Raw genomic sequence first — 55,107 nt, 5'->3', positions numbered from 1 at the left:
TTGGGATCTGTCTGGGCCATCAGATGCTGGGGCTGGCTGTCGGGGCCAAAACAATCAAGATGAATCACGGCCATCACGGTGCGAACCACCCCGTTAAGGATATGGAAACCGGAAAGGTGGAAATTACCTCTATGAATCACGGGTTCACCGTTGACAGCCAATCGCTGCCGGACGGGGTGCAGGAAACCCATGTGTCACTATTTGATGGCAGTAATTGCGGGATCCGGATCGCCGATCGCCCTGTTTTCAGTGTCCAATACCACCCAGAGGCCAGCCCTGGCCCACAGGACAGCTATTACCTGTTCGAACGGTTTGCACACGCTATGAGCGAGCGAAACACAACTCATAGTTGAGAATCATTCTTAACTGGACGTTAACCCTGTTCCGCCAGTCTGACTGCCGGGGCGCAAGGGGTAACGATGAGTCATTTAATCAAGCGTGTTCAGGGGTTTGACGCTCAGAACAATGCAGCCGGTCCGCAGGCAGGATTAAGCCGGGAGCTGCTGCGTCTGGCGCTGATTTCCTATGGCGACGCCTGTACGGCGGAACTGACTGCCCAACGGCGCGGCCTGCCACTATCCGAGGTTTATGCGCGCAGCTATGGGGTCTCGCAGCTTTCCATTGCCGGCATTCTGGCCAATGAATGGGATGCCCAGTTGATCAACCCGGTTGAGCAGCCCGCCGATATCAGCCTGATCCGGGCATTCGGGCCGGGGCGGTGTCTGCAGAACGGCGTCATGCCATGGCGCAGGATCGGGGGCGCCACCATCGTGCTCAGCGCCCATCCGGACCGGTTTGACGGCTGCGCCGCTGAACTGCGCACCTGTTTCGGCCCGGTGCGTATGGCGATTACAACGCTTGACCAGATGAACATCGGTATCGGCGCCCAATGCGGTCAGGCTTTGGTCACGGCGGCCGAAACCAAAGTGCCCGCCATCGAAAGCTGCCGCCAGTGGAACGCCCGCTTTGCCCTCATTGTGGGGCTGGCACTGCTTGCATCCATCGCGGTCCTGGCTGTCACAGCGCCTCGGGCGCTGTTTGCAATGGTCACGACCTGGACGATCGTGATCCTGCTTTTCAACACGCTTCTCAAAGGTGCCGCCGCTTACATTGGTTGGCGTGCACCGCCGGAACCCGCCCAGACGGTCACCCCGGCGCGTCTGCCAGTCATAACCATGCTGGTCCCGCTCTATAACGAAACGGCGATTGCCGAACATCTGCTTGCCCGGCTCAAGGCGCTCGATTACCCGCGCGAATTGCTGGATGTCTGCCTGGTGCTTGAGGCGGATGATCACACCACCCGCGCCACGCTGGGGCGCACGATCCTGCCCACCTGGATGCGGCCCATTGTCGTGCCGAAAGGCACGATCAAGACCAAACCACGGGCGCTGAACTATGCGCTCGACTTTGCCCATGGCAGTATCATCGGGATCTGGGATGCCGAAGACGCGCCTGCCGCAAATCAGCTTTACAAGGCTGCCTATGGTTTTGCCAACAGCCCGCCGCAAGTGGCCTGCCTGCAAGGCACGCTGGACTATTACAACGCCGACACCAATTGGCTGACCCGTTGTTTTACAATCGAATATGCAAGCTGGTTCCGGGTGATACTGCCGGGTTTCCGCAAGCTGGGACTGGTTGTGCCACTGGGTGGCACCACCCTGTTCTTTCGGCGCGACGCGTTGGAAAAGCTGGGCGGCTGGGACGCCCATAACGTCACTGAGGATGCTGATCTGGGCGTGCGGCTGGCGCGGCATGGGTATTATACCGACCTGATCGCCACCGTGACCGAGGAAGAGGCGAATGGCCGCCCGTGGCCTTGGGTCAAACAGCGGTCCCGCTGGCTAAAGGGGTATGCCATGACCTATGGCGTTCATATGCGCAACCCGGCCCGGCTGTGGCGCGATCTGGGCGCGCGGCGGTTCTTTGGCCTGCAACTTCTGTTTCTGGGCACATTGTCACAATTTGCGCTGGCCCCAATCCTGTGGACATTCTGGCTGCCAACGCTCGGCTTGGGTCATCCGCTGAGCGTGTATCTGGCCCCTTGGGCGTTCTGGACGCTGGCGGGGCTGTTCATGTTGTCAGAACTGGTCAATCTGGCTGCCGCGACCGTTGGCGTGCGCAAGGCCAGGAAATCCTGGCTGATCAAATGGGCGCTCACCCTGCAATTCTATTTCCCGCTGGCTGCCATCGCCACCTATAAGGGGCTTCTTGAACTGGCAACGCGGCCTTTTTACTGGGACAAGACCGCCCATGGGGTTCTACTGCCGAAAGGGTGGAAATCGCAGGCTATTCAGCCGCCTCAACCGCTGCTGCATCCAGTTTCAGACGGGTGACAAAAGCCTTTGAAATGTGATCGCGCAGCGCTTGGTCGGCTGCATCGCCATCACCCGCCTCGATCGCTTCCACGATCTTGGCGTGTTCTTCCAGTGTGCCCTCTGTCCGGCCCTCGGCTGACAAAGACGTGGTTGCCAGCAGGGCCATGGACCGATGCACCAGATCAAGCTGACGCACCAGAAAACGATTATGCGATGCCAGATGGATTTGCTTGTGAAAACGGCGGTTTGCGCGGCTCAGCGCATTTGGATCACCAACCAAATTCTTGTCATCCTCAAGCATGTCGCGCAGCACCTTGACCTCTTCGGGGGTCGCGTGACGCGCCGCGAGACGGGCTGCCAGCCCCTCAAGCTCACCACGGACGACGTAAAGCTCGGACAGTTGCGAGTGATCCAGTGAGGCCACGATCAGCGACCGCCCATCGCGGGTTAACAATGACTGGGTTTCCAACCGCTGCAACGCCTCGCGAATGGGCGTGCGCGACACGCCGAACCGTTCGGCCAGCTCGCTTTCCACCAGCCGATCACCGGGCTTGTAGATATGGCTGTCAATCGCCTCGAGGATCAGGGCGTAGGCGTCCTTTTGGGATGTGCGCGGGTCGTGCATGGGTGGGAACCTTTCCTAACCCGATGACCTTACGCCCGCGCCGCCCCCGCAATCAAGTCAAAGCGATTGCGCGCAACGGTCGCGCGGCCTAGACATCGGGCATGGTGGCCCGGTTTTTCACACATGTCGACACGTGGGTTTTTGACCTCGATAACACGCTTTATCCCCCGTCTGCGGATCTGTTCGGGCGGATGGATGCAAGGTTCTCGGCCTATGTGATGCGCCTGACGGGCCTTGATCAGGCACGCGCTGCGCGCCTGTGCATCGACTATTGGGACAGTCATGGGTCCACCTTGGCCGGGCTGATGGACGAATATGACATCGATCCACATGATTTTCTGGCCGATGTGCATGATATCGACATATCCCATTTGGCACCCGACCCGGCGCTAAGTGCGGCCATCGGCACCCTGCCCGGCCGCCGGATCGTTTATACCAACGGGTCGGAAAACCATGCCAAGCGGGTGTTGGCCGCCCGTGGCCTGACGCACCAGTTTGACGCCGTTTACGGCGTGGAACATGCTGATTTCAAACCGAAACCGACCCATGATGCCTTTACCCGCGTTTTCAACAAGGACGGCGTTGTGCCCACAAATGCCGCCATGTTTGAAGACGAGGCCCGAAATCTGGCCGTGCCGCATGCGTTGGGGATGCGGACCGTTCATGTCAGCGCAACGCCGGACCAGAGCGACCATGTGCATCATCACACCGATGATCTGGCGGCTTTCTTGTCGCAGTTGGTGCGCTGACCCTTTCCCGTCGCGGTGCGGCCCGCTATGTCGCTGGGCATGGAACGCAAAAACGCTGACATTCTGATCGCCGGCGGCGGGGTCGCCGGTCTGACAGCCGCTGCCGCCTTTGGCACCGCAGGGTTTGACGTGGTCATTGTCGATCCGACCCCGCCTGTCACGGCCCGCGATGCGGACGGTGCCGACTTACGCACCACCGCATTCCTGCAACCGGCCCAACAGTTTCTGGAAACCGCCGGGTTGTGGGACAGATTGGCCCCCGATGCGACGCCTTTGCAGGTGATGCGTATTGTTGATGCCGCTGCCGAACCAATTGTGGTGCGCGATTTTGATGCCGCCGATATCTCTGACAAGCCGTTTGGCTGGAACCTGCCCAACTGGCTGTTGCGGCGGGAAATGGTGGCGCGGCTAGCAGCGTTGCCCAATGTCGATTTCCGCCCCGGCACCGGTTTTGCCAGCATGGTGGCCCGCACCAACGCAGCACTCGTCAACCTGACCGATGGCAGCCAGATCAGTGCGCAACTGGTGATCGGCGCGGATGGTCGCGGTTCTCCGGTACGCGCGGCCGCCGGGATTGGCGTGAAAACAAAGCGTTACGGGCAGAAGGCAGTGACATTTGCGGTCACCCATGACGCGCCGCATAATAATGTCTCGACTGAAATTCACCAATCCGGCGGTCCGTTCACGCTCGTCCCCCTGCCGGATCATGAGGGCAAACCCTGCTCTGCCGTTGTGTGGATGGACCACGGGGCGGAGGCGATGCGGCTTGCAGGCCTGCCCGAAAACCAGTTCGAGGCGGCGGCGAATGAACGATCCGCCTGGCATTATGGTCCGTTGACACTGGCCGCGCCGCGCCATGTCTGGCCCATCATCAGCCAGATAGCAGATCATTTGACCGGCCCGCGCACCGCACTGGTGGCCGAGGCCGCGCATGTCATGCCACCGATCGGGGCGCAGGGGCTGAACATGTCACTGAAAGATCTGTCCTGCCTGCTTGATCTGGCACAGGCCCAGCCCGACCAATTGGGCACGCCAAAGATGCTGGACAGTTACGCGCGCCAGCGTCACCCGGACATCAGATTGCGCGTGACCGGAATTGATGCGCTGAACCGGGCCTCAATCGCGGGCAGCCCGATGGTGCAGGATTTGCGGGCCAAAGGTATTCAGGCGCTGTTCGGCATCACCCCGATCCGGCGGACATTGATGGAACTGGGCCTCGGCGCCCGCTAAAGAACCCGATCAAGGACCGGCACCAGCCGCGCCAGTGTTGCATCCACATCATATAGCTTATCCAGCCCGAAGAGCCCCAGCCGGAATGTGCGGAAATCTGCAGGTTCATCGCATTGCAGCGGCACACCTGCGGCAATCTGCATGCCTGCCGCGGCGAATTTCGACCCGTTCTGAATGTCCGGATCGTCGGTGTAGCTGACCACGACACCGGGGGCGCCGAACCCATCCGCGGCGACCGACCGAATGCCCTTATCCGCCAGCACCTTGCGCACGGCATTGCCCAACGCCCATTGCGCGTCCTTCAGCCGCTCAAACCGGTATTCCCTTGTTTCCAGCATCGTATCCCGAAACGCCCGCAATCCGTCGGTAGGCATGGTCGCGTGATAGGCGTGGCCGCCGTTTTCATAGGCCTGCATGATGCTGTGCCATTTCTTGAGGTCGACGGCGAATGAATCAGCGCTTGTATCCGCCATCCGGTCGACCCCACGCTGCGACATCATCACCAGCCCGGCACACGGGGTCGAGGACCAGCCCTTCTGCGGGGCCGAGATCAGAACATCGACCCCTGTTGCCTTCATGTCGACCCAAGCGCAGCCGGATGCGATGCAGTCAAGCACCATCAGCGCGCCAACCTCATGGGCGGCGGCGGCAAGCGCCGTCAGGTATTCATCCGGCAGAATGATGCCCGCGCTGGTTTCCACATGCGGGGCAAACACGACATCCGGCTTGGCCTCTTGGATGGCCGCAACCACATCGTCAATTGGCGCTGGCGCGAATGGCGCGCGCGTATCGTTGCCCGCCTGCCGCGCCTTCATCACGGTGGTTTTGGCGGTAAACTGTCCGGCCTCGAAAATCTGGCTCCATCGGTAGGAAAACCATCCGTTGCGGACGACAAAGGCATGGGCGTCACGGCCAAACTGTCGTGCGACCGCCTCCATCCCGTAGGTTCCGCCGCCGGGGATGATCGCCACGTGATCAGCATTGTAGACATCTTTCAGCATGGCAGAGATATCTGTCATCACGCCCTGAAAGGCTTTAGACATGTGGTTGAGCGACCGGTCGGTAAAGACGACCGAAAACTCCATCAATCCATCCGGATCAACCTGCGCATTAGCACCATCCATTGTAGCCTCCCTGTCATGATACCCTTGGGTAATCGGCAGGCGGTCCGAACGCAAAGTCTATTTTGGTATACCCGCGCCCATTACGCGGCCGGCGCATTCGGGATTGATGACAGATCTGATGCAAATATCGTGCGGTTCCGCCCCCCGGTCTTTGCCCGGTAAAGCGCCTCATCGGCCTGCTGAATGGCCCGATTGATGTGTTCAACCTGTTCTTTCAGCGATCCGCCGATGGACACCGTCACAGACAACGACTTCCCCTGATAATCGACAACGTCATCTGCAATTGCGCGGCGCATACGTTCGGCAATGCTGAACGCGCCGGACGGCCCTTCATCATAAAGGAAGACGATGAATTCCTCACCGCCGAACCGGCAGACAATATCCTTTTTGCGAGTGTTTTCCTGAAGGATACCTGCGACCCGACTGATTACCGCATCACCGGCCAGATGGCCGAATGTGTCATTGACCGTCTTGAAGAAGTCGATATCGACCATCAGCGATGTGCCGTATGCCTGTGGGTCCGCGCGCATACGAGCAAAGAAAAAATCCCGTGTCGCTGCGTCTGTCAACCTGTCGCGATTGACCAGCCTCTGCAGTTCGGCCCCAAGCTGGATGTTCTTTCGCACCTGCGACCACACGAAGACGCAGAATGGAAATGCGGTGATGGTTGTGACGATGGGTGAAATGGTGAGCGCGGCCATCAAATCCTGTCCCGGAAACAGAAGGAAGACAAAGAACTCCGACACAACAACGGCTGCAACCGTTGTGAGGGCCGCCGCCACCATCACGCCCCACCAAGATGACAAACCAAGTCTCATTTTCGCACGCACATACCCATGGCGGCAAAGATGGATCAGCAAGATGAGAAAAGAGTTAAGCCAGACCGTCTAAATGGGTCCCGGGCGTCGCTCTTCGGACAATAGCACATTAGCCTCGACATCCCCGACCCCGGGCAGCGTCATGATCCGGCGGCGCAGCACCCGCTCAAAATCCGCCAGATCGCGGGCCACGACGCGCAGGCGATAATCATAAAGCCCCAGCACATGATCGACGGTCTGCACTTCGGGGATCGCCCCGATCGCGCGCTCGAAATCCTCAAGGCTGACCCGGCCCTTGGTGGCCAGTTTGACCCCCAAAAATACCGTCACCCCAAATCCGACCTTTTCCGCATCCAGCAGCAAGCGCCGCCCGGCAATGACACCAGCATCCTGCAGACGCCGGATGCGGCGCCATGTGGCGGGCTGGCTCAACCCCAGCCGCTTGGCCAGCCGCGTCGTCGACAGCGCGGCATCTCGCTGCAGCGCCTGCAATATCTGCCGGTCCAGATCATCCAGTGTCATATCGGCAGCCGCATATCTGATTTCACATTGGACACATCCATCAACGCCTCGATATCGGCGATATGCGGCAAGGTCAGAATACGGTCGCGGTAGAGCCGCTGGTAATCCGGCAGATCACGCGCGATCAGCGACAGGCGCACATCGACACGACCCAGAAAGGTCTGGATTTCCAGCACCTCGGGCATCTCGCGAGCGGCGGCCAGAAAATCGTCAAAGGCGCGGGTCACGGTTTTGTCCAGCGTGATGCGCAAGGACACATGCACAGCAAACCCCAGCGCACGCCAATCGATCACCGCGCGCTGGCCTGCAATGATGCCGTCGGCCATCATCCGGTCAACACGGCGGATCACGCGGGCTGGCGTGGCGCCCACCCGTTCCGCCAGTTCCGGCATGGTCATGGCAGGTGCAACCTGTAGCTGCCGCAAAATCGCGCGATCCATATCATCAAGCATAGTATTGGCCATAAATACGATCTGAGCGAATAACAATCTTCTTTCTTCCAAAAATACTCACAAAACAACCCTCCCACCCCGCGCGGCGCCGCGGTACAAGACCGGCAAAGCAACCCAAGAAACAAAGGACCGCCACCATGCGCGTTTATTATGATCGCGATTGCGATGTGAACCTGATCAAGGACAAAAAAGTCGCCATTCTGGGCTACGGCTCCCAGGGCCACGCCCATGCGCTGAACCTGCGCGACAGTGGTGCCAAGAACCTTGTCGTCGCTCTGCGTGAGGGCTCTCCTTCTGCCGCCAAGGCTGAAGGTGAGGGCTTGCAGGTTATGGGCATTGCAGAGGCTGCGGCCTGGTGTGATGTAATCATGTTCACCATGCCCGATGAATTGCAGGCCGAAACCTATAAGAAATACGTGCATGACAACCTGCGCGAAGGCTCTGCCATTGCCTTTGCCCACGGGCTGAACGTGCATTTCGGCCTGATCGAACCCAAGGCTGGTGTCGACGTGATCATGATGGCCCCCAAGGGTCCGGGCCACACGGTGCGCGGCGAATATACGAAAGGCGGCGGTGTGCCATGTCTGGTAGCCGTTGATACCGACGCATCCGGCAAGGCCTTGGAAATCGGCCTCTCCTATTGCTCAGCCATTGGTGGCGGGCGTTCCGGCATCATTGAGACCAACTTCCGTCAGGAATGCGAGACCGATCTTTTTGGGGAACAGGCCGTACTCTGCGGCGGGATCGTGGAACTGATCCGGATGGGTTTCGAAACGCTGGTCGAGGCCGGGTACGAACCCGAAATGGCCTATTTCGAGTGCCTGCACGAAACCAAGCTGATCGTGGACCTGATCTATGAAGGCGGGATCGCCAACATGAACTACTCGATCTCGAATACGGCTGAATATGGTGAATATGTCAGCGGCCCGCGCATCCTGCCATATGACGAGACCAAGAAGCGGATGAAGGACGTACTGACCGACATCCAGACCGGTAAGTTTGTGCGTGACTTCATGCAGGAAAACGCTGTCGGCCAGCCATATTTCAAGGCGACGCGCCGGATCAACGATGAACACCAGATCGAAAAGGTTGGTGAAAAGCTGCGCGCCATGATGCCCTGGATTTCCGAAGGCAAGATGGTCGACAAAGCAAAGAACTGATCGGCACCGTAAGATGGGTCTTGACCCATCCTGTTCAAAAGAAAGGCCCGGTCAGCGACCGGGCCTTTTCTTTAGCGAAACGGCTGTGGGCCGGGGCCGTCTTTGGCCAATGATGACTTCGGACGCGGGTTGTCCGCCATCCTCTTTTCCGTGCGATGCTTGCTCCACAAGGCAAAGACAATCGCAAGGGTCATGGTTACAAAGGCCAGCGCCGGGACAAGAAATTCACCACCCATGATATATTCCTCCATCTAAGATTGCATTCGCGAATACAACCCGGATGAGGCTTCATGGTTCCATAATCACCGGAAAAGCGGCCTCAAAGGCCGCTGATCCATCGCGACTGAACAGAATGACGCGACTATCGGCATCCCGCCGCACCCAGCCGCACGTTTCCATCCGCGTCAGCATCGCCCGCCCTAATGAACCTGCAAGATGCGTGCGCCGTTCACTCCAATCAAGGCAGGACCGGCAAAGCGGTGCCCTGCTGGACGTCAGCCCGTCCAGATCGATCCCGAACTCTTCCGCAAAGGATTTACCGTCCGGTGTCAGGGCTACCTCATCACGGTCTTCGCGCACCAATCCGCGCCTTAGCAGGCTGGCATACATCTGCACGCCCTTTTGCCCTGCCAGATGGTTGTAGCAGACCCGCGCGTGGCGCAATGCCGCGTCTTTCGGCCCGGTCCGCGTGCGCAACTGGCCAGCCGCCAATCCCATCAGCCCTTCCAGCGCGGCGGCCACATCGGCATTTGCCAGCGCGAAATATTTGTGCCGCCCCTGTTTGCGCACCTGCACCAGATCACCGCTTTGCAGCTTACCCAAATGTCCGCTGGCGGTCTGGGCGGTGACACCTGCCTCTGCCGCCAATTCGCTGGCGGTCAACGCTTTGCCGTTCATCAGCGCCATCAGCATGTTGGCCCGCGCTGGATCACCGATCAGCGCGGCAACACGAGAGATATCGGGACCTTCTTTCATAGTTCGACGTTAACCGAAGCATTCACCGCATTCAATCCGCTAGACATAGGGCATATCAAAACGGAGCACCCCATGCTGACCTGCATCATCAAGTACCATATCGACCCCACCAAGACATCTCAGTTCGAAACCTATGCCCGCAACTGGGGTCAGGCCATTCCGCGCAATGGGGCGGATCTGATCGGGTATTACGCACCGCACGAAGGCTCATCCACGCTGGCTTACGGTATTTACAACGTCCCCTCACTCGCCGCTTACGAGGCCTATCGACAAAGGCTGGCCACCGACCCGCTGGGCGCGGAAAACTATGCCTTTGCGCAGCGCGAAAAGTTTATCCTGCGCGAGGACCGCACATTTCTGCGTCTCGCCTCAACCCCACATGGAGACACAGAATGATTGCCGTCATATTCGAGGTGCAGCCGAAACAGGACCAGATCGACGATTATCTGCACCACGCTGCAGATTTGCGACAGATGCTGGAAAACATGCCCGGTTTCATATCTGTTGAACGGTTCCGCAGCCTGTCAGACCCGGACAAGCTGCTGTCACTGTCCTTTTTCGAAGATGAAGCGGCCGTGGCGCGCTGGCGCAACATGCCCAAACACCGGACGACCCAAACCGCCGGACGGTCGGGTATGTTCGCCGATTACAGGTTACGCGTGGCAGAGGTCGCGCGCGACTACGGCTTGCATGATCGCGTCCAAGCGCCCAAAGACAGTCTGGACATTCATCGCTGACGAAAGCCCCCCACAGATATGGCAAACCAACCCACGCTCAGCAATTGGCTGTCGATTGCAGCACTTGGCCTGATCTGGGGCGGTACCTTCATGGTGGTGGCCATTGCGCTGGAAGGGTATGGGCCATTCACCGTCGCGTGCGCCCGGACAAGTCTGGGCGCGGCAGCCCTGTTGATCCTGATGCGGGTCACGGGGTCGCCCCTCCCTGCCTTTACCCCACGGATGCTCAAGTACCTGCTGGCGATAGGTATACTCAACACTGCCGTCCCGTTCGCGTTGCTAAGCTGGGGGCAGCAATTTGTACCTTCCGCCTTTGCAGGTATCTCAATGGCCGCTCTGCCGCTATTCGTGCTGCCACTTGCTCATGTCTTCACCGACGAAAAACTGAGCCTGCGCAATACAATTGGCGTGGTTCTAGGGTTCATCGGCGCTGTGGTTCTGATCGGCCCGAGCGTTTTGCGGATCGGGACGGGAATGGAACCGTTGGGCCAGATTGCCTGCGTCGCAGCGGCCATGTCCTATGCAGTGTCCAGCATCATGACCCGGCGCTGCCCGCCCATTGACCCGACTACCATGGCGGCACTCTTGCTGACGGTGGGCGCGATGGCGTTGATCCCGGCAATGTTATGGATTGAGGGCGTGCCCGATATCGGAACGGCTCGGGCCACCTGGGCGATCCTATTTCTGGGGTTCATTCCGACGGCATTGGCCGCATTGATCAGGGTCGCCACCATCCGTTCGGCAGGCGCTGTTTTCATGACACTTGTGAATTACCAGGTTCCGCTCTGGTCGGTCATCTTTGGCGTGCTGATCCTGAACGAGGTGTTGCCGCTTCGGTTTTTTGCCGCACTTGGGCTGATCCTGACCGGTCTGGCGATTAGCCAATGGGGCAGTCTACGCCGCCTCCTGACGCGGAACACGTGACAAAATCAAGGCCGTGCGGGCACGTTCGATAAAATCAGCATGTTTGATGATAGAAAGGGAGGCCGCGGCCATCCCGAATTTAGTCTGCGCTGTGTGATCCGGTTTGGCAGGATCCCTGCGCCAGTAGCGGTCGTCCATGACATTATGCGACAGCATATCATGCGCGTCCTTTTCCCCGGTGCCCAATGTCCCCAGATTGTTGAAACCCCGAACCATGACACGCTTGACCTGCATCAGGTTGCACATGCGGCCTGACACGACCATGCTATGCGCTGGAAACTCTTTCGGTCCGGTGATCAAAACATCGCCCACTTCCGCCAGCTTGTACAAGCTGGCATTGTCCGCCACCGTCCGCGCCTCTTTGCAGAAGAGTTGCCCATAGGCCGCGTGAATTCCGTTTCCAAATCCACGGTCATGCACCGACCCATCCACACAATTTGCGCAATAGGCACGAAAGATGCGACTGACCGCCGCATTCGCTTCAGCGCCCGTGCAATTGAGGGCCATAAAGGCCCAGTGCATCATGGCCAGATGACAGCTATAGCCTACGCTGGCCGCAGCACCCCCGTTCGATTGATTATGCGTGATCGTTCCCGGATTTGGTGCGTATTGTGCCAGTACGGCAAGGTGTTGTGCGGTCATAGCAGCCCCCATGCAGATGCATCGCCAGATGGGGTTCACTACCAAATGAATGTCAAAGTGACTGTGTCTGTCGACACTAACCAGGTCAGACCGCCGCTTCGACCTCGGCCACGATCCCGTCGACGACCTGGCCCAACAGCCCGTCATCCTCGCATTCGGCCATCACGCGGATCAGCGGTTCGGTCCCGGATTTCCGGATCAAAAGCCGACCCTTGCCCTGCAAACGTACTTCTGCATCGGCAATGGATTTGCGCACCGTGTCCGCATTCAAAGGGTCCTGTCCCACTGCATAGCGTACGTTTCTGAGCATTTGCGGAACGGTTTCAAAACTCCGGCTCAGCTCGCTCGACTTGCGACCAGTCTCGACCATAGCCGCCAGAAACTGCAGCCCGGCCAGCAGACCGTCACCGGTGGTCGCGAAATCAGTCATCACGATATGACCCGACTGCTCACCACCCAGGTTCCAACCATTGGCCCGCATCGCTTCAACCACGTAGCGGTCACCGACGGCGGTGCGTTCCAGCCGCAACCCGCGCCCGTCCAGATAGCGCTCCAGACCAAGGTTCGACATCACCGTCGCGACAAGTGTGCCCCCGTTCAGCCGGTCCTGATCGGCCCAGCGCCCCGCCATCAAGGCCATGATCTGATCGCCATCGGCAACGGCGCCATTTTCGTCGAGGATCATCACTCGGTCCGCGTCACCGTCAAGGCAAATGCCAACATCGGCCCCTTCGTCTCGGATGGTCTGCGCGGCCAAGGCGGTGCTGGTCGAACCGCACCCATCGTTGATGTTATAGCCGTTCGGCGTGACACCCACGGGGATGACGGTTGCGCCCAGTTCCCACAAAACCTCCGGCGCCACCTTGTAGCCCGCGCCATTGGCGCAATCGATCACCACTTTCAGACCATCAAGGCGCATGCCCGCCGGAAAGGTGGATTTGACCCGTTCGGCATAACGGAAGCGCCCATCGTCGATCCGTTTCGCGCGCCCGATATTCTGCGCCTGTGCCGGTTCAATCTCACCCGCGATCAACTCTTCGATCTCGGCCTCAGCCTCATCCGATAGTTTGAACCCATCAGGGCCAAAAAACTTAATCCCGTTGTCATGATGCGGGTTGTGGCTGGCCGAAAGCATGATCCCCACATCGGCACGCATCGAGGTGGTCAGAAGGCCCACGGCAGGGGTGGGCACAGGCCCGAGCAGCAGCACGTTCATGCCCGTACTTGTCAGACCTGCCGTCAGCGCGTTTTCGAACATGTAACCCGACAAACGCGTGTCCTTGCCAATCACCACCCGGTGCACATTGGACCCGTCGCGCCGGAAATAGCGCCCGGCGGCCGCGCCCACCTTCAACACCATCTCTGCTGTCATGGGATAGGCATTTGCCTTGCCCCGCACCCCGTCGGTCCCGAAAAGCTTGCGTGTCATTGTCGCTGTGCCCCGCTGATTGCCTGTTCCAGGTCGAACGCCTGTTTGGTCTCGAATGTATCGTGGACCCGCAGGATTTGCACCCCCTGACGCAAGCCATGTAGGGCGACAGCGACAGATCCCCCTAGTCGGTCGGTTGCCGCATCGCCGCCGCCCAGCACGCTGATGAACAGCTTGCGCGATGCGCCCAGCAGGATCGGGCAGCCCAGCGCGTGAAATAACGCCAGCCCCCTCAAGAGTGCCAGATTATGCGCGACCTTTTTGCCGAAGCCGATACCTGGATCAACGATGATCTGGTCTCGGGCGATTCCCGCAGCCTCGGCCACTGCGATGCGGTCTTCGAGGAAGTCGTAAACATCGAGCAGTACGTCATCATAGCGCGGATCGGCCTGCATTGTTTTGGGATCACCTTGCGCATGCATCAGGCAAACCGGCAGACCGCCGTTGGCCGCCACATCAGCCAGACGCGGATCGAAGGTGAACGCCGCGACATCATTGATCAGGCTGGCCCCGGCGTTGACCGCTGCCTCGGCCACTGCCGCCTTGCGCGTGTCTATGGAAATGGCGACGTCGCTTGCGGCCCGCAACGCGCCAATAACCGGGGCGGTTCTGGCAACCTCCTCCGCCATATCAACCTCACCGGCGCCCGGGCGCGTGCTTTCCCCGCCAATATCGATGATATCCGCCCCCGCCGCAATCATCTGAGTGGCATGTGAAACGGCCAGATCAGGATCGGTGAACCGACCACCATCCGAAAAACTGTCTGGCGTGACATTCAGGATACCCATGATCCGTGGCTGATCCATGGAGAGACCGGCAATTGCGGCCCGCGGCGCTGTTAGTAAGGTTAGCACGGCGGCCGGTATATTCGCCGCTGGTACATGCTGCAAAGGCGCGCCGCGCTGATGCACAGCAACGTGGCTGAACCATGCCCAGCCGCCAGCGAGGGGCAGTGCATCAGCGGGCCGGTTTGGCCCGGTCTGCACCCATGGGCGATAATAACGCTTCATTGCAATGATGTGGCACTGACATCTGCCACACGCACCGGCATCGCCGCCTCTGGCGCATCGTCACCAATCACCAGCAATTCCATCGCTTCCATTTCAGCAGCGAACCATGCCACCAGCGCCACCGCGTCGCGCGGGCTGGCGGACGGGCCATCCACCGCATCCAGCACGATCTTGGACGGGGCCCAGATACATATCTGGCCGTTTTTCATCGCCCAATCCAACTCCGTCCTTGTACCAACCACCTTGCAGCGGCGGTCACGGGCGGCCAAAGTCCAGGCGTTTTGTTCAATGGCCAAAAGGTCGATCCGGCGTTGCGCCAGGGCATTGCCCGCCTGCGGCGCGGGCAATTCAGCAGCACCGACGCATAGGATCAGAGGTGCATCCATCGCCGCCAACTGATCAATCCAATCGCCCAAATGGGGTGCCGCGACAGCCGCATTGGACAGATAGACGACACGCGGATGCGGGGCCTCCACATGATCCTGCCCGGCCAGATGCACGCCATCGCGCGACCGCACGATCTCAACCCCTAAGGCAAAGGGACCGCGATCCAGCTTTTCGATCCGGACAAATACCCGCTCTGCCTGCGGTTCAAGAAGGATGCGTTCCGCCACCCGGGCGGCAAGTGTTTCCAACAGGTTCAGGCGTTCAGCCTCAAGCTCGATCCCGATCGCCTCGGTCACTTTGTCATAAGACAGGATGCGGTCTACATCATCGTCGATCGGGCCGCTCAGCGGCAGCACCTCGACCACCACGTTAAAGCGGACGCGCTGCAACTTGCCGCGTTCCTGCTGAAACGCACCAATCTCGACCTCGACGACATAATCGCGCAAAGAGATACGGTCGCATGGGGTCTGGCTGCTCGCCTCGGCCCGCTCGCTTGGATGGGCAAAGGCAAGGCGAATATCATCTGTCATGGCACGGTCCGAACGCGAAGATTACACGCGTTCGATACAAGTGACAGCAGGCCGGGGCAAGGAGGCAAGGCGACGCCGCAGCCCCGTTAAGCGACCCTAATTGGATGCAGTCCGCGTCGGTTTGCGGTAAAAGTAATGCGATCCGATGGACGCCGTGCGCGGATAGACACGCGCCCATGACGGGTTGACCGCCTTGGTGTGATAATGCGTGGCACCACCGGTCAGCGCGCGTGGGACACCATCGACCAGCAGACGGGCAACCTTGCCGACCCGTTCCCAGGCCCGTGGTTCGGCAATATTTTCGGCCAGACCGTCACAGGTATACGTAAACTGGCAGGCATAGCGTCGCCCGGTACCCTGATTGATCACCGCGCAAAGCGTATCGGGAAAAAGCTGGCTGTCGACCCGGTTCAGGATCACCTCGCCCACGGCAAACATGCCGCGCACGGATTCGCCGCGCGCCTCGAAATAAAGCGCCTCGGCCAGACATTCCCATTCGCTGTTGCCGTCGGCGGCAGGCTGCGAGGCCAGAAATGCACGATCATAGATCACACCGCTTTGGGTCTCAACGCCGCGCTCTTGCGCGGACGGCACGCTTGTCAAAGCGGCCAGACGGCTGTCAGGCACTACAGCAAGGGCCTGACGTTCTTGACCCAAAAGCGCGCCAAGGCGGCTGGCCAGAACCTCGTCTGCCGCAGCGGCAGACGCAAAACATGATAGAAGCGCCACAAGGAATGTGGCACGAAACGCCTTCATAATCATTATCCTTTTCCCACCCAGGAAAAGCGCGGAGGTAGCTCCCGCGCAAGCGATCGTGTCTTTAGGCGAAAGTGACGCTTACGTCTACCCCTAGGTCAGGACTGTCGCCGGACACGCAACAGCCCCCACGTTGCAAACAGGGATTGTCACCCAATATCGCGTAGGAAGGCGCATAAATGCCACAAAACCTTGGATTTTGTTAACTTACGACCCGATCCTGCAGCGCCAATTGTGCGGCGGTGAGTCGCGCAACAGGGACCCGGAAGGGTGAACATGACACGTAATCAAATCCATGTGTCCGGCAGAACGCGATGGCCGACCGGCTGCCTCCATGCTCGCCACAGATCGACAGGATCACGTCCTTGCGCCCCGCCCGACCCCGTTCAGCGCCCAGCGCAATCAACTCGCCCACCCCTTCGATGTCGAGCGTGTGAAACGGGTCTTCGGCATAGACCCCCTGTTGGACATAGGCCGACATGAAACGGCCCGCATCGTCGCGCGACAAGCCATAGGTCATCTGTGTCAGGTCATTGGTGCCAAAGGACAGAAATGCCGCATGTTCGGCGATATCCTGTGCACGCAAAGCCGCGCGAGGCGTTTCAACCATGACACCAAGGCGGTATTCGAATTCGGTTCTGGTTTCGGCCATCACCGCATTGGCCACCCCATCGACGCGGGCCTTGACCAGTTCGACCTCGCGCATGGCGCTGACCAGCGGGATCATGATCTCGACCGTGATCTCTGTACCGGATTTGATGACAGCGGCGATCGCCTCGAAAATCGCGCGGGCCTGCATGTCGTAGATTTCCGGGATGGCGATACCCAGCCGGACGCCACGCATCCCCAGCATCGGGTTATATTCGCTCAATGCCTCGACCCGGGCGGTCGCCTCGTGGAGCGGTACATCCATCTGCCCCGCCAGATCACGCAGCCCGGCCTTGTCCGATGGCAGAAACTCGTGCAGCGGCGGATCGAACAGGCGCACGCAGACATTGCGCCCCTGCATGATCTCGAACAAGGCACGGAAATCGGCGCGCTGCATGGGCAACAACCGGTCCAGCACAGCGCGTCTGTCATCGCCACCTTCGGCAAAGATCATCTCGCGCATGACGCGCAGGCGCTCACCTTCAAAGAACATATGCTCGGTCCGGCAGAGGCCGATCCCTTCGGCGGCAAAGTTGCGCGCAGTCTGCGCATCCGCAGGTGTGTCGGCATTGGCACGCACGCCGATATCACGGAATTCATCGGCCCATTGCAGCAGGGTCTGAAAGGCATCGTCCAATGCGGCCTCCAGCATCGGTGGCTCGCCCGCAAGGATCTGGCCCGTTGTGCCATCGACCGTAATCGTATCGCCTGCAGCAAAGCGGCGGCCATTGGGCGCAATGACCTGCCGCTTTTTGAAATCGATCGACAGGTCCGACGCACCCACAACGCAAGGCACACCCAGCCCGCGGCCGATCACAGCGGCATGGCTGGTGACACCACCGCGCATGGTCAGTACAGCCTGGGCCGCATGCATACCGCGGATATCCTCTGGCGTCGTCTCGCGCCGGACCAGCACACAGGCCTCACCCCGTGCAGCACTTGCCTGCGCCTCATTCGCGGTCAGCACGATCCGACCCGTTGCCGCACCCGGACTGGCGGCAATGCCCCGCACGATCAGATCGCGCTTAGCCAGCGGATCAATCTGACGATGCAGCAATTCCGACAGGGCCGCAGGTTCCACCCGCAACACTGCCTCTTCGCGCGGGATCATCTCGTCCTCGGCCAATGCGACCGCAATCCGGACGGAGGCGCGGGAGGACCGCTGTACGCGGACCGCATCCAGAATATGCAGATTGCCGTTTTCAATCGTGAATTCGACCTGCATTTCCTCGCGCAGGTAGCCGCGGCAGATATCGCGCAACGCAACCAGTTCGGCAAACGCATCCGGACACAGGTCTTCCAATGATGGACCACGGGGATCACGGGTCAGATAAATGGCCCCCTCCGCCGCGCCCAGCGCCTCGCGCCCCTGGCTTTGGCTCATATAGCGGCCGGTGATCTGGGGCACGCCGGTCGTGCTATCCACATACTGGATCACGCCGGACCCACATTCGCCCTGCCCCACGCCCAGCGCCATCGCCTGCACCACCAGACCAAGGCCCGCATCCTGCGGCGCGCCCTTGGCCTGACGCAACAGGCGGGCTGTGGTGCCATCCCAAGCGCGGGCCATGGATCGCAATACTTGCGTCAGTTGAACCGCCGGATCCTGCGGGAACTGCTCGTCCGTCTCAGCCTCGTAAGTGTCCAGCATGGCCTTCAGGCTCAGCCTGTCGGGCACATCGGGCAGGTAAAACTCATCCGGGTCCAGCCGCGCAACGTGGATCGCATAAGCCTGCACAAAACGCAGATACATGGCCGAGGCCGCCCATTCGCCCATCGTCTCGCACATGGCGTCGTGGCGGGCGTCGTTCATCCCGATGTTGAGAATCGCACTGGGGCCGCCCCAATCGGGGTCCTGACTGGACGGGCGTACCGATAATAGCGGCTGCGGCCCAAAAGGTGCCATCAAGGCATCCATATCCACCGATTGCCCGCGTGCGATCTGCTGTACGGCATCAAATGACAAGGCAACCGTCACCGGAACCGGCATCTCCAGCCGGATCAGACGCTGCAGACATTTCGCCCGCCCACCATGCACCGACGCGTGCATCGCGGCGGTTGGGGTGATCAGCGTCAGCTGCTTATATGTCGACTGTTGCTGCACTGCGGCACCGTTTATTGTTCAGGTGCAGCATAGGCGATAAAACGATGACCTGTATAGGAAAGTTTCCCTGACTTTCGTCTAGCCTTCGATTTGCGTAAGATCGGCGACGCTCAGGCAGATATTCCTGATGCGCGACAACAGGTTAAGCCTGTTGCGACGCAATATCTGGCTATCGGCGTTGACTTGCACATCGGTGAAGAATTGGTCAATCGGCCGGCGAAGTGCTGCCATAGCAGTCATCGCTGTGCTGAAATCCTCAGCTTTCATAGCCGGTGCGATCTTTGCATCTGCAGCATCAAGAGCGGCAAACAGCGCCTTCTCGGCGGGTTCTTCGGCGTATTTCACATCCGCCCCATAGGAGTATTCAACGCCATCCTTTTCCTCGGCTTGGGTCAGGATGTTATTGGCACGTTTGAACCCTTGGATCAGGTTTTCACCGTCATCGGTGGCCAGCACGGCAGCCAAAGCCTCTGCCCGTTTGACGAGCAAGGTCAGATCATCATTGCCGGGCATTGCAATGCAGGCGTCGATGATATCGTGGCGGATGCCTTTGTCTTTGAGGAAAACTTTGAGACGGTCGTGAAAGAACGAGAGCAGGTCGCGTGTCGCCTCATCTGCATTGAACATTGCGCCTGCAGAGTTCTTGATGGCTGATTTCAAGTCTGCTGCGACTGGTTCCCCGTTGTCCCAATCCGCATCAACTGAGTTTGTAGCTCTTTGCTTTAGAGCTTCTTTTGCTGCATTTGCACCAAATGAGCGAGCGCTTGTGAATGCAACATCTGACAATGGAATCCGTCTCTCATTCTCCAAAACCAACCGAATAACCCCCAACGCAGCCCTGCGCAGCGCAAACGGGTCCTTGCTCCCGGTCGGTTTCTCGTCAATCGCCCAGAACCCGGTCAGGGTGTCGATCTTGTCCGCCAGCGCCACGGCGATGGACACCGGCGCTGTCGGTACCTCGTCTGAGGGCCCCAACGGTTGCCAATGCTCTTCACAGGCCTCGGGCACACCTTCATCATGCCCGGCAGCTTCTGCGTAGTAGCGGCCCATCAACCCCTGCAATTCAGGAAACTCATAGACCATTTCAGACGCCAGATCAGCTTTGCAGATCCGCGCAGCCTCGGTCGCCAGATCAGGCATCGCGCCCACACTTGGCGCAATCTCCCGCGCCAGGGCTTCGATCCGTTTGATCCTGTCCGTTTGCGACCCCAGCTTGTTGTGGAACGTCACATCGGCCAACGGCGCCGCCATCCCTTCAAGCCCCTTGGTCTTGACCGTGCGCAGATCATTTTCCCAAAAGAACTTCGCGTCGGCCAACCGGGCCGCCAACACTTTCTGATTGCCCGCCAGAATGGTCACACCATTGTCGGCGGTTTCCATATTCGCCACTGTGACAAACCGTTCAATCCGCCCTGTCTTGGGGTTGCGGACGGAAAAGAATTTCTGATGTTCTTTCATCGACGTCTGCAGCACCTCTGGCGGCAGGCCCAGAAAATCTTCGTCGATCCTGCCAAGCAGGACGACCGGCCACTCGACCAGCCCGGATACCTCAGCCAGCAACCCGCGATCCTCGACCACCTCAAGACCCTGCGCAAAAGCCTGATTTGTGGCCTCTGCCCAAATCGCCTCGGCCCGTTCATCGGCGCGCAGGACGACATTGGCGCGCTTCAGCTTTGCCTCGTAATCATCGAAAGACGTGACAGAAAAAGGATCGGGCGCCATGAAACGATGCCCGCGTGTGGTATTGCCCGATACGATGCCATCCACATCCAGCGGCACGACCTCGGCCCCGGCCTCATCCACCAGAATGCACAGGATCGCGTGCAGCGGACGTACCCATTTCAGCGGGCCATCACCCCAGCGCATTGATTTGGGCCAAGGGAAGTGGCGGATCGTGGCCTCAAGCACTTCGGCGATGATATCCGCCGCCATCCGCCCTGGTTTTTCGATGACGGCAAAATAGACCTGCCCTTTCTTGTCATCGCGCACCTCAAGGTCTTCGCGGGCCACCCCCGCCCCGCGCAAAAACCCCTCGACAGCCTTATCCGGCGCGCCGACCTTTGGCCCGCGCCGTTCCTCGCGCACAGGCTTGCTTTCGCCCGTCAGCCCCTCAACCGACAGGGTCAGGCGGCGCGGTGTCGAGAAAGCAGCCGCCCCCGCATAGGTCAGTCCGACCTCGACCAAGCCATCTGTCACGAGTTTCTTCAGGTCCTCAGCCGCGCGGGTCTGCATGCGCGCAGGGATTTCCTCGGAAAAAAGTTCAATCAGAAGATCGGGCATCAATCGGTGCTTTCTGGTCTGGCCGGGCAGCCTTCGGGGACAGGGTTGCCGTCAAAGACAACCTCGCCACATTCATTGATCTGGTGCCAGGCATAGGCCCGGCCATCGGGATAGACGGCCACGATACGGTCGATCCCGTAGTGGATATTTTCGACGCCAAGAAAGGCAATCGCCTCACCTTGCAGGTCAGCGCCAATCTGCTCTGCATCGAAACAGTCGAACCAACCGGGGGCCGTGCGTGGTTCCGCATCGTCACGGATCACGAAGGTTTCGGTCAGCGTGGCCAGGCTCAGCGGCGTGGTGAAGCAAGCGCGATAGCGGATTGGGCTGCTGTCAGCATCGATCGCCTGAAAGTTGTCAAACAGAATCGGCTCTGCCTCGCCGGTGACCAGATTGATCAGGCGGACATCAGCATTTTCCGCCTGCACCTGGGTGTAGTAGGCATAGACCTGTTGGTAATAAAGCAACGCACCTGCGGTGACAGCCAGCATAAGAATTCCCACAATTGCGATACGTGCCATCAGGCGGCAGCCCCAGCCGCTTCGGTCTGCACGAATGCGTCCGCGCAGGCCTTGGCAAGCGCCCGGACCCGCCCGATATAGGCCTGCCGTTCAGTGACCGAGATCACGCCGCGCGCGTCCAGCAGGTTGAAAACATGGGACGCCTTGATGCATTGGTCATAGGCCGGGTGGGCCATGATGATCCGCAGGCCCGTCTTTGGATCCTCGGCGGGTTCGTCCAAAATCCGCTGGCATTCGGCCTCAGCATCCTTGAAATGCTGGAGCAGCACATCTGTATCGGCCACGTCAAAGTTCCAGCGGGCGTATTCCTGTTCGGTCTGCTTGAAGATATCGCCATAGCTGAGCGCAATGGGTGTCTGGGGGTCGTTGAACGGCATATCCATGACGTGATCGACGCCCAAAACATACATCGCGAGACGTTCCAACCCATAGGTCAACTCGCCCGAGACAGGCTTGCAATCATGCCCGCCGACCTGCTGGAAATAGGTGAACTGGCTGACTTCCATGCCGTCGCACCAGACCTCCCACCCCAGGCCCCAGGCACCCAGCGTCGGGCTTTCCCAGTCATCCTCGACAAAGCGGATATCGTGCATCGTGGCATCAATCCCGATCGCCTCAAGCGAACCAAGATAAAGCTCCTGCATCTCGGGTGGGGACGGTTTGATCAGGACCTGAAACTGATAATAATGCTGCAAACGGTTTGGGTTTTCGCCATAACGGCCATCTGTTGGGCGGCGGGAGGGCTGCACATAGGCCACTGCCCAAGGCTTGCTGCCCAGCGCGCGCAGGGTCGTGGCGGGGTGAAAGGTGCCTGCCCCCACTTCCATATCGTAGGGCTGCAGGATCGCGCAGCCCTTGCTGGCCCAATAGGCCTGAAGCCGCAGGATGATTTCCTGAAAACTGCGTGGTTTTTCCGCCATCTTAACCCTCGTCTGCGATTAGGCGTTCAATAGGGCCCCGGGCGACAAGGGTCAATTGGGCAACGGGTTGCGACTTATTGGGCAGATTGCGTAGAATTTACCGCGCTTACTCTTGCGTCTTGGGCAAGACGGGGCCAGTCAGTTGACACCACTCAACACGGTATTGGGACATCGATGGTCAGAGCACTTGCGATTATCATTTTTTCACTGGGGATGACGGTATCGGCAGCCGCGCAGGACAATTTCTGGGTCCAGATCGAAGCACGGCAGACACTGACAGGCGCGCAGGACCGCGCGCGCGAATATGCACGTCGTCTGGATGACGTGGCCGGGTTCTACCTGGGCGATGGTTTCTACGGCATCTTCATCGGTCCGTTCAACGAACGCGGGGCCGAAACGGCACTGGCCAGCCTTCTGGGCCGAGGTGCTGTCCCACCCGACAGCTTTGTCAAGAATGGTCAATTCTTCAAGCAGCAGTTCTGGCCCATCGGGGGCAGTGCCGCGCGCACGCCGGTCCAGCCACCAGCCGACCCTGTGATCGCACCCCCAGCAACCACCGATACTGCGATCCCGACCGATCCGTTTGACGCACCAGATGAGACGCCGCAGGAGGCCCGCGCATCCGAGGCTGCCCTGGCGCGCGAAGACCGCGAGGCATTGCAGAAAGCGCTGCAATGGGCGGGTTTCTATGACGCGGCGATTGATGGATCGTTCGGCCGTGGCACACGCGGGGCCATGCAGGCCTGGCAGACAGCCAACAACCAGGAACCTACCGGCGTTCTGACGACGCGCCAGCGGGCCCTATTGTTTGAACAATACAACAGCGTTCTGGAAGGGCTGAACATGCGTCTGGTGCGCGATGACGCATCCGGCATCCAGATGCGGATCCCCACCGATGTGGTGGCCTTTACCGAATACAAACCGCCCTTCGTGCGCTTTGACGCGAGCGGCGATGTCCCTCAGGCGCAGGTGCTTTTCATCAGTCAGGAAGGCGATGAGGGGAAAATGGTCGGCCTTTATGAGGTGTTCCAGATCCTCGACATTGTGCCGCCCGACGGACCACGCAGCCGTGGCCGCGACGGCTTTGTCATTGAGGGGATCGGTCGGGGTATCCATTCCTATACAAGCGTGACATTGCAGGACAACGCGATCAAAGGGTTCACGCTGGTCTGGCCGCTCGGCGACGACCAGCGCCGCCTGCGCGTGATCGAAGAAATGGAAGCAAGCTTTGAACGCCTGCCCGGTGTGCTTGACCCCAATATCGCGCCCCCAGGCGAGGATCAGGCGATTGACATGGTGGCAGGGCTATCCGTGCGCCAACCGCGTCTGTCACGCTCTGGCTTTTTCGTGTCGGATGATGGGGTCGTGGTGACAACGCCGGAGGCCGTGCAAAGCTGCGAACGCATCACCTTTGACCGCGAAGACGACGCGGAGGTCGTGTTCACAGACGATGACCTTGGTATTGCCGTGTTGCGTCCACTGGGCGATCTTGCCCCGCTGAATGTGGCGCGTTTCCTGACAGCGGTGCCGCGCCTGCAGGACCAGATCGCGGTGGCGGGTTACCCGTTCAACGGCGTGCTCAGCGCGCCGACACTGACATTCGGTCAGGTCGTTGATATTCGCGGCCTTGATGGCGACAATCGGATCAAACGCCTGTCGATCCTGCCCCAGCAAGGGGATGCCGGTGGGCCCATCTTTGACGATGCGGGCCTTGTGATCGGCATGTTGAAGCCCCGTGCAGACGGCGCCACCCAGGTCTTGCCACCCGAGGTGAATTTTTCGCTGGATACTGAGCAGATTGTCGATGTGCTAACGGCGCAGGGCGTGACACCGCAATTGGCCGAAGCATCGAGCCCTATATCACCCGTGGCGCTGACGCGCCGGGCAGCGGACATCACTGTGCTGGTCAGCTGCTGGTAGGTCTGCCTTCACTTCAGCGCGATATCTGACTTTACATGAATGATCGTTGGCCCATCTGCCGCCAGCGCATCCTTGATCGCCTGCTGAAACGCCGCCAGATCAGTCGGCGCGGCTGAAGCGGCCCCATACGCCTCTGCCAATTTGCAGAAATCCGGGTTGCGCTGCACGACAGCGTTTGGGGCAATCTGGGCGCGGACCATACTGTCCTCAATCTCACCCAGCTTGCCATTATCCCAGATGATTATGGGCAGGGTCAGACCAAGTTCGACAGCCACGGCGAGTTCCTGCACAGTGTACTGAAAACCATAATCGCCAAGAATCGCAATGACAGGCTGATCCCCCACCCCGATCTTACCACCAATCGCTGCGGGGAGTGCGTAGCCCAGTGTGCCAAAGCCGTAAGGGTGGTGCCAATGAGCCGGGCGATCCATGGGGTAGACCTCTTTCGCGGCATAGGCGAATTGGGTCATGTCGGAATAGATCATGGTGTCGGTCGGGAGCGCCTCTTTCAAGGCGGCGGCGACAGGCACGATACCGGGGCGTTCAGCGTCAATTTCAGCGCGCCACTTGGTCTTCGCGTTCAGGACTTCCTGATGAGACCAATTTGAATTGAACATTTCTTCGGTTAACTCTCTCGCTAATGCCCGCATGAATGAGGAGGCGTCACAAAGAACACCAACCTGACTGCCCTGCTCGTCGTTCAAAACAGCCGGGTCAATGTCGACGCGCATCATCGGAGCACGATGGCCAAGTTTGGTACGCCACAGATCAACTTCACTTAAGGACGTCCCAACTGCTATCACACAGTCCGCTGACGCGATCACATCAGCGCTACCGGCGCGCGCCAAAAAAGCACCGAAATGGAGTGGATCGTCAGCCGCGATTAAGCCCCGACCTGCATACGTTGTGAAGCTGGCCGCACCAACTTTTGTGACGACGTCACGTGCTGCGGCAGCTAGCCACAAACCGCCTCCAAATATGAAAAGTGGCCTTTTTGAGCTCTTAAGGTATCGGACTGCAACGCCCACACCATAAGACGCCTCAACTGGTCCCTCGGCCATAGCCCACATCTGGTCCGGCGGCTCTGCAATGGCCTCAAGCGCAGCAATCGGCACCTGAATATGCTTGGGCCGAGGCCTCAAACTTCCGAATTCTTGAAAGGCTCGGTTGATCAACCCATACGCCGCCTCTGCTGTCCGCGCCGTCTCGGACCAGTCACACACAGCCCGCGCCGCCCCTTCCTGATCTTTCATCTGGTGCAGTTGACCACGCTTGGCCGCCGTTTCATCCAGACAGCTTGAAATCACCAGCATCGGCACGCTGTCGGAATAGGCCTGCCCCATCGGCGTCATGATGTTGCACAGACCCGGCCCCGTGATCACATAGGCCACCCCCGGCTTGCCTGTCGCCCGCGTATAGCCGTCAGCCATGAACCCTGCGCCTTGTTCGTGGCGGGCCAGAACGTGGGTGATCCCGGCCTCTTCGATCCCGCGATACATTTCCTGATTATGCACGCCGGGGATGCCGAAAATCACGTCGACCCCGCGATCCTTCAGCATATGGGAAATCTGGGCGCCAAGGGGCCGTTCGGTCATCAGTTTCTCCAGAATTTGATGGATAAGATGGTCAGGACCACCATGATCTCCAAGCGCCCCACGAACATCGCGATCGCCAGGATCCATTTGGCGGTGTCGTTGATATTGGCGTAGTTGCCTGCCGGGCCAATCTCCAACCCCAGACCGGGGCCGATATTGGCAATCGCTGCGGCCGCACCGGACACGGATGTGATGAAATCAAGACCGGTCATCCCCAGCAGCACCGACGTGATGCCGAGCGACAGGATGAACGCCACCAGAAACGCGATGACCGAGTTCATCACATCATCGCTGATCGGGCGGCCATCATAGCGGGGCGTGAAAATGCCGTGGGGGGAATGGATCTGGCGGATCTGACTTTTGACAGCGGCAAACAACAATTGATAGCGAAAAACCTTGACGGAACAGGATGTTGAGCCCGCGCAACCGCCGATCAACCCGATGAAAAAGAACATCGCCACCGGAAAGGTGCCCCAGCCCATATAGTCGGCGCTGGCATAACCGGTGCCTGTCATGATTGAGGTGACGTTAAACAGCGCATCGCGAAATGTACCCTCGGTCACCGCCCCGCCCCGGCCCCACAGCCAGGACGCCACCAGCAGAACGCTGAACGCCAGCGTCAGCATAAATCCCCTGATCTGCCTGTCCCGAAACAAGGGCTGCGCTGTGCCTGCCAGAAGCTGCACAAATCGCACAAAGGGAAGGGCCGCGAGGATCATGAAGACAATCGCCACATAATGCACACCGGCCCCGAAAATACCGAACGAGGCATCGTAATTGGCCATCCCGCCGGTGGACACGGTGGTCATGGAATGCACCATGGCGTCGAACGGATTCATCCCGGTCGCTGAATAGGCCAGCGCGCAGGCAATGGTCAGCCCTACATAGATCACCGAAATCCGGCTTGCGATCTCACCGGCGCGAGGCAGGATTTTTCCTGAAGTATCAAAGCCTTCGGATCGGAAGATCTGCATCCCCCCGACCCGCAGTTCCGGCAGGAAAACCATCGCCACAACGACAATCCCGACCCCGCCCAGCCATTGCAGGATGCCGCGCCACAGCTGCAGACCGTCAGGTAGGTTTTCCAGCCCGCGCAGGGCGGTCGCACCGGTGGTGGTCAGGCCTGACATCGCCTCGAAAAACGCATCGGTAAATGACGCCTCCGTCGCGCCAAGAACAAAGGGGATCGCGCCAAAAACAGGCAGCGTCAGCCACACCAGCGAGGTCAGCAGAAAGGTCTGGCGCAAGGAAAGGCCCGCCGTCACCCCGTTGGCGCAAGCGATGGCCATCAGCCCGCCGGTCAGGACCGTGATGACCGCGCTTTCGAAGAAGACGAACCAGTGATCGTTGCCCGCCAGCAGGTCGGCCACCAGCGGGGCCAGCATGGTGAGCCCAAGCGACGCCACAAGCAGACCGATGACATATCCCACTGGGCGCAAATCAACCATGCCGCAGGGTTGGCCCGACCGATGGGCGGTGTCAAGAACTGGCGGGGCGCGCAACGTTCGGTGGGAGCGCCGGGGTCACGCAACACCGGTCATCGGCCGGAAGGTGACCAATCATCGTTAACGCAAGGTTTTGCTGGCCCAATGGCCGGTCGGCGTCGCGTCGGCAAAACGTCGGACTTGCATCGGACCCCACAGCGGCAATCTAAGCCCCTTAACGCAGCGTACGGTGCAAATGTGAACGTGGTGTTAAGGTTTGTTTCGCGTTTGATCCTGAGGATACGAATGGCTGCAACGAGCCCAAAGTGCTCGATGCTGCGACATGCATCAACGACGGTTACTAACTATAGCTGCCTACCGCTCGTCGTTGATCTCAATTCCGAGTTCGCCCATGAACACCATAACATCTTCAATTTCATCTGGCGAAATCTCTGCTTGCTCCAACAAGGCTGCTAACTGTTCACGATTGAGATCGTTGCTTCCGCCCGAACGTCGTAATGCCGTATGAACGGCAGCTGCGATTGCGCTCTCGGGTATGTTGACCGCCAATTCGTCAGCGCTTTCACGGAAATCTTCGTCTGGATGGTGAAGCAGTTTTTCTACATCATCCGACCAAAGCTCTAGCTCGCCAGTCTCATGGTTGCAAAATACAAACTTTCGCGCAATGCCACTTTGATCTGGAGCCAAGAGTACAGAATCACCGCAACCATTTTCTAGGGCCAGAAACGCTTTCTCGGTGTACTCCCAACCATCGGCGTCGTTGTCCCAACTGCGCAGTTCTGACATTTCTTTTCCTTGCTGATCGGCAAAGAGCGCAGCGCCATCGGGGTTTGAAGACAGCCTAAAGATGGGATCTGCCCCGACACCGTCGGGTGGTGCAAATCGTACTTCCCCTTCATTTATAAGCAACTCACGAAGTCTTTCGGGAAGACTAGAACCAACGACTGTCTCTGCTATTTCGATCGCCGCACGTCGCGCATCTTTATCCATTTCATTTCCTCTAGCTACACTAGAACCGTCGACTAAGGCATGAGGCAGAGCGGTTGTTAGTGCAAGCTTTGATCACAACGCGCAAACCGGCCTTGATAAAAGACCAAATTTCCCGCGTTTCAGATTTCCAAAGCATCTGGAGGCAAGACCAAAAGTGGTATCGCTGCCGCATTCGTCTTTTCGCGACGTTGAAAAAGGTACAAAGCAGACTTTCAAACTAGTGATGCCAAATTCACTTCGTCCCGCAAAGCAACAACCTCAACCGGCGGATTACGGCGTTTGTCTTGGTGACTTGGGCAGCCGTAACACTGACGGCACGCCGCCAAACCCGGTCACATCTGTTCGTTTCGGGGAAAAAGCGCTTGAATGCGCCCATTCGGCCTGCCCTCTCTTTTCGAATTGAACTATTTTAGCTGAGACTGTGAGCGAGGGATCAAGGCAGGCGCCGCCCGGAGTTCACAACTTCTCTATTGCAGGTCCATGTCGATGTCACATCCTTACCGAACGCTTCCACCTCGTGCCTTCTGGCGCAGCGGCACGACGCCCGATAGTGATGGTTTGATCCCTGATCTTTATATCCCTAAGTTCCCCATTGATGCCGCGACCCGCATAGCAACCGCAGGTAGTTGTTTCGCCCAGCATATCGGGCGTGCCTTGCGCGGCGCGGATTGCGCGTTTCAGGATGTGGAGCCGCCGCTGCGCCGTATGCCCGCCGATATTGCCCATCGGTTTGGCTATGGCATCTATAGCGCCCGCTACGGCAATATCTACACCACCCGGCAATTGCGCGAGCTTCTGCAGGAGGTCGAAAACGGCACCCCTGATCCCAAGCTTGTCTGGCAACGCGATGACCGCTTCTTTGATGCGCTGCGTCCCGGGGTGGAACCGGAGGGGCTGGCATCAGCCAGCGATGTGATGGATCATCGCCGTTTCCACCTGAACCGTGTCGCACAGCTTCTGGGGCAGACGGATGTGTTCGTTTTCACGCTGGGGCTGATGGAGGCGTGGATTGATGGCCCGACAGGCCGCACCCTGCCTGTTTGCCCGGGTGTCATTGCGGGCCGTTTCGATCCGGACCAGCACCGGCTTCACAGCTTCACATATGCCGAGATCATTGATGACCTGATCCAGATCAGCGCCATTCTGCGTCAATTCCAGCCTGATATGCGGATTATTCTGACCGTCTCGCCGGTGCCGTTGACGGCAACAGCGCAGGATTTGCACGTATTGACAGCCACGACCGGGGCCAAGGCCACCTTGCGCGCGGCAGCGGGTCAGTTTGTGCAGGGCGACCCGATGGCAGACTACTTTCCGGCTTATGAGATCGTCACCTCTGCTGTGGCGGGCGGGCCGTGGTTTGGGCCCGACCAGCGCAGTGTCTCACCCGCTGGCGTCGACCGTGTGATGCGCAGTTTTCTTCGGGCGCATGGGCTGTCCACCGCACCGGCAGAGGGAGCCGATGATGAGGCCCCCGAAGCGGAAGATCATTGCGAAGACATCCTGCTGCAGGCCTTCGCCCCATGATGCGGCTTTGCCTGTTTGGCACATCACACCTTGCGGCGTTGCGGATGGCCTATCGGGCAGAACCTGACCGGTGGCCGGAGTTTGAGATCACCTTTGTCGGGGCGACCGGGGCGAAGCTTCTGGATCACGTCATCAATGATGGCGTCATGACCCCCACCAGCCCCGAATTGCAGCGCAATTTCCAGTTGATGGCTGGCGTGAAGGCACTTGATCTGCGCCAGTTTGATGCATTTGCCCTGTCAGGCTGCCAGATCGGCCCGCATATGATCGGGCATATCTACGGTCAGGCCCGGTGGTTGGGTCTGCCGTCCCTACAAAAGACGGGCATTCCCCCCAATCCCCACTGGTCATTGATGTCGGAAACCGCCATTGACGCCGTTTTGCAGCATCGCATCATGCACAGTATCGCCGGGGTTCTGTCGCCGCAGCTTTCCGGGGCGTTGGAAAAACCGGTTTTGGTGGCCAGTTCGCCCCGTCCGGATGAAACGCTGATGACTTTGCAAAAGCACAAGCTGATCGCCCAGAAACGCGCCGTGCGGCAGGGGGATGCGGCGCATCTGTCAGACCGGTATGACGGGCTGGCGTGGGATTGTTTTCGCAGTAGTGGTGTCGATTACCTGCCCCAGCCGCCGCACACGATCAAGGACCACATGCTGACGCGGTCAATCTATATGGAAGGGGCTGTCAAACTGACCCCGCGCGGGGTGTTTGCGCAGCCTGACAATGACATCATGCATGGCAACGCCGCTTATGGCGCTGCTGTGCTTGATCAGATCACAGTGGCCCTATCCGACGTGGAAGAGTGACGCGAAAAGACGCGGGTCCAGGCTTTCGGCGGCAAAAGTCTCGCCCTCTGTCAGGACCGACACGGCGTCATGGCTGTGCAGGCTTTCCTGATGGCTGGCGATCACGCGGAAATCGGACACGCGTGGATCAAGCTGCAATTGCTGGGTGAACAGCCGTGCCGCGTCTTCGACAAAGATCGGGTTGGCGGCGTTGAGTTCGGCAAAGGCCTGTTCATCCTCGCGCTTGACCATGACTTGCGTTTCGGTTGGCACGGCGGTGCGTGCCCGGTCGATCAGATCCTCGAACCACATCAGCCCGCCGCTGTCATCCAGCAGCACCGAAATACGCGCAACCGACCGCTGCGAATGCGGGGTGGCCAACTGGCCGCGGAATTGACGTGCATGTTCGCTGAGCTCCAGCGAGCATGGGCAGGTCGAGGAATAGACGTAGTCCAGATGGACGATTTTCTTGCGCACGCCCGCGCTTTCGACCAGTTCCAGCGCGATATCGTAATACTGATAGCCTGACAGACCAGACCGCAGGCTGTCCACCTTCATCGGGAAGCTGAACCGCATCTGAATGCGGGCATCAAAGCTTTCCAGATCGGATTTGTAGGCATCCAGCGCCCGCTCGATCACTTCAAAGCTGAACGTTTCCTCGGCATGTTTGTAGAATGTCCGCATGATGCGGGACATGTTGATGCCCTTCTTTTCCGCCTCAAGCGACACGGTGCCGGTGACGGATGTTTCCAGCGTCAGGTCGCCATTGTCGCGGGTGTGAAAACGGATCGGCAAGCGGAAATTGCTGATACCGACATGCTGGATCTGCTGCTTGGCCCCGCGGATCAGGCTGCTGGGGCCATTCTGCAGGTCGGGCATCGACGCTTTGTAAGCGTCGTCCACTTCGAACGCATCCGGATAGGCACGGGCCAGGGCCGGATAATTCGATACTTCCTGCCCCGGGATCAGGCGGGACACAAGCGGGTCAAGCGTCGCAACTTCCTCGGCAGTGACGTCGCCGGCCCATTTGCGCAGAAGGGCCAGGGCTGCTTCTGCTTCTTCCCGCGTCGGCTCGCGGTCCATATCGCGTGAATGGATGTTCATCGGAGGGCCCTCCTCTGCTACGTCAGGACCCAATAGATGGGCCTCATCGTCGGCTTTTCCAACGATATCTTCGTAGATACGCAAAAAAGATGGGCGCGGATCATTCATCGGATTGCTCCTGCTTGCATCGGATCCCTCGCTTTTTACAACAAAAACAGCACATTTGCGCGCTGCCCCGGTCCATTCTTGCACCAACCGGCCCGCAAAACAAATCCGGCAGTTCTTAACCGATTTGACCGATAGCCGCGCGCAAATCCGCCAGCAGGTCATCGGGGTCTTCCAATCCGACGCTCAGCCGGACCAGACCGGGGGTGATTCCAAGCATGGCCTTTGTGTCGTCCGGCAACCGTTGGTGGGTTGTCGTGGCCGGGTGGGTTGCGATGGATTTGGCATCGCCGAGGTTGTTAGAGATCGTCACAATTTCCAACGCGTTCAACAGCTTGAAGGCCGCTTCTTGTGTGCCCGCATCGATGGACAGCACAGTTCCACCCGCCCCCATCTGCGCCTTTGTCAGCGCGTTCTGCGGGTGGCTGGCAAGCCCCGGATAGATCACGTTGGTCAGCGTCCCGTCAGCCTCCAGCGCGCTGGCCAGCTTCTGCGCGGTGTCGGCCTGTGCCCGCACGCGTAGTTCGATAGTTTCCAGACCTTTGAGCATCATCCATGCCGTAAACGGCGACATCGAACCGCCCGTATGTTTCATGTAAGGTTCGACCGTGCCACGGATGAATTCGCGGGTTGCAAGGATCACACCGCCAAGGGCACGGCCTTGCCCGTCGATATGTTTGGTGGCCGAATAGACCACCACGTCAGCCCCTTGCGCGATGGCGTCGGAAAACACGGGCGTGGCAAAGACATTGTCGACGATGACCGTCGCCCCGACCGCATTGGCCAGTTTGGATACGGCAGTGATATCAATCACTTCCAGCGTGGGGTTGGATATGCTTTCAAAGAATACCGCCTTGGTATCAGGTCGGATCGCCTGTTCCCAAGCTTCCAGATCGGTGCCGTCGACAAAGGTTACCTCGACCCCGTAGCGGGTCAGCACTTCCTCGAGGATGTAAAGACAGGACCCGAACAGGGCCCGGGCCGAGACGACATGATCACCCGCCCGCAGCATCGAGGTCAGCGCGCCGTTGACAGCGGCCATGCCAGAGGCGGTGGCAAACCCGGCTTCGGCCCCTTCGAGGGCTGCGATCCGGTCTTCGAACATGGCGATTGTGGGGTTGCCGTAGCGGGCATAGATAAACTCATCCTCGCCCGCCTCAATAAAGCGCGCCTCCGCATCCTCGGCAGTGTCATAGACGAAACCTTGCGTCAGATAGATCGCTTCGCTCACCTCATTATACTGGCTGCGTCTGATCCCTGCATGGACCGCCTTGGTCCTTTTTTTCCACGTCTTCATGTCGTTCCCTCGCGCCTTGCGCGCATCAAAAAACCCCGACACCGGGAAAAGGTATCGGGGTTGAAAACCCGCAATCCTCTTTAGCAGCATATTTAACGTGGCCCGCAATCCGGTAACAAATCGCCACGCCAGATGGCATACGCCCCGGTCGCGCTGGCGTCAATCCTCCAATGCGCCGATGGCCCCACGTGCCATCATGCGGGCGACGGACCCCCAACCGGCAAAATTCGCCGCCATGAAAACGGTGTGGTCTGTTCCCGGCACGAAGCCTGCGGTCGCGTACCACATCGTGTTGGACCCGTCATGGGCCAGCCACCCTTGCGGGGTTTCCATCCAGCCCATCGCATAGCGGTCACCTACCGGTGTTTGCAGCCGCGCCCAGTTGTCGGCTGTCAGGAAATCCGGATCCCGCGACGCATGCGCCTGCAGATATGTCAGCATATCCGCGACATTGACATGCACCGTCCCTGCCGGGCCCAGCGCCGGGATGTTGTCAGCCGCAGGCCCCGGTGGCACCGCCCTGACGCGCAGCCCCCGATGCCCGCGCGGCTGATCCACCACATCTGGCGACCCCGGTGCACCGAACCCTGCCGAGGCCATGCCAAGCGGGTCGAACACATGGGTCTTGATCAGTGTTTCCCAGCTTTGCCCGGTTGATTGCTGCAGCATGGCCCCCACCACGACATAGCCTGCATTGGAATAGAGGAATGTACCCTTGTCACCCTTGGGTGGTTCTGACAGGACCGATGCGGCATAGCTCAGCCGGTCCGCCATCATGTCCCGCTCTGCCAGTGTTCCGGTCAGCCGCCGGGTGTCCGCCAGCCCGATATTTACCCGCAAACCGGAGCGATGGGTCAGCAGGTCAGCGTAGGTGATATTAGCAAAGGCCGGATCAACGGCGATATCATCGCCCAGGACAGCGCCGACTGTGTCGTCCCAGTTGATCAACCCGGCCTCGAACATTCGCGCAACCAGCGTGGCCGTCATCGATTTGGTGTTCGAACCGATATGCCACAGGTCGGACGGGGTCACGTTGGCGTCATGGTGCCGCGCCCGCAGGCCCGCCGCGGCGATATCCATCTCTCCGTTCTTGCTGACGCCCATGGCGATACCGGGCGCGCGTGTCGTATCCAGCGCCTGCTGGACCCACTCCGCCGGGGCGATGTCGGCAGGGGCGGCACCGGGCCAAAGCCCAGCGAAGACGGGCAAAAGAAGATGAAAAAACTTCATCGCTGTCATCTATGTGCGCCGACCCGCCGCGCCAAGATGCACCGCATCATCTTGCGCTTTCGGCGCCAGTTGTCATGCTGGCCCAAATCAGCAGCGGAGCCCGCCATGACCCAGTCTATCGACCTGTATTTCTGGCCCACGCCGAATGGCTGGAAGATCTCGATCATGTTGGAGGAGCTGGGCCTGCCCTACACCCTGCATCTGGTCGATATCGGCGCGGGGGATCAGTTCAAGCCGGACTTTCTGGCCATTGCCCCCAATAACCGGATGCCTGCGATCATTGACCCTGACGGGCCGGATGGTGCCCCTATTTCGATTTTCGAGTCCGGGGCCATCCTGCAATATCTGGCACGCAAGACAGGGCAGTTCTATGGCGCGACCGAACGGGACCGGATTGCCGTGGATCAGTGGCTGATGTGGCAGATGGGCGGCCTTGGGCCGATGGCCGGGCAGGCGCATCATTTCCTGAAATACGCCCCTGCGATGGATCCGCCCAATGACATTCCCTATGCCAAGGACCGGTATCGCGGCGAAACTGCCCGGCTTTATGGTGTGCTGGACCGGCAGTTGGCGAAGCATGAATTTGTGGCGGGCGATTTCTATTCCATCGCCGATATTTCGATCTGGGGCTGGGCATCGCTGTGGGAAGGGCAGCAGCAGGTGCTGGACGACAAACCGCATATGGCGCGCTGGCTGGACATGATGGGCGCACGGCCCGGCGTGCAAAGGGGGCGGGCCCTGGCGGCGGAAAAGCGCGGTGATTTCCGCAAGGACAAGGGCGCGCAACAGACTTTGTTCTCGAAACGTTCGTAACGAATTGTTAGCGCTGTGTGCGTAAGACTCACCTTGTTTGAAAGAGTGAGGGTCTTAACATGCAATACCGTCCACATCGCTATAATACGCAATATCCTGTGGATATACACACACCATCCGGCCCGCAGCAGGGCAATGTCATTGACGTGCATAATGCTGGCGCCCGGATTGAAGGGCTGCGGGGTGTCAAACGCGGCGACAAGGTGCAGATCACTATACTCAGCCTCCGGGTTGAGGCGGTTGTGCAATGGGTGTCCGGCGGGCGTGCGGGTATTACATTCCGCCCGCAGATTACCGATGATCAGGTCGACACGCTGCGATATCGCAAGGATGGCAGACGCGGGGCGCATCGCAGCACGGTTGGGTTTGGTTTTGCGGAAATGCGGTAGGCGGCGTCTAACCTGCGCTAGTCTTTCGAGGCTTCTGGATCCTCGATCAGATATTTTTGCAGGCCAACAATCTGAACCCACAGGAACACGAACAGGACGGCTGGAAACGCAAATGTTTCCAGCATGACCCATGTATCATTGCTTTGCGTGCGCCAGATGATCTCGTTTGCCACGGCGAGGGCGGCGAACATGAATGTCAGGCGGCGGGTGAAGATCATCCAGCCTTCGGGTTTCATGGGCAGGAATTCTTCCATGACATATTGCAGATAGCTTTGCCCGCGCAGCAATCCGATCAGCAGAATGCCCGCCATGCAGCCATAGACGATGCTGGTCTTCATCTTGAAGAACCGTTCGTCGTTGAACCACGCGGTCAGCCCGCCAAAGAAGATGACCATGAACGCCGTGAACACCTGCATCCGGCTGAGTTTGCCGGTCATCATCCACAGGATGCCCATTGCCACCAGCAGGATCGGGACAAAGATCAGGGCGGCGATGATGAACCCGGTATATTCAGTGCCGGCGATGGTGAACGTGTCATCCTTGATCCACAGATAGATCAGGAAAAACGCAAGCGTTGGCCCCAGTTCCAGAACCGGCTTTACCACCGGATTGATCGTCTTTTCAGCCATCAAAAACTCCTTCAACCCCCCATTTCCACGATCACGGCACCCAGCGCAACCAGTGTCATCAGAAACAGGCGGCGCGGACCGACCTTTTCGCCCAGAATGAACCAACCAATCAGGGCCGCGAACACGGTCGATGTCTCGCGCAGCACGGCAGCCTCACCCACTTTGTCCAGCCGTGTGGCCATCATGACCCCACCAAAACTGATCCACGCAATCAGCGCGCCCGCCAATCCACGCCACAGCAATGGTCCCAGCACCGGCGGTGCCGCCATGCGCCGATAGCGCCACGCGGCGAGGATCGGAAAATCGAAGGCGGTGACGAAAAAGAACCACGCCAGAAAGGTAAATGGGTCGGGTGACTGGCGAATCCCGTAGGCGTCATAGGTCGTATAAAGTGCCACCAGCATCCCGCCGACCACCGCCCAGATCAGCCCAAGCTTCAGCGCCGGCAGATCAATCACCTCTTCCGACAGGTTGCGCAGCGCCAGCAGCAGGATACCGCCAGACAGACACGCCACACCGACCCACTGGGTGCCAGTGAAGTGCTCACCGAAAATCACACTGGCCGCAATTACGGTGACAAGCGGTCCGGTGCCGCGAACAACCGGATAAACAACTGTATACGCGGCCTTTTCGTAGGCCAGCGCCATGGTCACCTTATAGGCAAAATGGATCACAATCGCACCCACAAGGATCAGGGCCGTTGTCATATCCGGCCATGGCACCACAAAAAGCGCGATCGGCGCCGACAAAATCAGCAGCCAGCCATCAATGGCCCCGCGCGTCATCCACGGGTCGTGTCGCCCCTTTTGCAAGGCCCCGAACACTGCATGGGCCAAGGCCGACATCAGCGCCAACATGGTGGCCAGCCGCGCGCCTTCCGGTGTGCCCGCGATGGACACGAGCCAATCGCTCACCTGGGCTGCCAGTCGACGGCAACAGTGGCGCCCGACAGGGCAAAAGCCACAGCGTCTGCCCCTTCGCGGCTTTGCGCCATTCCGAACTGCATCATCCCAAGCCCGCGTTCGGACCGGAAATCGACCTGCAACGTGCCGGTGACACCGGGAAACCCGTTCGAAAATGACAATAATTCACGGCGACTGCGGCGATCAAGCTGCTGAAATGTCAGCGCGGAGATCGCATCAGCCACGTCGAAACCCGCCAATTCCGGCAGGAAGAGCATATTGAAATCTCGCGAGGTATAAGCCGTTGCCGAGAGGGACGTCAGATGCATGCCCCCCAGACTGATCTGTGCGTTTGCAACATCGTGCAGGAATGCACCGCCCAGGATTGCTGTCGCGACGACATCGGTTTCATCTGCGGTGCTCAGCACAATCTGTTCAAAGACCAGAAGTCCATCATCGGGAACGCGCCGCGCCACAAAACGCAGGCTAATATCCGGCCGCATCTCTCCGTCAACTTCAAGGCCGATAATCTGCGCCTCAAATCGTGTCGGCAGCTTATCGTCGTTGATGAATCCGTCAATCCCGTCAGCGCGCCACTCCAATACCGCAAAATCAGCGCCGCGCAGCGCCGGCTGATCAGCATCAAGACGGCACCATCCAGTATCGGTGGTGCGGGTTTTTGTGGCCTCGGCCTCGCGCTGGTCCTCGCGCATGCTATCGCCGGTCAGAAAATAAGGTACAATGCTGAAAGCGATCCCGACGGCCCGCAGCCAGGCCTGTTCACATTCATCCTGCGACATCTGCGCGGACGCGATCCCTGGCGTGGCGAGCGCCGCCAGCAGTGACATGGCGCGGATCATTCCAGCCCCACCAAGGCTGCCGCGAATTCCTCAGGGTCGAAGGGGGCCAGGTCGTCGATCTGTTCGCCGACCCCGATAGCATGGATCGGCAGGCCGAATTTATCGGCGAGCGCCACCAGCACGCCGCCCTTGGCGGTGCCGTCGAGCTTGGTCATGACGAGGCCCGAGACATCGGCCAGTTCCTGAAACACCTTGACTTGCTGGATCGCGTTCTGGCCGGTTGTCGCGTCCAGCACCAGCAGGGTGTTGTGCGGCGCGTCGGGGTCCTTCTTGCGGATGACCCGCACGATCTTGGCCAGTTCCTCCATCAGGTCGGCGCGGTTCTGCAGCCGTCCTGCAGTGTCGATCATCAAGAGGTCCGCGCCATCGGCCTGCGCCTGCGTCATCGCATCAAAGGCCAGGCTAGCCGGGTCGGACCCTTCGGGGGCGGTCAGTACCGGCACCCCGGCCCGGTCACCCCAGACCTGCAATTGTTCCACTGCCGCCGCGCGGAAGGTATCGCCAGCGGCGATCACAACCTTCTTGCCTGCCGCACGGAACTGGCTGGCCAGCTTGCCGATTGTCGTCGTCTTGCCGGACCCGTTGACGCCCACCACCAGCACCACTTGCGGTTTCTTGGCGTAGAGCGGCATGGGCCGCGCCACGGGGTCCATGATGCGGGCCACTTCGCTCGCCATCAGTTGTTTGATTTCCGGCACGGAGAGTTTCTTGCCCAAGCGCCCCTCGGCCATGTTGGCGGTGACGCGCAGGGCGGTGTCGACGCCCATGTCGGCGGTGATCAGCAGCTCCTCTAGCTGTTCGAGCATGTCGTCGTCCAGCGTGCGGCGCACCACCGTCTTTGCATCGCCCCGGCCGAACATGCGCCCAAGGATGCCGGTTTTCTGAGGCTCTGGCGCGGTCTCTTCGGACAAGGGGGCCGTGATGTCGACATTCAGTTTGACGGGTTCTGGTGCAACATCGTCCCGGACTTGATCCGGGACCTCAACGTCGGTCGCGGGTTCAGGTCCCGGCTCTGGGGCCGGGACGGGTTGGACCGGGATTTCTGGCTCTGGCTCTGGCTCTGGTTCTGGTTCTGGTTCTGGTTCTGGTTCTGGTTCTGGTTCTGGTTCTGGTTCTGGTTCTGGAACGGTCTCGACAACCGGCGGCGGCGCAAGCTCTTCTTCGGTGACAACCTCTTCCTCGCCACCTTCGCTGACAATCGCATCCAGCCCCTCGTCAATCTTGGACGAGGATTTGAACATCCGATCCTTGAGCTTTTTGAAAAACGACATACGCCCGCGCCTTTAGATCATTGCTTCCAACGACCTAATGGCTGGGGGCGCAATTGAAAAGACCGCTCAGATCTCATCCTTGAAATGCTGCATCACCAGTTTGATCGGGTTCGGGGCCGCCTGCCCCAGACCACAGATCGATGCATCGGCCATGGCCGTGCAGAGATCCGTCAGCAGCGGCTGATCCCAATGATCGGCCTGCATCAGCTTGACCGCCTTTTCACAGCCGACCCGGCAGGGGGTGCATTGGCCGCAGCTTTCATCCTCAAAAAAGCGCAACATGTTCAGAGCCGCATCACGCGCCTTGTCCTGATCGGACAGGACAACCACGGCGGCAGAACCGATGAAGGTGCCCAAGGGCTGCAGCGTATCGAAATCCAATGGGACATCATTGATTGACGCAGGCAGCAACCCCGACGACGGACCGCCGGGTTGGTAGGCCTTGAACACATGGCCCTCCGCCATACCGCCAGCCGCGTCGATGATATCGGTAATGGTCGATCCGGCGGGCAGCAGATAAACCCCCGGTTTGGCCACGCGACCAGAGACCGAATAGGACCGCAGGCCCTTGCGCCCGTTCCGTTCTGTGCCGCTCAGCACCTCTGGCCCTTCCCGGCAGATGCGCGCGACCCAGTGCAATGTCTCGACATTATGCACCAGCGTGGGCCGGTTGAAGATCCCCACCTGTGCCACGAACGGGGGCCGATGGCGGGGGATGCCACGCTTGCCTTCGATGCTTTCGATCATCGCGCTTTCTTCGCCGCAGATATAGGCTCCGGCCCCGCGCCGCAGGTCGATATAGCCCGCCTCGACGATGCCTGCATCCTCCAAAGCGTTGATTTCACGGCGTAAAATTTCCAGGACGGCGGGGTATTCATCGCGCATGTAGATATAGCAGCGGTCCGCCTCGACCGCCCAGGCGGCGATCAGCATGCCTTCGAGGAACAGATGCGGGGTGCGTTCCAGATAGTAGCGGTCCTTGAAGGTCCCTGGCTCGCCCTCATCCCCGTTCACGGCCAGATAGCGGGGGCCGTCATTGGCGCGCACGAACCCCCATTTCTTGCCTGACGGGAAACCGGCCCCGCCAAGACCGCGCAGGCCGGAGGACAGCACCTTGTCCTGCACATCCTCCCAATTGCCGCTCTCGCGCAGCGCCTTGAGCTCAGCATAACCACCATTGGCGACATAGGCGTTATAGGTTTCGTAATCCGGCACATGGGTATGTGTGTCATCTGCAGCGATTGCCGCCTCGACCTTTTCGACGGTCGCGTGATCAATATGGTTGTGGCCCAGTTCCAGCGTCGGGGCCGTATCGCAGCGGCCCATGCAAGGTGCGCGCACGACCCGGACCTTTGACGCATCCAACCCATCCTGAAGCGCGGTCATCAATTGCTGCGCGCCTGCCAATTCGCAGGACAGCGAATCGCAGACCCGGATGGTCAGGGCGGGTGGCTGCGCCTCACCTTCCTTGACCACGTCGAAATGCGCGTAGAAGGTCGCAACCTCATACAGTTCGGCCTGTGACAGACGCATTTCCTCGGCCAGGGCGCGCAGATGGGCGGCGGACAGGCAGCCATACTTGTCCTGAATGAGATGTAGAAATTCGATCAGCAAATCGCGGCGGCGCGGCTGGTCGCCAAGCAGCGCCTTGACCTCGTCCCAGGCCTGATCATCCAGCTGGCGGCCCTTGGGCGTGTGCCGCCCCTTGCCTTTGCCCGATTTCCAGACCCCATCGCGGTTATCAAGTGCCATCGCGCGTTTCCTTCCCGTCATTGCCGCCAACATATCGCGCGCGGTATCGCCAAACCACGCAAAAGCGACACCAGAAGCGGCCAAAGCGCGCGCCTGATACGCTTTGCGCTTACCAATCAGGAAACCCGTGGTAACTATGCGAAACATGGACGGATCAATGCGCCTTTTCATCTTTGCGACCCTGACCCCGGTGGCCCTGCTGGCCGCCGGGTCGGTCTGGGGTGGTGTGTGGATTCTTCTATCGGTCCTTTACCTGACCATATTCGTCAGCGTGCTTGATCGGCTGGTGCGGCAGACGCAGGAGGCCAGGGAGTTTCCGGCAGGCGATACCCTGTCCGTTACCCTTGCGCTGGCCCATTTTGCCCTGTTGCCCGCAATGGTTTTGGCCTTGGCCGGCCCCGAGTTGGGCTTGCTGGAAAAACTCGGCCTGTTCTTTGCTGCCGGGCTGTTCTTCGGGCAGGTCAGCAATGCCAACGCGCATGAGTTGATCCATCGCAGCGGTCGCGCCCTGCATCGCCTTGGCATGTGGGTCTATATCACGCTGCTGTTCGGGCATCACACATCGGCCCATGTGCTGGTCCATCACCGGCATGTCGCCACACCCGCCGACCCGAACACGTCGCGCAAGGGCGAAAGTTTCTACCGCTACGCGTTGCGCGCTTGGATCGGATCCTTTCGCGAAGGGTACAAGGCCGAAGCGGCGCGGCTGGCCCGCATCAACCGCCCGGCATGGCGCAATCCGTATCTGGTCTATATTGGCGGGGCGATCCTGTTTATCGCCGCCGCGTATGCCGCCAGCGGGATCACCGGGATGCTTGTCTATGTCGCCCTCGCCGGCCACGCCCAGATGCAGTTGCTGATGTCGGATTATGTGCAGCATTACGGGCTGGTCCGGCAGGTGACCGATGGAAAGCCGCAGCCGGTCAACGTACGGCATAGTTGGAACAGCCCGCACTGGTATTCCTCTGCTCTGATGCTGAATGCGACGCGCCACTCCGATCACCACGCCCATCCGGCGCGTCCCTATCCCGGGCTTTCCTTGCCCGACGAAGCACCCATATTGCCCAAACCCCTGCCCTTGATGGCAAGCATCGCCCTGATCCCGCCATTATGGCGGCGGATCATGCATCCTGAGTTGCGGAAGCTGGAAAATGCGTAACGTTCTGATCTGTCTCTTCCTGACCCCTGCCGCGCAGGCGCAAGAGGCTTTGACCACATCAACCTTTCAATCCTATACAGAAGGTAGAATTTTCGCTTTCGCCTACCCCGGTGAAAACCCATATGGCACCGAACATTACCTGGAGAACCGGCAGGTGATCTGGGCCGCAGCAGACGGCACATGTCTGCGTGGCAAATGGTTTGAAGCAGATGGACAAATCTGTTTTCGTTACAGGGACTGGCCCAGCTTGAACTGCTCTTACTTTTTCACTCACGAAGATGGCATGTTGGTCGTCCCGGGCGAGAATAATGATCGCACCCATTTAGCAAGTCTGACGCAGACCATGTTACCCAACCAATGCGACCCTGGCATGTCATGATCACGCGCACGCTGTTTCACACATGCCTTCTGGTCCTGCTTTGTGGCAACGCTCAGGCGCAAGAGCGGATGGATGCCGAAGCCTTTGATGCCTATGTTACGGGCCGCACCATCACCTTCCGCACCGATATCAACCCCACCTACGGCACCGAACGATATATGGAAGGGCAGCGGGTCATGTGGTCCTCTGCCGCGGGCATCTGCCAATACGGGGTCTGGTTTGAAAGCAAGGGGGATATCTGCTTTCGCTACGAAGGTGACCCCGAGCACAAATGCTGGACCGTCTATGATGAACCGAGTGGTCTGCGCGGCGTCTACACGACCCGCCCGCCCTTCACCGTCATCTATGAAGTCACCGAGAGGACGGAACCGCTGATCTGCAACGATCTGTCGTCGTGAAGGCACCGCCCGACGCCGTTTTGGGACGGTTCGGCGTCACCGCGCCCGTGCTGGTGGCCGAAACCAAAATCGCAACGGTCTGGAAAGTGGATTTTGGCAAGGAACCCGCCGCGATGAAATTCTACAAGAACGGCGATATGCAGGATGAGTGCCCTGGCTTTGATCTGCTCAAGGCGCTGGACGGTAATGGTGCCGCACGGATACACGCCGTCGACGACGGCGCGGCATTGATGGAATGGCTTGACGGCCCGACCCTGGGCGATCTCAGCCGCGCGGGCCGGGATGACGATGCAAACGCAATGCTGGCGAAGATCGCGGGCGAAATCCACGGCGCGGGAATTGACCTTCCGCTCACCCCGCTGACAGATCGCTTCGCAGCCCTGCGGAACCTAACCCTTCCATCGCATTGGCCAGATGCTGTCAGGCGGAACCTGCATCGCGGTCAGCAGATCGCCGCCGCGATGCTGACGGCACAGCAGGATATTCGGCCCCTGCACGGCGATCTGCATCATGACAATGTCAAACAGGGCAGCCGGGGGTGGGTCAGTTTCGATGCCAAAGGGGTGTTGGGCGACCCGGCCTATGATCTTGCCAATGCCTTCAAAAACCCGATCGACGCCCCAGCGATCACCATGAACCCGGCGCGGATCAAACGACTTGCAAGGACGTTCAGCGATATCCTGAAAATTGCGCCAAAACGCTTGCTGGGCTGGGCTGTGGCGCATTGCGCGCTGTCAATGGCATGGACGGATGATCCCTCAACCGACGCGCATCACCCGCTGCTGGACATGCTGCTTAGGCTCTACGCCGATCTAGAGTAGTCGCCCCTGCGGATCACCGCTGACCGTCACCCGACCATCGGCAAACTCGATCTCAAGCTCATCTGCCTGTTCGGCTGCGGCCTTCCCGGTGACGACGGCCCCGTCACCGCGCACGACCGCATATCCACGTTTAAGCGTTTCGACATAGCCCAGCGTTTCGCGCAGACGGTCCAGTGCCTCCAGCCGCGCCTGACGCTCGGCCTGCTGGCGCGAGGCGCGGTCAGACAGGCGGCGCAATACGCCATCCGACCGCTCGCGCTGCCGCGCAAGGCGGTCTTGCAAGACCTCTCCCCGCAAGCCCCGGCTGGCACTTGCAAGAACGTCCCTTGATCGCTGTGTTCGACGTTCCAACGCAGGCATCAAACGTAAGCTCAAACCATCCAGCCGTCGGTGATCCTCGGCCAGACGGCGGGTCAGGATGCCGGGGCGCAGTGCAGCCTCGGTCATTTGCAGACGCTTCTTGGCCGCCGCACCACGCAAGGCGGCGGGCAGGCGTTCGCCCAAATAATCCAGCCGTTGCCTCGGCCCTTCGACCAGTGTTTCGACCTGTGGCAAGGCGCGGCCCAGATCGCGCACCCTTTGCTGGCGCTGCTGAACACCGGTCGATAACGCCCGGCTGAGCCTTGCACTTTGCTGATCCACCCAGGCCAACAATTCCATGCGTACCGGCACCGCCAGTTCTGCGGCAGCTGTTGGTGTCGGCGCACGGCGGTCTGATACGAAATCAATCAGGGTCGTATCGGTCTCGTGCCCCACGGCGGATATCAGCGGTATGTCAGAGGCCGCCGCTGCACGCGCCACAATCTCCTCATTGAAGCCCCAGAGATCCTCGAGCGATCCACCCCCGCGCGCCACGATCAGCAGATCAGGGCGCGGTAAGGCACCACCGGGCGTCAAACGATTGAACCCGTCAATCGCCGCTGCCACTTCTGGCGCGCATTTGGCCCCCTGCACGGCCACCGGCCAGACCAACACCTTGCGCGGAAATCGGTCACGCAAACGGTGCAGGATATCGCGGATCACAGCACCAGAGGGCGAGGTGACGACACCGATGATCTCGGGCAGATAGGGCAGATCCTTCTTGCGTTCCGGCGCAAACAGCCCTTCGGCGGCCAGTGCCGCCTTGCGCTTTTCCAGCATCGCCATCAGGGCACCGGCACCGGCGGGGGCGATATCCTCGATCACCATCTGGTATTTCGACTGGCCGGGGAATGTGGTCAGCTTGCCGGTGGCGATGACCTCCATCCCTTCTTCTGGCTGATGGGCCAGACCGACGGCGCGGCCCTTCCAGATCACACCGGCCAGAACCGACCGATCATCTTTCAGATCCATATAGATGTGACCAGAGCGCGGGCGCGACACCCGCCCCACTTCACCCCGCACGCGGACATGAGAAAACCCGCCTTCGATGGCTTTCTTGACCGCGCCCGAGATTTCCGAGACCGAGAATTCAGGGGTGTTGTCACCCGGCTCATCCTCGAAAAGGTCGCTCAATCTATTCGGTCTCCGGGTTCAGGTTATGAAGGGGAAGTGATGAAAACTTCCATTTCAGGAACGCTGACCCACTGATAACAAATGCACCGAAAGCCGCAAACAAAAACGACCCAAAGATCACGGCAAGCGCAAATGCAGCGACACCGACGATCCACATCAGCGCGGTCGACATGGTCACCGCACCGACATCCGGGTCAGGCCAGTACTGCACCTGCGGACGTCCAAATTCCTGCGCATAATATTCCAGCGTGCGTTCATAGGCAGGGTCTTCCTCGACCGGCGGCGCGTCGGGAATGTGATGAATGGTGCGGCCAATGACCCGCGGGCAGAAATCCTCGAAATAGGCGCGCTCATCGCTGATATGCAAACGCCAGACCAAATCAACGATCGGCGACGGGGCCAGCGTTTCGCCTGTGCTACCCACCAGATACATGAACCGCCTGTATTCCTCGACCAGCGTGTAACAGACATCAACCGAATGCCCCGTCTCTTCCCCAAGCCGGTCGATCAGCGATCTGGAAAGCGGGCGCTCATGAAAACTATACCCTTCCAGGCGGTGCCAAAGCCTGCGGTCACTTTTTTCACGTTTCATTTGTTGAACCTGCGCGTCGAAGCGCCCCCATCGCATAGGTTAAACCCAGAATTGAAAAAATCCAATAAAGAAGCTCTGGCGGCTTGTGTAATTTTGGGTCGCAGTGTCATCCGCCACATCCCCCGCAACCGCTGCCGTAGCCGCCGCATCCCGATGTATGCTTGTCACCACTGCCTCCGTTGGTCTGCAGGGGCAGCATCATAAACGCATAGCCCCAACCTACCGCGATTAGGCCATATCCCGCCAGCACCGGCGGCGTCAGGCTTCCGTGCCCCGAAACGATGGCCGATAGCAACGTGACCAGGCCGACAGCACCAATCAGACCACCTGCAATGATGGATCGCCACGGTATTGGCGTGGCCCAGACATCCGCAGGTGCCGGGCCACCAAACTCGCGTAAGTAAAGCGCTTTGGTCTGTTCATACTGCGCCCTGTAGCGCGGCATGTCCTCTGCCCCGGCGCAAGGTTCGTGATGCAGCGGCTGGCCCAGAACCTCAGCGCAAAAGACGTCCCAGTAGTCCCGTGTGAATGTCAGATGCATATGCCATGCTCGGTCCACCGCTTCAGATGGTGTGACCTGCGCGTCGCTGACCTGCGTCAGGTAGACGAAACGCCGGTATTCTTCGATAACCCGGTTCGTGAAGGCCTTGTTCCACCCCTCGGCCTGCGCCAGTTTGACCGAAAACGGGGCGCTACCGGTCGGCGCATCAAATTGATGCGCGGCAATCCTTTTCCAAAGCGCCATGTCCTGCATGGTTGTTCCCCATCGCCCCATCGTCTATCCGCAGATAAAACCGGTAAGCTGGGCAATTTGAGGGCGTATTCATGAATATTCTGATCCTGGGCAGTGGCGGGCGCGAACACAGCCTGGCATGGGCGATCAAGCAGAACCCGAAATGTGACCGGCTGCTTGTGGCCCCCGGCAATGCCGGTATCGCCGCTATTGCCGAATGCGCCGATATCAACATTCTGGATGGCGGCGCGGTGGCCACATTCGCCGAGGAAAACGCAATTGATTTCGTGGTGGTCGGGCCAGAGGCACCCCTGGCCGCGGGTGTCGCCGACCGCCTGCGTGCGGCAGGACTTTCTGTTTTTGGCCCCAGTCAGGACGCCGCCCAATTGGAAGCTTCCAAGAGCTTTACCAAGGCGATCTGCGATGCGGCCGGGGCCCCCACCGCCGCTTATGCCCACTTTACCGATGCAGAGGCTGCGCGCGCTTATATTCGCAAGCAAGGTGCGCCGATTGTGGTCAAGGCCGATGGTCTGGCCGCCGGCAAAGGTGTCATCGTTGCCATGAGCGAAGACGAAGCCCTGTCAGCCATCGACGACATGTTCGACGGCAGCTTTGGCGATGCCGGCGCAGAAGTCGTGATCGAAGAGTTTATGGAAGGCGAGGAAGCATCGTTCTTTGTCCTGTGTGACGGCAAGACGATCCTGCCCATCGGCACGGCACAGGACCATAAACGCGCCTATGATGGTGACACGGGGCCGAATACCGGGGGTATGGGGGCTTACTCCCCTGCCCCGGTCATGACGGACGAGATCACGCGCAAGGCGCTGACCGAAATCGTTGAACCCACCATGGCCGAAATGGCCAAACGGGGCACCCCGTTTCAAGGGGTCCTGTTCTGCGGGCTGATGATCCAGAACGGGCAGCCCCGGCTAGTGGAATACAACGTGCGTTTCGGCGATCCCGAATGCCAGGTTCTGATGATGCGGCTTGGCGGGCAGGTGCTGGACCTGCTGCAGGCCTGCGCGGACGGACGGCTGCAGGAATGCCAAGTGAACTGGGCCGATGATTACGCCCTAACTATCGTGATGGCGTCCAAAGGGTATCCCGGAACTTACGAAAAAGGGACGGTGATCGAGCGGCTGGACCAGCAACCCGAAGACAGTTCTCACATGGTTTTTCACGCGGGAACCACTGAAAAACAGGGGAAAATTACTGCAACCGGCGGACGAGTGCTCAATATTGCGGCGCGCGGCACAACACTAGCCGAAGCACATGAAAGGGCCTATGCTATGGCCCAAAGTATTGTTTGGGACGCTGGATTTTATCGGTCCGATATTGGTTGGCGCGCGCTTTAACGGGGGAAAGGCCCCGCCGGGGTGCCCGTGAGTAGGAAATTTGATGCAGTCATGGTCGCGTATTCTTGAGACCGATTTGGGCGTGGCCGCGCGTGCCGCCTACACGGAAGATCCAGCAAGAACATATCACAATTGGGACCATGTTTTGCGGCTTTATTGGCATGCCGCCAATACATTCGCGCTGGATTACGACCCCGATCTGGACAAGGCCATTCTGGCCCATGATGTGATCTATGATGCTGAACCGGACAAGGAACTGCGTTCGGCTGCGTGGCTATCGGCCCAGACGGGACAGGATGAAGCCGCCGCCAAGGCCCATATCACCAAGACAATCTGCCACGTGCCAAGTGACGACAACCGCATGGTACTGCTGGATCTGGCCGATTTCCTGCATCCGGAATTGGGCAGCATCAACCTGGATAAAATTGCGCAGGAGTCGCAGGCCCTTTACGGCGTGACAGAGGCGCAATTTCTGACTGCGAATGTCGGTTTCATGACTTCCATGTATGACCGGATCGCCAATGCTCAGAACAGCATTGGTACGGCCGATCAGGCCTGGTTTAGGCGCATACTGCTCGGCATCCGCTCGGCGATTGAGCTGGCTGGCAAACGGCTCAAGGCGTCCTGAGCGTTACCACACATCACCGCCAACCTCGGCAAATCGCCCCAACCAAGAAAGCGTGGCACGTAGCAATTCGCGCATGTGGCATCCAGCCCAGGGCCAGCACAACTCGTTCGTATTAAAGCGAAAGATGAGCTGAAAAAGCATCTGGTAAGACACCAATGCACAATAGGCCCGGCAAGTGGCCCACCCATATGGCCGCCGTGCATTGATGCCCTTGATCCCTCCGGTTATGTCGGGGCGGAAGGAGTTTGAGATGCCGCAGTTTCTGTCCACCACCGATCCCGATTTTGAGGCCCGTTTTACCGCCCTTCTTGGCGCCAAGCGCGAAGACAGCCCCGATGTGGATCATATCGTCGCCGATATTATCGCCGATGTGCGCACCCGTGGCGATGCCGCCGTGCTGGAGCTGACGGCGAAATTCGACCGGTTGGAACTGACGGCGGAAACCATGCGGTTTTCACCCGCTGAAATCGCCGCCGAATGCGCCAGGGTCAGTGACGAAGACCGTGCAGCACTTGAGTTGGCCGCCGATCGAATCCGCGCCTATCACACCCGCCAGATGCCGGATGATGCGTCTTGGACCGACGAGATTGGCGCAACACTGGGCTGGCGCTGGACGCCTGTCTCGGCGGCGGGGCTTTATGTGCCCGGCGGGCTGGCATCCTACCCGTCCTCTGTCCTGATGAACGCGATCCCGGCCAAGGTTGCGGGCGTCGAACGGCTTGCTATCGTGGTGCCGACCCCGGATGGGGTGACCAATCCGCTGGTTCTGATGGCGGCCAAAATCGCCGGTGTCGATGAAATCTACCGGATCGGCGGGGCACAGGCGATTGCCGCACTGGCCTATGGCACCCAGACCATTGCGCCCGTGGACAAGATTACCGGACCGGGCAACGCCTTTGTCGCGGCGGCCAAACGGCGAGTCTTTGGCAAGGTCGGTATCGACATGATCGCGGGACCGTCTGAGATCCTCGTGATCGCCGACAAGGATAATGATCCCGACTGGATCGCGCTTGATCTACTTAGCCAGGCCGAACATGACGAAAGCGCGCAATCGCTGCTGATCACCGATGATGCCTCGTTTGGGCAAGCAGTCGCGGCGGCGGTGGACAAACGGCTGGAAACGCTGGAGCGGCGGGCGATCGCCGGGGCCAGCTGGCGCGATTTCGGGGCGGTCATCACGGTGCAGAATATGGACGAGGCCGTCGCGCTGTCCGACCGGATCGCCCCCGAACATCTGGAGCTTTGCACCGCAGATGCAGACGCGCTGGTCGAACGGATCACCCATGCCGGCGCGATCTTTATCGGGGGTTGGACACCCGAAGCGATTGGTGACTACATTGGTGGTCCGAACCATGTGTTGCCGACGGCCCGGTCGGCGCGGTTTTCAAGCGGGTTATCAGTGATGGATTTTCTCAAACGCACCACCTTGTCACGCATGACGCCTGATGCGCTGGCAGCTATCGGCCCTGCTGCGGCCCGGCTGGCGCAATCAGAAAGCCTTGAGGCGCATGGGCTGTCCGTGCAGGCCCGGCTTGATCGTCTGAACCGGAGGGGCGCATGACCAAGATCGTCCATATCGAAATAGACGACCGCAACCTGCCGCCGCCTACGCCAGAGATTGATCAGGAACGCAAGGTGGCGATGTTCGACCTGCTGGAGGATAACAGCTTCGCCATTCCTGCGCGCGATGGGCGACCCGCGCCGGAAGGCCCTTATCGGCTGGCGCTGTCGATCCGGGAAAAGCGGCTGGTTTTTGACCTCAAACAGGAAGATGAAAACCCGGCGGTTGAGTTCCATTTGTCGCTGGGTCCGTTCCGACAGGTGGTCAAGGACTATTTCCAGATCTGCGAAAGCTATTTCGACGCGGTCAAGACCCTGCCGCCCAGCCAGATCGAAACCATCGACATGGCCCGGCGCGGCATCCATAACGAAGGGGCGCGGGTGCTACAGGAACGGCTGGAAGGCAAGGCAGATGTGGATATCGACACCGCACGCCGCCTCTTCACGCTGATCTGCGTGCTGCATTTTGGAGGCTGATTTGGCAGCAGGGGGCAAATACCAATCGCTTCCGCAATCCGTTCTTTTTTGCTGCGACCATAACGCTGTCCGGTCCCCCATGGCCGAAGGGATCATGAAAAAGCTATATGGCACAGAATGTTACGTTCAATCTGTCGGCGTGAAGAACGACCTTGAAATCGACGGGTTTTCAATCGCCGTCTGTGCCGAGATTGGGGTCGAACTGTCGCGCCACCGGTCGCGATCCTTTGATGAAATGGAAGACTGGGGGGATGACCTGTCATCCTTCGATCTGGTGCTGGCGCTGTCACCCGCCAGCCAACGGCGGGCGCTGGATCTGACGCAATTTCACCATCTGGAGGTCGAGTATTGGCCGATCCTCGACCCAACCGGGCTCGGCGATAATCGCGACGCGCGGCTTGCGCTGTATCGGCAGGCGCGCGATCAGATCCGGGACCGGCTGATGGCACGCTGGGGGCCGGGGTTGGACGAGGATGCCTAAGGCGTGAACCAACCGGTGCTGTCGGGACCGTCGCGGCCATGGCACTGTGACGCGGCGTCATGTCCATGACCAATCGGACGCACATTCACATGATGTTCCAGTTTGCCCTTGAAAAAACTGCGCCAGAGGCGCATTTAAGCGCCGTTCGCACCTATCAGTGGACGGTAAAACTCAGGAGATCACATGGCCAAGGAAGAACTGCTCGAATTCCCCGGTGTCGTGAAGGAACTCCTGCCTAATGCGACGTTTCGGGTCGAGCTGGAAAACGGCCATGAAATTATCGCACATACGGCAGGCAAGATGCGCAAGAACCGCATTCGTGTTCTGGCAGGCGACAAGGTGCAGGTCGAGATGACCCCGTATGATCTGACCAAGGGTCGGATCAACTATCGTTTCAAGTAGCATGAAGCAACGCTTCGTGCCGCGCGGGTAAGCGTTTTGCGTCTGGCAAAACGCGCTTACCGCTCTGAGGCAGTGCGCCGATGACAACCCTCAGTCCCGACACCAACCTCAAGCTCATCCTCGGTTCTGGCTCGCCCCGGCGGCTGGAGCTTTTGGCGCAGATCGGTGTCACCCCGGATGCCATCCGCGCACCTGATATCGACGAGGATGTGCGCAAGGGCGAATTGCCGCGCAATTATGTCAATCGCATCGCCGCTGAAAAAGCGGGGGCCGTTGCGGCGGCAGAGGGCGAGGTTGTCCTTTGCGCCGATACAACCGTGGCCCTAGGCCGCCGCATCATGGGCAAGCCTGCTGATGCCGCCGAGGCCGCAGCGTTCCTGCGGGCCCTGTCGGGGCGGCGCCACAAGGTGATCACCGCGATGGCCGTCAAACGCGGGGGTCATGTCTGGCAAAAGGATGTGCAGACAACGGTCGCCGTCAAACGCCTGTCAGATGCGGATATTGACTGGTATCTGGCCACAGGCGACTGGCAGGGCAAAGCCGGTGGATATGCCATCCAGGGCCCGGCGAGCGCGTTTATCACTTGGCTGAACGGATCCTTTCACGCGGTCATGGGATTGCCCTTGCCCGAAACCGTTGGGCTGCTCACCGCTGCTGGCTATCCGGTGCTGAGGGCGGCATCATGAAAGGGCGCATGATCGTTCTAGACCATATCGGCGATTTGGAAGCGGCCGCCTATCTAGTAGATGGCAAGCTGGATGATCTGCTGATTGATGTGGCCGATGCGCCGCGCCCCGGCGCGATCTTTCGCGCCATCTGCGACCGTCCGATCAAGGGGCAGGGGGGCATGATGCTGCGTCTGCCCGATGGCGAAACAGCATTCCTGCGGCAGGGCAAGGGGCTGCGCCCCGGGCAACCCCTACTGGTGCAGGTCACAGGCTATGCCGAAGATGGCAAGGCAGTGCCCGTGACCGACAGGGTGCTGTTCAAAAGCCGCTACGCGATTGTAACACCGGGCAAACCGGGGCTGAATATCTCGCGCCAGATCACGGATGAGGACACCCGCGATAATCTTCTGGCTGTCGCGCATGAGGTTTTTGACGCGCCCCACGGTCTGATCCTGCGGTCATCCTGCGACGGGGCGGACGAGGCCGAGATTGCCGATGATATCCTGGCCATGGCAGCGCTGGCCGATGCGGTTCTGGCCGATGCGACCGGTGATACACCCGAAGCCCTGACCGAAGGCGATGGCCCGCACACGCTCGCCTGGCGTGAATGGACCGGGGCGGCGGGCGTCGTGACAGACCCCGGCAGTTTTGAAAGCCACGGCGTTCTGGATCAGGTTGGCGCACTGGCTGACGCCAAGGTGCCGCTTGCCGAAGGATCGCTTTATGTCGAACCGACCCGCGCGATGGTGGCGGTTGACGTCAATACCGGCAATGACACATCGCCGGGTGCGGCGTTGAAGGCCAATCTGGCCGCTGCGCGCGCGCTGCCCCGTGCCTTGCGCCTGCGTGGGCTTGGGGGGCAGATCAGTGTTGATTTCGTTTCGATGTCAAAGGCGCATCGCAAACAGGTCGAACAATCCCTGCGGGCGGCGTTCAAGGCGGACCCGATCGAAACCTCACTGATTGGCTGGACCACGATGGGCCTGTTCGAGATGCAACGCAAACGGGAACGTGCGCCGTTTCCGTCCAGACTGTTAAGGGATCTGTGATGGCTTGCCCAATCTGTGATCGCCCGGCCGAGGCGCGTTACAGGCCGTTCTGCTCCAAGCGTTGTGCTGACCGGGATCTGGGCAAATGGCTCACCGGCGGTTACGCAATCCCTTCTGACGATCCGGATGATGCCGAAAATCTGGAGCGTGAACTGCGCGACGCACCGGACGGAAAGCCGCACTAACCGCAGACATCCGGACCATGCGATGCGGGTGGGTGCGCCCTTGGGGGCGGACCTTCGAAACTGGCAACGCCCGGTTCTCCTGTTGCCGGAAACCGCATGACCGTTCCCTCCCAATTGCCGAATTGGATCCAGCCCCATTGCTGCTGACCGGTGATGTCCTGCAGAAAGAACTGGGTGTTGGTGTTCACTTCGGCATAGTCCTGATTGGTGGTGCTGGCATAGACAGCCACGCCTGCGCCCGCCGCAAGCTCACGACAGGCCATGCGGGCATCTTCCGTCCGGGCGGCGTTGCAGCACATGACCCGGATACGATCCGTGATACAGTGACGGATGCTGCTGCCAAAGGCGCGGGCATTCTCACGATGAATATAGTCCACACCCACCTGCATCACCCAGTCGATCGGACCGGTCGCAACATCCGCACCATGGGCCAGAATGGTCAGGATCGGAACAGGCGCGCGCCGCATCTCGGTGTTCATCTGATGCGGGCTGGCCCGATCGGGATGCACCGCCGCCCTGATCCGGCGCGCAATCTGTTCATTGGTTTCACAATGGGTTTGGATCAGGTGAATTCCTTGGCGCGGGTGGACGCGTCCGGCCAATCGGCTGTCATGCAGGATGATCTGTTCTACGGTCATTCAAAGGTCTTTCTGAAAACAGGTTGAGTCGCTGGAAAAGCAGGTCTGGCAGGCTTTGATGATGCTTGTTTAGCATTCGTTGAAGGCAATCCGAAATGCGGGTTTTCAAGACCTCCGGGCCAAAGGGGGGAGCGGTTGAAATTTTGTGGCAAACAGGCTGGACACATCCCCACACCTCGCCTAAGAAGCGCTGACCCAACAGCAGTGCTGTAACCCGTGCCCGGGTAGCTCAGGGGTAGAGCAGTGGATTGAAAATCCTCGTGTCGGTGGTTCGATTCCGCCCCCGGGCACCATAGTTCCAAATTTTATGAATAAATTCAGATGGTTGCGAGTCTTAAGCGTCCCACTTTTGTGCCGATCCTCAAAAAGTGGGACAATGTCTGCTTTTGCTCGATACGTTGCATCTGTCATTGGGCGATAAGGCCTCCAATCAGTTCCGAGACAAGACGACTGGGATCAACCAGCTTTGGCAGACAGACTTCACCTATATCAAGGTCCTCGGCTGGGGCTGGTTCTATCTCCAGTACGGTCCTCGACGATTACAGTCGCTACATCGTCTCATTGAAGCTGTGTACCAACATGCGAGCCGAAGACGTGACCGACACGCTGGAACTCGCGT

At 59.6% G+C, this 55,107-nt stretch carries 57 protein-coding genes, 1 tRNA gene, 1 pseudogene and 1 riboswitch (1 of these 60 only partly in view); of the genes and pseudogenes, 28 read left to right on the top strand and 31 right to left on the bottom strand.

What is annotated here, in order from left to right; all coding sequences use genetic code 11:
• Window positions 1-353, top strand: partial view of a glutamine-hydrolyzing carbamoyl-phosphate synthase small subunit gene (gene carA / locus ACFWW4_RS15825; protein ID WP_411891747.1) — the 3' portion only. The gene continues 802 nt to the left of window position 1, outside the view; the window shows 353 of its 1,155 coding nt (coding positions 803-1,155); its start codon lies off the left edge, out of view; it ends in the stop codon at window positions 351-353.
• Between the two features lie 66 nt (window positions 354-419).
• Window positions 420-2,333: a glycosyltransferase family 2 protein gene (locus ACFWW4_RS15820; protein WP_411891746.1), complete on the top strand. Its 1,914-nt coding sequence runs from the start codon at window positions 420-422 to the stop codon at window positions 2,331-2,333.
• On the opposite strand, the gene ACFWW4_RS15815 is transcribed toward ACFWW4_RS15820, so the two are convergent.
• The gene (locus ACFWW4_RS15815; RefSeq protein WP_393930977.1) at window positions 2,287-2,940 is read right to left on the bottom strand and encodes a GntR family transcriptional regulator; all 654 of its coding nucleotides are present in this window, start codon (window positions 2,938-2,940) and stop codon (window positions 2,287-2,289) included. The two genes, ACFWW4_RS15820 and ACFWW4_RS15815, sit on opposite strands and share 47 nt — an antisense overlap.
• A 101-nt stretch (window positions 2,941-3,041) precedes the next feature.
• On the opposite strand from ACFWW4_RS15815, the gene ACFWW4_RS15810 reads away from it, so the two are divergent.
• Entirely contained in the window at window positions 3,042-3,689 is a 648-nt protein-coding gene (locus tag ACFWW4_RS15810; protein ID WP_411891745.1) for a pyrimidine 5'-nucleotidase, read from the top strand.
• 39 nt (window positions 3,690-3,728) lie between these two features.
• Window positions 3,729-4,919 (top strand): UbiH/UbiF family hydroxylase, encoded by a 1,191-nt coding sequence (locus ACFWW4_RS15805; RefSeq protein ID WP_411891744.1) that lies wholly within the window; start codon window positions 3,729-3,731, stop codon window positions 4,917-4,919.
• Here ACFWW4_RS15805 and ACFWW4_RS15800 read toward each other — a convergent pair.
• The 4 genes from ACFWW4_RS15800 to ACFWW4_RS15785 all read right to left on the bottom strand — a co-directional run bounded on the left by ACFWW4_RS15800 (window position 4,916) and on the right by ACFWW4_RS15785 (window position 7,835).
• Window positions 4,916-6,043: an aminotransferase class V-fold PLP-dependent enzyme gene (locus ACFWW4_RS15800; RefSeq protein ID WP_411891743.1), complete on the bottom strand. Its 1,128-nt coding sequence runs from the start codon at window positions 6,041-6,043 to the stop codon at window positions 4,916-4,918. The genes ACFWW4_RS15805 and ACFWW4_RS15800 overlap by 4 nt on opposite strands.
• A gap of 80 nt (window positions 6,044-6,123) precedes the next feature.
• Window positions 6,124-6,849, bottom strand: coding sequence for a GGDEF domain-containing protein (locus ACFWW4_RS15795; protein WP_411891742.1), 726 nt, complete (start codon window positions 6,847-6,849; stop codon window positions 6,124-6,126).
• An 81-nt stretch (window positions 6,850-6,930) separates the two neighbouring features.
• Window positions 6,931-7,383 carry an Lrp/AsnC family transcriptional regulator gene (locus ACFWW4_RS15790; RefSeq protein ID WP_411891741.1) on the bottom strand — a complete coding sequence of 151 codons (453 nt, stop codon included), beginning with the start codon at window positions 7,381-7,383 and terminating at the stop codon, window positions 6,931-6,933.
• Window positions 7,380-7,835 (bottom strand): Lrp/AsnC family transcriptional regulator, encoded by a 456-nt coding sequence (locus ACFWW4_RS15785; protein WP_411891848.1) that lies wholly within the window; start codon window positions 7,833-7,835, stop codon window positions 7,380-7,382. The genes ACFWW4_RS15790 and ACFWW4_RS15785 overlap by 4 nt, the downstream gene beginning before the upstream one ends.
• A gap of 137 nt (window positions 7,836-7,972) precedes the next feature.
• On the opposite strand from ACFWW4_RS15785, the gene ilvC reads away from it, so the two are divergent.
• Entirely contained in the window at window positions 7,973-8,995 is a 1,023-nt protein-coding gene (ilvC, locus tag ACFWW4_RS15780) for a ketol-acid reductoisomerase (protein WP_411891740.1), read from the top strand.
• 71 nt (window positions 8,996-9,066) lie between these two features.
• Here the strand turns inward: ilvC and ACFWW4_RS15775 are convergent, their stop codons facing one another.
• Both ACFWW4_RS15775 and ACFWW4_RS15770 read right to left on the bottom strand, forming a co-directional pair.
• Window positions 9,067-9,231, bottom strand: a complete 165-nt coding sequence (locus tag ACFWW4_RS15775; protein WP_411891739.1) for a hypothetical protein — start codon at window positions 9,229-9,231, stop codon at window positions 9,067-9,069.
• A gap of 52 nt (window positions 9,232-9,283) precedes the next feature.
• A complete protein-coding gene (locus ACFWW4_RS15770) occupies window positions 9,284-9,970 on the bottom strand; it encodes an ArsR/SmtB family transcription factor (protein ID WP_411891738.1) in 687 nt (228 codons plus the stop codon).
• A 72-nt stretch (window positions 9,971-10,042) separates the two neighbouring features.
• Here ACFWW4_RS15770 and ACFWW4_RS15765 point away from each other — a divergent pair, with 72 nt between their 5' ends.
• The 3 genes from ACFWW4_RS15765 to ACFWW4_RS15755 are packed head-to-tail and all read left to right on the top strand — an operon-like array spanning window position 10,043 to window position 11,631.
• Window positions 10,043-10,366 (top strand): NIPSNAP family protein, encoded by a 324-nt coding sequence (locus ACFWW4_RS15765; protein ID WP_411891737.1) that lies wholly within the window; start codon window positions 10,043-10,045, stop codon window positions 10,364-10,366.
• Complete coding sequence (locus ACFWW4_RS15760; RefSeq protein WP_411891736.1) at window positions 10,363-10,707, top strand: antibiotic biosynthesis monooxygenase family protein; 345 nt, start codon at window positions 10,363-10,365, stop codon at window positions 10,705-10,707. Before ACFWW4_RS15765 ends, ACFWW4_RS15760 begins: the two co-directional genes overlap by 4 nt.
• Before the next feature lie 18 nt (window positions 10,708-10,725).
• Window positions 10,726-11,631, top strand: a complete 906-nt coding sequence (locus ACFWW4_RS15755; protein WP_411891735.1) for a DMT family transporter — start codon at window positions 10,726-10,728, stop codon at window positions 11,629-11,631.
• Here ACFWW4_RS15755 and ACFWW4_RS15750 read toward each other — a convergent pair.
• The 9 genes from ACFWW4_RS15750 to ACFWW4_RS15710 all read right to left on the bottom strand — a co-directional run bounded on the left by ACFWW4_RS15750 (window position 11,602) and on the right by ACFWW4_RS15710 (window position 22,858).
• Window positions 11,602-12,273, bottom strand: a complete 672-nt coding sequence (locus ACFWW4_RS15750; RefSeq protein WP_411891734.1) for a hypothetical protein — start codon at window positions 12,271-12,273, stop codon at window positions 11,602-11,604. The genes ACFWW4_RS15755 and ACFWW4_RS15750 overlap by 30 nt on opposite strands.
• 85 nt (window positions 12,274-12,358) lie before the next feature.
• Window positions 12,359-13,702 carry a phosphoglucosamine mutase gene (gene glmM, locus ACFWW4_RS15745; RefSeq protein ID WP_393930949.1) on the bottom strand — a complete coding sequence of 448 codons (1,344 nt, stop codon included), beginning with the start codon at window positions 13,700-13,702 and terminating at the stop codon, window positions 12,359-12,361.
• Entirely contained in the window at window positions 13,699-14,712 is a 1,014-nt protein-coding gene (gene folP, locus ACFWW4_RS15740; RefSeq protein ID WP_411891733.1) for a dihydropteroate synthase, read from the bottom strand. Before folP ends, glmM begins: the two co-directional genes overlap by 4 nt.
• Window positions 14,709-15,629, bottom strand: coding sequence for a dihydroneopterin aldolase (locus tag ACFWW4_RS15735; RefSeq protein ID WP_411891732.1), 921 nt, complete (start codon window positions 15,627-15,629; stop codon window positions 14,709-14,711). The genes folP and ACFWW4_RS15735 overlap by 4 nt, the downstream gene beginning before the upstream one ends.
• 96 nt (window positions 15,630-15,725) lie before the next feature.
• Window positions 15,726-16,385: a cell wall hydrolase gene (locus tag ACFWW4_RS15730; protein WP_411891731.1), complete on the bottom strand. Its 660-nt coding sequence runs from the start codon at window positions 16,383-16,385 to the stop codon at window positions 15,726-15,728.
• Between the two features lie 202 nt (window positions 16,386-16,587).
• Window positions 16,588-19,137, bottom strand: a complete 2,550-nt coding sequence (locus ACFWW4_RS15725; RefSeq protein ID WP_411891730.1) for a putative PEP-binding protein — start codon at window positions 19,135-19,137, stop codon at window positions 16,588-16,590.
• Between the two features lie 78 nt (window positions 19,138-19,215).
• Entirely contained in the window at window positions 19,216-21,417 is a 2,202-nt protein-coding gene (gene glyS / locus ACFWW4_RS15720; protein ID WP_411891729.1) for a glycine--tRNA ligase subunit beta, read from the bottom strand.
• A complete protein-coding gene (locus tag ACFWW4_RS15715; protein ID WP_411891728.1) occupies window positions 21,417-21,938 on the bottom strand; it encodes a DUF6446 family protein in 522 nt (173 codons plus the stop codon). Before ACFWW4_RS15715 ends, glyS begins: the two co-directional genes overlap by 1 nt.
• Window positions 21,938-22,858, bottom strand: a complete 921-nt coding sequence (locus ACFWW4_RS15710) for a glycine--tRNA ligase subunit alpha (RefSeq protein ID WP_411891727.1) — start codon at window positions 22,856-22,858, stop codon at window positions 21,938-21,940. Before ACFWW4_RS15710 ends, ACFWW4_RS15715 begins: the two co-directional genes overlap by 1 nt.
• Before the next feature lie 174 nt (window positions 22,859-23,032).
• Here ACFWW4_RS15710 and ACFWW4_RS15705 point away from each other — a divergent pair, with 174 nt between their 5' ends.
• A complete protein-coding gene (locus ACFWW4_RS15705) occupies window positions 23,033-24,778 on the top strand; it encodes a trypsin-like peptidase domain-containing protein (RefSeq protein WP_411891726.1) in 1,746 nt (581 codons plus the stop codon).
• Window positions 24,779-24,786: 8 nt separating this feature from the next.
• On the opposite strand, the gene ACFWW4_RS15700 is transcribed toward ACFWW4_RS15705, so the two are convergent.
• The 3 genes from ACFWW4_RS15700 to ACFWW4_RS15690 all read right to left on the bottom strand — a co-directional run bounded on the left by ACFWW4_RS15700 (window position 24,787) and on the right by ACFWW4_RS15690 (window position 28,808).
• A complete protein-coding gene (locus tag ACFWW4_RS15700) occupies window positions 24,787-26,337 on the bottom strand; it encodes a 5-guanidino-2-oxopentanoate decarboxylase (protein ID WP_411891847.1) in 1,551 nt (516 codons plus the stop codon).
• A gap of 35 nt (window positions 26,338-26,372) precedes the next feature.
• Window positions 26,373-27,821: a TrkH family potassium uptake protein gene (locus tag ACFWW4_RS15695; RefSeq protein ID WP_411891725.1), complete on the bottom strand. Its 1,449-nt coding sequence runs from the start codon at window positions 27,819-27,821 to the stop codon at window positions 26,373-26,375.
• Between the two features lie 351 nt (window positions 27,822-28,172).
• Complete coding sequence (locus ACFWW4_RS15690; protein WP_411891724.1) at window positions 28,173-28,808, bottom strand: hypothetical protein; 636 nt, start codon at window positions 28,806-28,808, stop codon at window positions 28,173-28,175.
• Between the two features lie 486 nt (window positions 28,809-29,294).
• Between ACFWW4_RS15690 and ACFWW4_RS15685 the strand changes: the two genes are divergently transcribed.
• Window positions 29,295-30,332 (top strand): GSCFA domain-containing protein, encoded by a 1,038-nt coding sequence (locus ACFWW4_RS15685; RefSeq protein ID WP_411891723.1) that lies wholly within the window; start codon window positions 29,295-29,297, stop codon window positions 30,330-30,332.
• Window positions 30,329-31,138: a hypothetical protein gene (locus ACFWW4_RS15680; protein ID WP_411891722.1), complete on the top strand. Its 810-nt coding sequence runs from the start codon at window positions 30,329-30,331 to the stop codon at window positions 31,136-31,138. Before ACFWW4_RS15685 ends, ACFWW4_RS15680 begins: the two co-directional genes overlap by 4 nt.
• Here the strand turns inward: ACFWW4_RS15680 and folE2 are convergent.
• From folE2 to ACFWW4_RS15665, 3 genes are all read right to left on the bottom strand, one after another.
• Entirely contained in the window at window positions 31,118-32,221 is a 1,104-nt protein-coding gene (folE2, locus tag ACFWW4_RS15675) for a GTP cyclohydrolase FolE2 (protein WP_411891846.1), read from the bottom strand. The two genes, ACFWW4_RS15680 and folE2, sit on opposite strands and share 21 nt — an antisense overlap.
• A 223-nt stretch (window positions 32,222-32,444) precedes the next feature.
• Window positions 32,445-33,623 carry an O-succinylhomoserine sulfhydrylase gene (metZ, locus tag ACFWW4_RS15670; protein WP_411891721.1) on the bottom strand — a complete coding sequence of 393 codons (1,179 nt, stop codon included), beginning with the start codon at window positions 33,621-33,623 and terminating at the stop codon, window positions 32,445-32,447.
• Between the two features lie 59 nt (window positions 33,624-33,682).
• A riboswitch (SAM riboswitch) is annotated at window positions 33,683-33,760 on the bottom strand.
• Between the two features lie 22 nt (window positions 33,761-33,782).
• Window positions 33,783-34,853 (bottom strand): serine hydrolase domain-containing protein, encoded by a 1,071-nt coding sequence (locus tag ACFWW4_RS15665; RefSeq protein ID WP_411891720.1) that lies wholly within the window; start codon window positions 34,851-34,853, stop codon window positions 33,783-33,785.
• Between the two features lie 105 nt (window positions 34,854-34,958).
• On the opposite strand from ACFWW4_RS15665, the gene ACFWW4_RS15660 reads away from it, so the two are divergent.
• Window positions 34,959-35,666, top strand: a complete 708-nt coding sequence (locus ACFWW4_RS15660) for a glutathione S-transferase N-terminal domain-containing protein (protein WP_411891719.1) — start codon at window positions 34,959-34,961, stop codon at window positions 35,664-35,666.
• A gap of 59 nt (window positions 35,667-35,725) precedes the next feature.
• The gene (locus tag ACFWW4_RS15655; RefSeq protein ID WP_393930913.1) at window positions 35,726-36,055 is read left to right on the top strand and encodes a PilZ domain-containing protein; all 330 of its coding nucleotides are present in this window, start codon (window positions 35,726-35,728) and stop codon (window positions 36,053-36,055) included.
• Between the two features lie 17 nt (window positions 36,056-36,072).
• Here the strand turns inward: ACFWW4_RS15655 and ACFWW4_RS15650 are convergent, their stop codons facing one another.
• The 5 genes from ACFWW4_RS15650 to ACFWW4_RS15630 form a co-directional block, all read right to left on the bottom strand.
• The gene (locus ACFWW4_RS15650; RefSeq protein WP_411891718.1) at window positions 36,073-36,684 is read right to left on the bottom strand and encodes an inner membrane-spanning protein YciB; all 612 of its coding nucleotides are present in this window, start codon (window positions 36,682-36,684) and stop codon (window positions 36,073-36,075) included.
• A gap of 11 nt (window positions 36,685-36,695) precedes the next feature.
• On the bottom strand, window positions 36,696-37,598 hold the full coding sequence (locus tag ACFWW4_RS15645; protein WP_393930909.1) for an EamA family transporter: 903 nt from the start codon (window positions 37,596-37,598) through the stop codon (window positions 36,696-36,698).
• Complete coding sequence (locus ACFWW4_RS15640; protein WP_411891717.1) at window positions 37,595-38,434, bottom strand: hypothetical protein; 840 nt, start codon at window positions 38,432-38,434, stop codon at window positions 37,595-37,597. Before ACFWW4_RS15640 ends, ACFWW4_RS15645 begins: the two co-directional genes overlap by 4 nt.
• An 8-nt stretch (window positions 38,435-38,442) precedes the next feature.
• On the bottom strand, window positions 38,443-39,717 hold the full coding sequence (ftsY, locus tag ACFWW4_RS15635; protein ID WP_411891716.1) for a signal recognition particle-docking protein FtsY: 1,275 nt from the start codon (window positions 39,715-39,717) through the stop codon (window positions 38,443-38,445).
• A gap of 66 nt (window positions 39,718-39,783) precedes the next feature.
• The gene (locus ACFWW4_RS15630) at window positions 39,784-41,469 is read right to left on the bottom strand and encodes an NAD(P)H-dependent oxidoreductase subunit E (protein WP_411891845.1); all 1,686 of its coding nucleotides are present in this window, start codon (window positions 41,467-41,469) and stop codon (window positions 39,784-39,786) included.
• 157 nt (window positions 41,470-41,626) lie between these two features.
• Between ACFWW4_RS15630 and ACFWW4_RS15625 the strand changes: the two genes are divergently transcribed.
• Genes ACFWW4_RS15625 through ACFWW4_RS15610 form a run of 4 tightly spaced genes read left to right on the top strand, consistent with a single transcriptional unit; the run spans window position 41,627 to window position 44,226 of the window.
• The gene (locus ACFWW4_RS15625; protein WP_411891715.1) at window positions 41,627-42,628 is read left to right on the top strand and encodes an alkane 1-monooxygenase; all 1,002 of its coding nucleotides are present in this window, start codon (window positions 41,627-41,629) and stop codon (window positions 42,626-42,628) included.
• Window positions 42,621-43,007 (top strand): hypothetical protein, encoded by a 387-nt coding sequence (locus ACFWW4_RS15620; RefSeq protein ID WP_411891714.1) that lies wholly within the window; start codon window positions 42,621-42,623, stop codon window positions 43,005-43,007. The genes ACFWW4_RS15625 and ACFWW4_RS15620 overlap by 8 nt, the downstream gene beginning before the upstream one ends.
• Complete coding sequence (locus ACFWW4_RS15615; RefSeq protein ID WP_411891713.1) at window positions 43,004-43,405, top strand: hypothetical protein; 402 nt, start codon at window positions 43,004-43,006, stop codon at window positions 43,403-43,405. Before ACFWW4_RS15620 ends, ACFWW4_RS15615 begins: the two co-directional genes overlap by 4 nt.
• Entirely contained in the window at window positions 43,402-44,226 is an 825-nt protein-coding gene (locus tag ACFWW4_RS15610) for an aminoglycoside phosphotransferase family protein (RefSeq protein WP_411891712.1), read from the top strand. The genes ACFWW4_RS15615 and ACFWW4_RS15610 overlap by 4 nt, the downstream gene beginning before the upstream one ends.
• On the opposite strand, the gene xseA is transcribed toward ACFWW4_RS15610, so the two are convergent.
• The 3 genes from xseA to ACFWW4_RS15595 all read right to left on the bottom strand — a co-directional run bounded on the left by xseA (window position 44,218) and on the right by ACFWW4_RS15595 (window position 47,066).
• On the bottom strand, window positions 44,218-45,720 hold the full coding sequence (gene xseA / locus ACFWW4_RS15605; protein ID WP_411891711.1) for an exodeoxyribonuclease VII large subunit: 1,503 nt from the start codon (window positions 45,718-45,720) through the stop codon (window positions 44,218-44,220). The two genes, ACFWW4_RS15610 and xseA, sit on opposite strands and share 9 nt — an antisense overlap.
• A 1-nt stretch (window position 45,721) precedes the next feature.
• Window positions 45,722-46,312, bottom strand: coding sequence for a glycine-rich domain-containing protein (locus ACFWW4_RS15600; RefSeq protein ID WP_393930893.1), 591 nt, complete (start codon window positions 46,310-46,312; stop codon window positions 45,722-45,724).
• 106 nt (window positions 46,313-46,418) lie between these two features.
• Window positions 46,419-47,066, bottom strand: a complete 648-nt coding sequence (locus ACFWW4_RS15595; RefSeq protein WP_411891710.1) for a glycine-rich domain-containing protein — start codon at window positions 47,064-47,066, stop codon at window positions 46,419-46,421.
• Window positions 47,067-47,137: 71 nt separating this feature from the next.
• Here ACFWW4_RS15595 and purD point away from each other — a divergent pair, with 71 nt between their 5' ends.
• The 9 genes from purD to ACFWW4_RS15550 all read left to right on the top strand — a co-directional run bounded on the left by purD (window position 47,138) and on the right by ACFWW4_RS15550 (window position 53,850).
• The gene (purD, locus tag ACFWW4_RS15590) at window positions 47,138-48,400 is read left to right on the top strand and encodes a phosphoribosylamine--glycine ligase (RefSeq protein ID WP_411891709.1); all 1,263 of its coding nucleotides are present in this window, start codon (window positions 47,138-47,140) and stop codon (window positions 48,398-48,400) included.
• Window positions 48,401-48,443: 43 nt separating this feature from the next.
• Window positions 48,444-49,028, top strand: coding sequence for a hypothetical protein (locus tag ACFWW4_RS15585; RefSeq protein ID WP_411891708.1), 585 nt, complete (start codon window positions 48,444-48,446; stop codon window positions 49,026-49,028).
• Window positions 49,029-49,278: 250 nt separating this feature from the next.
• On the top strand, window positions 49,279-50,589 hold the full coding sequence (gene hisD, locus ACFWW4_RS15580) for a histidinol dehydrogenase (RefSeq protein WP_411891707.1): 1,311 nt from the start codon (window positions 49,279-49,281) through the stop codon (window positions 50,587-50,589).
• Window positions 50,586-51,065: a UPF0262 family protein gene (locus ACFWW4_RS15575; protein WP_411891706.1), complete on the top strand. Its 480-nt coding sequence runs from the start codon at window positions 50,586-50,588 to the stop codon at window positions 51,063-51,065. Before hisD ends, ACFWW4_RS15575 begins: the two co-directional genes overlap by 4 nt.
• A 1-nt stretch (window position 51,066) precedes the next feature.
• Complete coding sequence (locus ACFWW4_RS15570) at window positions 51,067-51,546, top strand: low molecular weight phosphatase family protein (protein ID WP_411891705.1); 480 nt, start codon at window positions 51,067-51,069, stop codon at window positions 51,544-51,546.
• A gap of 183 nt (window positions 51,547-51,729) precedes the next feature.
• Window positions 51,730-51,948, top strand: a complete 219-nt coding sequence (infA, locus tag ACFWW4_RS15565; protein ID WP_007205486.1) for a translation initiation factor IF-1 — start codon at window positions 51,730-51,732, stop codon at window positions 51,946-51,948.
• Between the two features lie 80 nt (window positions 51,949-52,028).
• Window positions 52,029-52,634, top strand: coding sequence for a Maf family protein (locus ACFWW4_RS15560; protein WP_411891704.1), 606 nt, complete (start codon window positions 52,029-52,031; stop codon window positions 52,632-52,634).
• The gene (locus ACFWW4_RS15555; RefSeq protein WP_411891703.1) at window positions 52,631-53,665 is read left to right on the top strand and encodes a ribonuclease E/G; all 1,035 of its coding nucleotides are present in this window, start codon (window positions 52,631-52,633) and stop codon (window positions 53,663-53,665) included. The genes ACFWW4_RS15560 and ACFWW4_RS15555 overlap by 4 nt, the downstream gene beginning before the upstream one ends.
• Window positions 53,665-53,850 carry a DNA gyrase inhibitor YacG gene (locus ACFWW4_RS15550; RefSeq protein ID WP_411891702.1) on the top strand — a complete coding sequence of 62 codons (186 nt, stop codon included), beginning with the start codon at window positions 53,665-53,667 and terminating at the stop codon, window positions 53,848-53,850. The genes ACFWW4_RS15555 and ACFWW4_RS15550 overlap by 1 nt, the downstream gene beginning before the upstream one ends.
• Here ACFWW4_RS15550 and ACFWW4_RS15545 read toward each other — a convergent pair.
• Complete coding sequence (locus ACFWW4_RS15545) at window positions 53,847-54,488, bottom strand: hypothetical protein (protein ID WP_411891701.1); 642 nt, start codon at window positions 54,486-54,488, stop codon at window positions 53,847-53,849. The genes ACFWW4_RS15550 and ACFWW4_RS15545 overlap by 4 nt on opposite strands.
• A gap of 218 nt (window positions 54,489-54,706) precedes the next feature.
• Here ACFWW4_RS15545 and ACFWW4_RS15540 point away from each other — a divergent pair.
• Window positions 54,707-54,781, top strand: a tRNA-Phe gene (locus tag ACFWW4_RS15540).
• 126 nt (window positions 54,782-54,907) lie between these two features.
• A pseudogene (locus ACFWW4_RS15535) lies at window positions 54,908-55,107 on the top strand (DDE-type integrase/transposase/recombinase); the annotation flags it as partial.

The sequence above is a fragment of the Yoonia sp. SDW83-1 genome, from assembly GCF_046762885.1.
Classification (GTDB): Bacteria; Pseudomonadota; Alphaproteobacteria; order Rhodobacterales; family Rhodobacteraceae; genus Yoonia.
Note: the sequence above shows the minus strand (reverse complement) of the source record. Positions and strands in the feature narration are given on the sequence as shown.

What these genes read in the sequence shown, in the direction of transcription:
- ACFWW4_RS15680 (WP_411891722.1), top strand. Translation starts at nt 30,329, where the DNA reads ATGATGCGGCTTTGCCTGTTTGGCACATCACACCTTGCGGCGTTGCGG.
- ACFWW4_RS15620 (WP_411891714.1), top strand. Translation starts at nt 42,621, where the DNA reads ATGCGTAACGTTCTGATCTGTCTCTTCCTGACCCCTGCCGCGCAGGCG.
- ACFWW4_RS15755 (WP_411891735.1), top strand. Translation starts at nt 10,726, where the DNA reads ATGGCAAACCAACCCACGCTCAGCAATTGGCTGTCGATTGCAGCACTT.
- ilvC (WP_411891740.1), top strand. Translation starts at nt 7,973, where the DNA reads ATGCGCGTTTATTATGATCGCGATTGCGATGTGAACCTGATCAAGGAC.
- ACFWW4_RS15690 (WP_411891724.1), bottom strand. Translation starts at nt 28,808, where the DNA reads ATGGATAAAGATGCGCGACGTGCGGCGATCGAAATAGCAGAGACAGTC.
- infA (WP_007205486.1), top strand. Translation starts at nt 51,730, where the DNA reads ATGGCCAAGGAAGAACTGCTCGAATTCCCCGGTGTCGTGAAGGAACTC.
- ACFWW4_RS15595 (WP_411891710.1), bottom strand. Translation starts at nt 47,066, where the DNA reads ATGCAGGACATGGCGCTTTGGAAAAGGATTGCCGCGCATCAATTTGAT.
- ACFWW4_RS15660 (WP_411891719.1), top strand. Translation starts at nt 34,959, where the DNA reads ATGACCCAGTCTATCGACCTGTATTTCTGGCCCACGCCGAATGGCTGG.
- ACFWW4_RS15760 (WP_411891736.1), top strand. Translation starts at nt 10,363, where the DNA reads ATGATTGCCGTCATATTCGAGGTGCAGCCGAAACAGGACCAGATCGAC.
- ACFWW4_RS15705 (WP_411891726.1), top strand. Translation starts at nt 23,033, where the DNA reads ATGGTCAGAGCACTTGCGATTATCATTTTTTCACTGGGGATGACGGTA.
- glyS (WP_411891729.1), bottom strand. Translation starts at nt 21,417, where the DNA reads ATGCCCGATCTTCTGATTGAACTTTTTTCCGAGGAAATCCCTGCGCGC.
- ACFWW4_RS15600 (WP_393930893.1), bottom strand. Translation starts at nt 46,312, where the DNA reads ATGAAACGTGAAAAAAGTGACCGCAGGCTTTGGCACCGCCTGGAAGGG.
- purD (WP_411891709.1), top strand. Translation starts at nt 47,138, where the DNA reads ATGAATATTCTGATCCTGGGCAGTGGCGGGCGCGAACACAGCCTGGCA.
- ACFWW4_RS15615 (WP_411891713.1), top strand. Translation starts at nt 43,004, where the DNA reads ATGATCACGCGCACGCTGTTTCACACATGCCTTCTGGTCCTGCTTTGT.
- ACFWW4_RS15775 (WP_411891739.1), bottom strand. Translation starts at nt 9,231, where the DNA reads ATGGGTGGTGAATTTCTTGTCCCGGCGCTGGCCTTTGTAACCATGACC.
- ACFWW4_RS15585 (WP_411891708.1), top strand. Translation starts at nt 48,444, where the DNA reads ATGCAGTCATGGTCGCGTATTCTTGAGACCGATTTGGGCGTGGCCGCG.
- ACFWW4_RS15735 (WP_411891732.1), bottom strand. Translation starts at nt 15,629, where the DNA reads ATGACAGATGATATTCGCCTTGCCTTTGCCCATCCAAGCGAGCGGGCC.
- ACFWW4_RS15785 (WP_411891848.1), bottom strand. Translation starts at nt 7,835, where the DNA reads ATGCTTGATGATATGGATCGCGCGATTTTGCGGCAGCTACAGGTTGCA.
- ACFWW4_RS15655 (WP_393930913.1), top strand. Translation starts at nt 35,726, where the DNA reads ATGCAATACCGTCCACATCGCTATAATACGCAATATCCTGTGGATATA.
- ACFWW4_RS15750 (WP_411891734.1), bottom strand. Translation starts at nt 12,273, where the DNA reads ATGACCGCACAACACCTTGCCGTACTGGCACAATACGCACCAAATCCG.
- ACFWW4_RS15545 (WP_411891701.1), bottom strand. Translation starts at nt 54,488, where the DNA reads ATGACCGTAGAACAGATCATCCTGCATGACAGCCGATTGGCCGGACGC.
- ACFWW4_RS15820 (WP_411891746.1), top strand. Translation starts at nt 420, where the DNA reads ATGAGTCATTTAATCAAGCGTGTTCAGGGGTTTGACGCTCAGAACAAT.
- ACFWW4_RS15730 (WP_411891731.1), bottom strand. Translation starts at nt 16,385, where the DNA reads ATGAAGGCGTTTCGTGCCACATTCCTTGTGGCGCTTCTATCATGTTTT.
- ACFWW4_RS15700 (WP_411891847.1), bottom strand. Translation starts at nt 26,337, where the DNA reads ATGCTGAAGGATCGCGGGGTCGACGTGATTTTCGGCATCCCCGGCGTG.
- metZ (WP_411891721.1), bottom strand. Translation starts at nt 33,623, where the DNA reads ATGAAGACGTGGAAAAAAAGGACCAAGGCGGTCCATGCAGGGATCAGA.
- ACFWW4_RS15650 (WP_411891718.1), bottom strand. Translation starts at nt 36,684, where the DNA reads ATGGCTGAAAAGACGATCAATCCGGTGGTAAAGCCGGTTCTGGAACTG.
- ACFWW4_RS15695 (WP_411891725.1), bottom strand. Translation starts at nt 27,821, where the DNA reads ATGGTTGATTTGCGCCCAGTGGGATATGTCATCGGTCTGCTTGTGGCG.
- ACFWW4_RS15560 (WP_411891704.1), top strand. Translation starts at nt 52,029, where the DNA reads ATGACAACCCTCAGTCCCGACACCAACCTCAAGCTCATCCTCGGTTCT.
- ACFWW4_RS15550 (WP_411891702.1), top strand. Translation starts at nt 53,665, where the DNA reads ATGGCTTGCCCAATCTGTGATCGCCCGGCCGAGGCGCGTTACAGGCCG.
- ACFWW4_RS15765 (WP_411891737.1), top strand. Translation starts at nt 10,043, where the DNA reads ATGCTGACCTGCATCATCAAGTACCATATCGACCCCACCAAGACATCT.
- ACFWW4_RS15810 (WP_411891745.1), top strand. Translation starts at nt 3,042, where the DNA reads ATGGTGGCCCGGTTTTTCACACATGTCGACACGTGGGTTTTTGACCTC.
- ACFWW4_RS15815 (WP_393930977.1), bottom strand. Translation starts at nt 2,940, where the DNA reads ATGCACGACCCGCGCACATCCCAAAAGGACGCCTACGCCCTGATCCTC.
- ACFWW4_RS15805 (WP_411891744.1), top strand. Translation starts at nt 3,729, where the DNA reads ATGGAACGCAAAAACGCTGACATTCTGATCGCCGGCGGCGGGGTCGCC.
- glmM (WP_393930949.1), bottom strand. Translation starts at nt 13,702, where the DNA reads ATGACACGCAAGCTTTTCGGGACCGACGGGGTGCGGGGCAAGGCAAAT.
- ACFWW4_RS15575 (WP_411891706.1), top strand. Translation starts at nt 50,586, where the DNA reads ATGACCAAGATCGTCCATATCGAAATAGACGACCGCAACCTGCCGCCG.
- folP (WP_411891733.1), bottom strand. Translation starts at nt 14,712, where the DNA reads ATGAAGCGTTATTATCGCCCATGGGTGCAGACCGGGCCAAACCGGCCC.
- ftsY (WP_411891716.1), bottom strand. Translation starts at nt 39,717, where the DNA reads ATGTCGTTTTTCAAAAAGCTCAAGGATCGGATGTTCAAATCCTCGTCC.
- ACFWW4_RS15685 (WP_411891723.1), top strand. Translation starts at nt 29,295, where the DNA reads ATGTCACATCCTTACCGAACGCTTCCACCTCGTGCCTTCTGGCGCAGC.
- ACFWW4_RS15715 (WP_411891728.1), bottom strand. Translation starts at nt 21,938, where the DNA reads ATGGCACGTATCGCAATTGTGGGAATTCTTATGCTGGCTGTCACCGCA.
- ACFWW4_RS15800 (WP_411891743.1), bottom strand. Translation starts at nt 6,043, where the DNA reads ATGGATGGTGCTAATGCGCAGGTTGATCCGGATGGATTGATGGAGTTT.
- hisD (WP_411891707.1), top strand. Translation starts at nt 49,279, where the DNA reads ATGCCGCAGTTTCTGTCCACCACCGATCCCGATTTTGAGGCCCGTTTT.
- ACFWW4_RS15770 (WP_411891738.1), bottom strand. Translation starts at nt 9,970, where the DNA reads ATGAAAGAAGGTCCCGATATCTCTCGTGTTGCCGCGCTGATCGGTGAT.
- ACFWW4_RS15555 (WP_411891703.1), top strand. Translation starts at nt 52,631, where the DNA reads ATGAAAGGGCGCATGATCGTTCTAGACCATATCGGCGATTTGGAAGCG.
- ACFWW4_RS15710 (WP_411891727.1), bottom strand. Translation starts at nt 22,858, where the DNA reads ATGGCGGAAAAACCACGCAGTTTTCAGGAAATCATCCTGCGGCTTCAG.
- ACFWW4_RS15640 (WP_411891717.1), bottom strand. Translation starts at nt 38,434, where the DNA reads ATGTCACTGCTGGCGGCGCTCGCCACGCCAGGGATCGCGTCCGCGCAG.
- ACFWW4_RS15790 (WP_411891741.1), bottom strand. Translation starts at nt 7,383, where the DNA reads ATGACACTGGATGATCTGGACCGGCAGATATTGCAGGCGCTGCAGCGA.
- ACFWW4_RS15625 (WP_411891715.1), top strand. Translation starts at nt 41,627, where the DNA reads ATGCGCCTTTTCATCTTTGCGACCCTGACCCCGGTGGCCCTGCTGGCC.
- ACFWW4_RS15665 (WP_411891720.1), bottom strand. Translation starts at nt 34,853, where the DNA reads ATGAAGTTTTTTCATCTTCTTTTGCCCGTCTTCGCTGGGCTTTGGCCC.
- folE2 (WP_411891846.1), bottom strand. Translation starts at nt 32,221, where the DNA reads ATGAACATCCATTCACGCGATATGGACCGCGAGCCGACGCGGGAAGAA.
- ACFWW4_RS15630 (WP_411891845.1), bottom strand. Translation starts at nt 41,469, where the DNA reads ATGGCACTTGATAACCGCGATGGGGTCTGGAAATCGGGCAAAGGCAAG.